This is a genomic window from Rhodobacter sp. P2_H5, from assembly GCF_056403335.1.
Map to the genome: position 1 here is coordinate 1 of NZ_JBFUFS010000020.1, position 57,671 is coordinate 57,671.

Genomic DNA, 57,671 nt, shown 5'->3' on the forward strand with positions numbered 1-57,671 from the left:
GCCCAAGGGCAAGATCACGGTCTCCTACGCGTCCGAAGGCCGGGATTGGACGCTCAAGATCGCGGATGACGGCATTGGGATGCCAACCGGCCATGCCGCACCGAAAGCCGGCCTGGGCACCGGCATTGTCGAGGCGCTGACCAAGAACATTCAGGGCAAACTCGAAGTCACGGACGCAAAACCAGGCACCGCCGTCACCATCAGGCACCGGGGGCAAGTTGTTGTCCCGACTGCCGCATAGGTCTCATGTGCATCCGGATCGTTTCACCCCTAGGGTTCACAAAAATCCCGTTTCAGATATTCAGAGAACCTGATGAAAAACGGTATAGCGATCGTGCTGGTGGTTGACGACAACGCACTCATACGGATGGGTGCTGTCGATCTTGTGCATTCGGCAGGCTACATCGCGCTGGAGGCCCAAGGGGCCGATGAGGCCATCCAGATCCTGGAATCGCGCGACGACATTGATCTGGTGTTCACCGATGTTCAGATGCCGGGGACGATGGACGGTATAAAACTGGCGCACTACATCCGCAACCGATGGCCGCCCGTGAAGTTGATCGTCGCATCCGGGCAGGCCATCCTGGAAGAGAGCAGCCTTCCGACAGGCAGCCACTACTTCGCCAAACCCTACTCCGATCACGCAATAGTCGACGCGATGGCGCGCTTGCTGGCGGTGGATAGTGCCGCTTGAGACGCTCGCATGTTTTGGATGCGGATCTTCGGTGAGCGCTTGACGGCTACGTCGTTGCAGAGCGAGTTCCAAAAATCCCCTGAAGCCTTACCTAACAAATTGATTTATAATATATTATTTTAGCCTTTTGGATTTCACGCCTCGCTCTCGCGTGCCGTCGGTGGAGCGTCCTGATTGAACTTGGGTCAGCTCTAATGTACAACTCAAGCGCGAACAATCCACAGGGTTTGCACCTTTCGTGAACAGGCACTATCTCAATCTCATGGAAACCTTCATCGTCGAATCTATGCAACCCAAAGTGAACGCCGCAGGCGGAGTGGGAACCGGGCGCTGGCTGGCACGAGCCTTTGACCTTGGTGACCTTGCCATCTATCTGATCGGCCTTAACATCCAGGTCCTCGAAGTGGGCCCGCATTTGGACGAGCGCGCAAAAGAACTCGGAATCTGGGACGGCGGCGTGGTGCAGATATGATTGACCCATGTAAATGCCCCCGCGACACCAACCGACTCACCGGGTTTATCGTGAGCGCGGCCGCCACAGGCGAGCGAACTGAATGACGGAAAGACCAGAGCCGTAGTTTGATCTGTTTGACCGGCACGATGGCTTGAGAGAAAGCGCCACATTCAGGATCCCACATCACAAATGCGCATTAGCGTTAGATGCATATCCCGAAGAAAGTCCCGAACTCTGTTCTGGGTTCGGTCTACCCCTTGATCTCGTTCAGCCCGCTTGATCGATGATCCTCTGGCAACTAGTCCGGCATCTCAATCCATCGCTTAATCAGCCAGTCTGAGCGCAGTTGCCGGACGCTCCCTCCGCTAAGCTTTGGGGAATGCGCGAATCGTGATAGTTTCAGTTCCTGATGAAACTCGGGAGGTCCAAATGTCCCGTCTCATGGTCCGTTGCCCTACAACAAGCGGTGTGTCGTTTACCGGCCTCATCATGGACGAAGCGAGCTTTTCGAACTGCGGCTTCGTCATGGACCGAGAGGCGCATGTCTGTCCGTTCTGCTCCGAAGTGCATAGCTACGAGAGCGCCTATTTTTTCCTAGAAGATCCGACGGACGAAAAGGACGTGGCAGCTGCGTAGGTCACCATCGCTAGATCCGGCGCAGGAACACCCCGAGTGGCGATCGACTCGCAGGTGACGCTGAAGGTGCTTCTGCGGTGGGCCCTCGATGAAGCTGGCTCGAACCGTGCCGAGCTGGCCCGCCGCCTCGGAGTGGATCGGCCGACGGTGGACCGCCTGTTTGATCCGCACCACGGCACCCGCGTGGACCAATACGAGGCTGCATTCCGGGCGCTGGGAAAGGCAGTTTCGATAGAGGTTGTCGAGGCTGCTTGAACTCCGATTGAACCGCGCCGGGTTTGCTGGAGGCTGATTGATCTAAGTTACGCGACCATGGCTTCAGTTTCCAGAGCTGCGTAGTAGTTYGCTTCGGCYTCWGCYGGCGGGATGTTYCCGATGGGYTCGAGGAGKCGGCGGTTGTTGAACCAGTCGACCCATTCGAGGGTTGCGTATTCGACGGCCTCGAAGCTGCGCCATGGGCCGCGACGATGGATGACTTCGGCTTTGAAAAGTCCGTTGACCGTCTCGGCCAGCGCGTTGTCATAGCTGTCGCCGACGCTGCCCACGGAAGGTTCGATGCCTGCCTCGGCCAGGCGTTCGGTGTATTTGATCGACAGATATTGCGATCCGCGGTCCGAATGATGGACCAGGCCCATGCCTTTGACCGGTCGGCGTTCATGGACCGCCTGCTCAAGTGCATCGAGCACGAACCCGGCATGAGGGGAGGTGCTGACACGCCAACCGACGATCTTGCGGGCATAGGCGTCAATGACGAAGGCCACATAGGCGAACCCTTTCCAGGTTGCGACATAGGTGAAGTCTGAAACCCAAAGCATGTTCGGCGCGGGCACGCGAAACTGGCGGTTCACGCGGTCCAGCGGGCATGGCAGCTTCTTGTCAGGGATCGTTGTCTTATGCGGCTTGCCCCGGATAATGCCCTAAATATTCATGGCCTTCATCAGCCTGGCCACGGTGCAACGTGCAACGTCGAAGCCTTCCCGTCGCAGCTGCCTCCAGACCTTGCGCGCGCCGTAGACCTGCCAGTTGGCGTCGAAAACGCGCTGGATCTCGGGCCGAAGCGTCTCGTCGCGCCTGGCACGATCCGACTGCCGCGCCGGGTCGGCACGTTTGGCCAGGTGGTCATAATAGGTGGCAGGGGCAATCGGCAGCATCTCGCAGATCGGTTCGACCCCATGCGCATCCCGATGGTCATCGATGAACTGGACCATCACTTCGACCGGCGGTCGAACTCCGCCATCGCAAAATACGCGCTCGCCTTGCGGAGGATCTCGTTGGCTTGGCGCAGTTCACGGTTCTCGCGTTCCAACGCCTTCAGCCGCTCGGCCATCTCGCTGGAGACGCCCGCCCGCTTGCCGCTATCGACCTCGGCCTTCTTCACCCACTCGTTCAGGGTATGCCCCGAACAGCCAATCTTCGCCGAAATCGACATGATCGCCTGCCAACGCGATCCGTGCTGACCTTCGTTGTCGAGGACCAGCCGCACCGCGCGTTCGCGCACTTCCGGGGAAAACTTGTTCGTTGTCTTGCTCATGATGCTCCATCCTACTCAGGAGTTGGAGCCTCCAGCAAACCCGGCGCGGTTCACTCGTGGCGCAAGCCGAGCGCGAAGACATCACGCGGCGGACCAAGGAGGCCCTGGCCTTCACCAAGGCGCGCGGTGTCAAGCTTGGCAATCCGAATCTCACGCTGACGTTCGTCAAGGCGCGCGGGCACACTACGATCCAGACGCCGAATGCATGGCCGCACCCAGCCAGTTGTCGAAGATCACCAAACACGTTGTCACGCGGGAGTCATCCATACACGGTCCGAGGGCCTTGGCAGAAACGATCAACGGTCTTTCAAAGTCAGAGCTCCTTCGCAGGTGCGGGCAATGACGGAACTTTGAAGCCATCGAACCTCCGACGCCTGAACGTGTTGACTGGATCAAAAAAAAGCCGCCCTGCCGAGCCAATCGGGAACAGTTCACCCACGGAAGTCGATGCCAACTTCTGCGGATTGGCTACGGGCCTATGGGATTCAAAAGCATCCCTGTGGCGTCCTGTACAATGATGGCACCCTGATCCAGGAGTCCGACCTTCTGACCTTCATCGAAGATCGCCACACCGGCCTGCCGGATTTTCTGGATCAAAGCAATCAATTCGGGCGATGTTCCGACCTTGAGGTGGCCTGTCATCTCGTTGGCATTGACATCGGTCAGATCAATTACGGCGACATCCAGCCCACCGAGTTCTTCTCGCGAGCGTACGCTTCCGACCCTGCGGCTCTCGCCCCTGAGTTTTGCCGACAGACCAAGTGCCCGATCATCATCCGAAACGAGCAAGTAGATCGGCACTCCGGCCGCCAGCACGGGCACCGCCTGCTTGCGGAAGACGTCGATCTGCAGGTCGGCTGAAATCAGGACGACCGCGCCAATCTTGTCCAGTGTGGCGCGATCATTGGACAAGGCCATCGTCCGCAGAGTCTCCATGACGAGGAAGGTCCCCATGGAATGCGCAACCAGGTTATAGCTGCGAAGTCTGGTGCGACTCATGAGGCGCAGCGTTTCGGCTAGGGCATCGCGCGAGAAAAGGGCGTTCTCGCGGTCCGCGATATAGGCCATCAGATGCGCCTCGGAGGGCCAGGAGAACATCACATGCACGCCGGGGGCCTGCAGGTCGTGGTTCAGTTGCGCCGTCTTCATCAGGCCTTCGGCAAAGTTCGTGTTGAAGCCATGCACAATAAGCGCGCCGGTACGCGCCTTTTGCGGCAGCGCGGCCGCCGCGCGGTTCACGGCGCCGACAAAGCCCCTTGGCCCGTCCAGCTTTTCCGCCTCTGTCACCAGGAAATCCCGGTGCGGATCGGGCTTTTCGCCCGGATAGCTGACCGTTCCGAGCTTGCGATCCGTCGGGATCGAGACGCTGAATTCGGCAAAATGGGTTGTGAAGTCGCGCCCGGAGGAGAAGAACTCCGGCGCGGCGACGGGCTTGCGCGAGGTGGCGACGATCACCTTCTGGATGACAGTATCGGTGGCGGCAGAGGGGGGCACGACGCCGACCACGCCACGCTGGCCGCAGCCCGCCAGCGTTGCCGCCCCGATGTATCCCAGGCATGCACGGCGGCTGATCGAGGGGGGGAAGAGGGGGGAACTCATGGCGATATCCTCAGATGGACAGGTTTGGGGTTGCAGGATCGGAATCGGGTGCCGCAAGCGCCGCCGCACCCCCCAGGACAAGCGTGGATGACAGGGGCACCCCGTCGCTGACGGCCACGCGGACTTCGCGCCGGGCGAAGGCGATGCCCGCCGCGGCAAAATCCAGCTGCACCCGACGGTAGATTTCCCGCTGGATCAGGAACTGCTGGGACAGTTCAGGGCGGAACATGAACTTGCCCCGCACCACGATGCCAACGTCATTGACCTGGCTCACACCCTTGAACTTGAAGGGCAGGATGAAGGCAGGCGCGAAGGCCGGGTTGGCCATCAGATCCTGGCCGATCCGCTTGAAGATCTTGCGCACCTTCTCGATATCCGTGTCGAAGGGCACCGTGAAGACCTGCTTCATCGTCCCCCAGTCGCGGCTCATGTTGGTGATGGCGCTGACATTGCTGTAGGGGATGCAGTTCAGCGCCCCATCGGACTGTCGCAGGTGCAGCGAGCGGATCGACAGGCTTTCGACCGTGCCTTCGATGCCACCGGTCTTGACATATTCATTGGCGCGGAAGGCATCCTCGATCAGGAAGAAGACGCCGGAGACGACATCGGCCACCAGTTTCTGCGCGCCGAACCCGAGCGCAATTCCGGCGACACCGGCGCCCGCCATCAGGGGCGTCACATTCACGCCCATCACGTCCAGCGTCATCAGCACCGTGATGACCAGCACGGCAACCTGGGCCACAAAGCCAAGGGGCGGCAGGATCGTCGCCAGCCGGGATGCCGCGCTCGGCTGATAGCCGTCATCGACCTCCTCGGGGGAAAGCGGGCCGGGCGCAAACCCCGTCTCGGTCAACAGGCGGCGGTTGATCAGAAGCCGGATCAGCTCCCACAGCACATAGCCCGAAAGCAGGATCAGAAGCGCCATGACGCTGCGCTGCGCAAGAACCTCGCCGATACCGGCCGAAGCGACGCGGTAGACCGAAATCTCCCACAGCCAGGCTGTCACCAGGACGACGGCGCCGAAGAAGACCACTCGGGCGACCCGCACGCCGCTGGAATAGACTGCCTCCTTTGCCGCATCGGCCAGAGCGCCGCTGCCCTGCGCGCCACGCAATGCCGCAAGGACCCCGGTTCTGATCAGCCCGTCGAACATGGGCGTGGCCAGAAGCAGGCAAAGGCCGATGAGGTGGCGCCCCGTCTGCATGCCCTGCGGCGCACCCGCTGCCATGGCGACGGTCGAGGCAAGCCAAGTCCACAGGATCGCGATCAGCGCCAGGGCGGGATAGGCCCGTTCAAACAGCGTCCGCGGCTGACCCGCCATTCCGTTGCCCGCCGTGCCATTCCCCATGGTGTCGCGCAGCACCGGACGCGAGCTCCAGACCATCGCAGCCAGAAGCAGGAAGACGACCGTGTTGACCCAGAAGCCGGCGCCTTGCGTCTGCACCTCGCGACCCGTCTCGACGGCGATGCGCCACAGCGTTTCCGCGATGCCGGCAAGGACTGCGGCAAGGAATATCCCTGTGGGGAACAGGCGTGCCGACCTTGACCCCAAGGGCTGCGACCGGTTGAGCACGCGCGCCATCTCCAGCCCAAGCCGCGGAACGCAGACCAGCCAGACGAGGACCGTCAGCACCACGCGCGTCTCGCGCGGTGGCAGCAGGAAGGCGGCCACGGCAGCCGACACCGCCAGGGCAACGACCGCGCCGATGATCTCGTGCGACAGATGGCGAAGCGGCGCGACCAGGGCCGCGACGGCGGAAGGAACCGCGACCGCGCCGACCCCCGGCAGGGCGGGAAGCGTGACCTCGGGCACGACCTTGCTGGCCAGAGCCCAGTCGGCCAGATGCCCGAAGATCAGGGCGATCAGCAGCGCCGTGGCCAGCCAAGCGCTGCCTCTGCCCCCCAATCCGGCAAGGTAATCATGGCAGGCAACCACGGCCGCCTTCGCATGCAGCGGGCTTTCCTGCACCGCCGTGACAAGTTCGGCTGCGATGGCGCTGAGCTGCTGAGACAGACCGTCCACCGAACCCGCCGGGGGGGCAGCGCTTTGCGCCGCGGTGGCCCGCGCGCCGAGTTCGCTCAGCAGGAGGTCGCGTACCTCCTGATCGGTCAGCCGCGACACCATCGCATCAACTGCTGCGGGCGACCGGAGCTCGGCGCTCGTCGGGCGGTCGCCGTCCTGCGCAAGGGTGGCGACCGGAAGAAGCAGGAACAGGCAGGACCAGAGGGCTGCGATGATCCGTCCGAGTGGTAACTTCTGCAGCAACAGCATTTCCTTTCGCGCGCCCCCATCCACGCCGGTGACCCTGGCGTCCCGACCTTTCGCGTCTCTTGCTTTTCAACGGTAAATGAACGGGTGCCGGCAGGCCCTTCAGAACCTCACCGACATGCCGATCACCGGACCGCGCATCGTCACGTCGTAGGTGAAACCGCTCTGCTTGTAGTCCACCGCCAGCACGCGGTAGCCGGCGTAGAAGGCAAACTTGTCGTTCTTCTGAAAGTTGACCGTACCCTGCAATTGCCAGGTCAGATCCGAGCCGGCGCCCGACCCGCCCACATCCCCCGCCAGCGTGACGCTCCACGGCCCGCTGATCTTCGCGTTCATCCGCGCGCCGATGACCGGGTCGATCCAGCTTTCGGTGTGGGAAAAGCCGATGGATGCCGGCGAGCCGGGCGCCACCGTCCCCGCGTTGTCGACATTCCAGTAGCGCAGGCCAAGGCCAAGATCGACATTGACCTGCGCGCTTTCATGAACCCGGTAATAGACGTTGCCCTGCACGGTCAGGCTCTTCTGGTCCAGCCCGGCCGAGACCGGCAGCGGGCCGGGCACGGTGCCGCTGGGCGTGACATGGGAATACATGATGTCCCCCATGTAACCCCAGCGCCCGTTGCGCACTTCGACCGCGCTCATGAACCCGAAGTCGAGGTCGTCAAGCACGTCGCGGAAGCTTAGGTTGATATTGGCCGGGGGCAGTCCGGGCGTCGTGGACGCCCGGCCTTTCAGCCCGCTCGCAAAGAGATACCCCGACAGGATCACCTCCTTGCCGCTGCCCGCCGTCGGACCCTCGGCCCTTGCGGCGCCGGCCGAGGCCAGCGCGACGAGCAGGGCACCGGCGATGACCCGCGACCGGGTGGGTTTTTCGTTCTGTCGCATCGGTAATTCTCCTTTTTCGGGCAGGGGTTCAGTCGGCAATCGCCAGCGGCTGCGACAGGGTCGCCCCCAGTGCGGTCGCAAAGAACAGGGGCGGCGCCATCGAGCGGGCCAGATCGATCACACGGTCTTGCAACTCGGCGACCTTGTCGGGATGCGCCGCCGAAAGGTCCTTCTGCTCGGACGGATCGGTGGCGAGGTCGAAGAGTTCCACCTTGGGCGGCAGGGTTGCGGTCCAGACCAGTTTCCAGTTGCCCTCGCGCAGGGCGCCGGTCCCGGGGTCGATGTTGTAGACCATGTCCTTGCGCGGCGAGGCCTTTCCGGCTTCGAAGGCCTTCCAGACATCCTTGCCGTCCAGCGCCTTGGACTTGCCGGTGTCCGCCCCGGCCAGGGCCGCGAAGGTGGGCAGGATGTCGACGACATGCATGACGCCTTCGGATTGGCCCGGCACAAGATGGCCCGGCCAGTTGGCCAGGGCCACCACGCGGGTGCCGCCCTCGTAGACGCTGCCCTTGCCGTCGCGCAGCGGATCGTTGCGCGGCGGCAGATCGCCGCCCACGGCGCCTTCGCCGACGAACATCTTCGACCGCGTGCCGCCATTGTCGCTGTGGAACACGATCAGCGTGTCTTCGCGGATGCCCTTGGCCTCCAGCGCCGCCACGACCTGACCGATCTGGTCATCCATGGCCGATACCATGCCGGCATAGGTGCGACGGTTCGGGTCGGCCATGTCGGGATAGCGGTCCAAATAGGCCTGCGGCGCCTGATAGGGCGTATGCGGTGCGGTGAAGGCGAGATAAAGGAACAGGGGCGTCGCGGGGTCATGCGCCTGGATCTGGGCCACGGCATCGGCACCGAAAAGTTCGGTGTCATAGCCCTCTTCCACGACCAGTTCGTTGTCGCGATACCAGTCGGTGACGCCATGCGCCTCGTGCTTGAAATGGTCGATTTCGCCAACCAGCGCGCCGTAGAAATAGTCGAACCCGCGCTGCCGCGGCCAGAAGGCGCGGTCGGCATGGCCAAGGTGCCACTTGCCGATCATGCGGGTGGCATAACCCGCCTGCTTCAGGACTTGCGGCAGGATGAATTCATCCTGGGCCAGGCCATAGCGCCCGCCCGAGGGGATGACGCCGACCTGCAGGCCATAGCGCAGCGGATAGCGCCCGGTCATCAGCGCGGCCCGGGTGGGCGTGCACAGCGGCTGCGTGTAGAAATGCTGCAGCACCACGCCCCCGGACGCCAGCTTGTCGATGTTGGGGGTCAGGATGTCCGAGCCGCGAAAGCCCACATCGGCAAAGCCAAGGTCATCGGCCAGGATATAGACGATGTGCGGGCGCTTGCTGTCCTTGGCCTCTGCCCGGCTGGCCAGCACGGACAGGCCGGCGATGGCAGCCAGAAACCCTGCCGAACCGGCGAGGATGTCGCGTCGCGTCGGCCGCGGCGTATCGTCCTGCGCGGCCGGAATGTCGATGTCTTTCATGATTGCCTCTCTGTTGTCATTGATCCCGCAGCACACAGCGAAAACCGATGTGGCTGGAGGAGGTGTCGATGGATTGAGACTGCCGCGCTGCGGGACGGTAGCGGCGGCAGTAACTCGGGGCGCAAAGGTGCGATCCCCCCTTGAGAACCTTGAGTTCGGCCGTCCCCGCCCTTGCGACAGCGGTGCAGCAGGCCGAAGGCCGTGGCTCGGCATGGCTGGCACGATAGTGGCTATTCGTCCACTCCCAGACATTGCCGATCATGTCGTAAAGGCCATAGCCGTTGACGGGAAAGGCACCGACAGGCGAGGTGCCGGCATATCCATCTTCCGCGGTGTTCTCGACCGGGAAACGGCCCTGCCAGGTGTTGGCCATGTGCTTGCCGCCGGGCACGAGTTCGTCGCCCCAGGCGAATTCGGCGCGGTCAAGCCCGCCGCGCGCCGCAAATTCCCATTCCGCCTCGGTCGGCAGGTCCTTTCCGGCCCAGGTGGCATAGGCCAGGGCGTCCTCGAAGGCGATATGGACGACGGGATGATCGTCCAGCCCTTCCAGGCTGCTGCCCGGGCCCTGCGGGCAGCGCCAGGAAGCGCCCGGCACATAGCTCCACCACGCCAGCCCGTCCTCGGGGTCTGCCGCGGCATCGGGCTTGTCGAAGACTAGCGACCCCGGCACCAGAAGGTCGGGGTCCGCGTCTGGAAAGTCCTCCGCGCGCGGTTGACGCTCGGCCAGTGTGACATAGCGCGTCACGGCGACAAAGCGGGCGAATTCGACGTTGGTGACCGGCGTCCGGTCGATCCAGAACGCCTCGACGCTGCGCGTGTGGACCGGGGCCTCTTCGGGGTAATGCTCTTCCGATCCCATGTGAAAAATACCGCTTTCGATGCGGACCATGACGGTTCCGGCGACAAGTCGTGTTTCGGCCGGTTCCCTTCGTATTGTCTTCAGCGCCATGACATCCTGCCCGATTTTTCCAGTTTCCACCGCACAGCACCGCCCACACCTTTCCCAGGCCCCGCCACCGCAAAGCGGGGCGAGGTTTGGGGGAACATCAATCTTTTCAGATTGTTACAAGGACACTCTCACATAGTGTCTGTACCAATATTAGGAGTAGGACGCCGTCGTCTCAATTGCCATTTCGCGCCAGAACGTCGGCAACCCGCACGGCCCGAGCTTCACGGGCAAGCGAAGCCATACTCCCGCTCGCGGCGGAAATCGGTAGGTGTGGTGCCATGCCAGCGCCGGAATGCCCGGATGAAATGCGATGCATCGGTATAGCCAAGGCGTGCCGCGATCTGCGCCGTTCCCCCCTCCGGGCCGCTCAACAGGGCGAGTGCCTGCCTGTTCCGCCACTGGTCGACGATGTCCTCGAACGAGGTGCCGATGGCCGCAAGCCGTCGCTGGAGACTGCGCGGCGAAAGCCCAAGCGTCTGCGCTGTGTCGCGCAGTGTCATCTTGCCCATCAGAACGGCCACCTCGAACATCCGCGGAAGGCACTGAAGAAGCTGTTCGTCGGTCAGATCGACCTCGACCGGCACGGCACTCACTCTAGCGTGATCAACTTCGGGCCCGTCGTGACGGTTCAGTGCATTGCGGCAATCCAGCAGTTTCGCATCAAACCGAATGATCAGATCGGGACCTGGAAGGAACGAGACTGCGCAGCGCAAAGCGGCTTCGTAGGTGGATAACGGAGCGATCGGCCGGTGCGGTAGGATCACATGGATGCGTGCGCAGGGGTCGCCGGACAGGGCCCGAATGCACTTGACGGAGAAGGCGGCTATGCCTTCGTTCAGAAACCGCGCCTCGCCGGGGTCGCTGCAATGCATGTGATGGGTCCATTGAAATCGGGGACCGAAATTCGCCATCGCAATAGAGGCGCCCCGTTGTAGCGCGGGCATGTGCCGCCTCTGGAGCGCAAGGGCCTCGCGCAGAGTTCGGCCCACAAACAACGTCCGACCAAACGTCCCAAGCATTTCCGGATCTGTCGAATCCGCCATCAAGAAGCCAATCGTCGGGTTACCACTCTTGCGCGCCAACCCCTGCATGATCGCATGGATTTGACTGCGGCGGACCACCTTGTCCCTTTCCCGGAACGCATCCGCCTCAAGCCCACCCAGTGCCAGAACTCTCGGCAAAGACACACCCATCGCATCTGCCACGGCTGGCAGCGTGTGAATCAAGGAAAGACTGACGCTGTTTCTGTCGTACATTGAATGCGGGTCTCACCGTGTTCTACGTCGCGCGGCTAAACCTTCGATCGGTGACAGACCAAAATCAAATATAAAATGGCCAAAGTTAGAACAGGCTGCTGAAGAAGTGCGGATGCTGTCCCGGGCTTTCTCGACCCCCGGCGGATGGCCGAGAAGGCCCTGACGGCGGTGATCTAGGAGGCCCATGTTCAAGGCATCTCGACACGCCCGGTAGTGGAGAAGGTTCGACCCCAGTCGCGTTCCCTCCGCCACTTGCACATCGCAAACTCGAGATGAGGTCCCTGACGGGGCCTTTTTTCTTTTTGTTTCAAAGGGGTTTAGCGAAGCCATCCGACTTTCGGAGACTCGCGTTTTGGTCGAAGTCGGTCTCTGAACGCCCCGCGTCTCTTTCCACTCGCCCTTCACCAAAATCGAGACGGATTCAAAAGGTGACTGTTTTTCAGCCACTTGGCAGAAGCGGATTGCGCCGGGGTTGAGGCGCGTTCGACCGCTGTCGATGCGAACGGAGACACCCGAAGGCGGCGTGGTTGTGCGGGGCGGTGCGAAGTCTTTGATGACAAAAGAGTTTCGACCTCATAGCCTGGCGCAATGTCGAACGGGACCTGGACGGATGCAGAGAACGACCTGATCGTCGCGGATTACTTCGCGATGCTGGCCGACGATATCGCCGGACGGCCCTACAACAAGGCCGAGCACAATCGGGATCTTCAGGCCCGCATCGACCGCAATCGCAGTTCCATCGAGTTCAAGCACCAGAACATCAGCGCGGTGCTCAAGGGGCTCGGCGAGGACTGGATCCCGGGCTACAAGCCCGCCTTCAACTTCCAGATGACGCTGGAAGACACCGTGGCACGTTGGCTGGCGCTGAATCCGGCATGGCTCGGCCGCCAAGCTGGCGTGCGACCCGCAGGTGGTCTGCGAGAGGCCGCGCAGATATGGATCGGGCCGCCGCCTACCATGTCGAACCAGCCTCCACCGCTGGAGCTGGAGCAGATGCTGCACATCGCCCGCAAATTCGATGTCGCGGCGAGAGACGAGCGAAACCGCGCCCTCGGACGTGCCGGTGAGGAGCGCGTCTTGGCGCATGAGCGTGCAACCCTGAAATCAGAGGGCCGCGACGACCTTGCGCGCAAGGTCCGGTGGGTGTCGGAGGAGGACGGCGATGGTGCCGGCTACGATATTGCCAGCTTCGCGCCGGACGGTCGTCCGCGCCTGATCGAGGTGAAGACGACGAATGGCTGGGAACGCACCCCCTTCCACATAAGCCGCAACGAGCTGGCCGTGGCCGAGGAGCGGCGTTCGGAATGGTCCCTGTTCCGGCTCTGGAATTTCGTGCGCGAGCCGAAAGCGTTCGAGCTGCGCCCGCCGCTGGACGCGCATGTCTCGCTGACCGCGACCTCCTTTCAGGCGAGTTTTCACTAGGGTCAGGACTCGTTCTTGGATGATAGCCAGAACATGACGATGGTGGCGAGAGCGACGGCGGAGAGGAAGACGCTGGGGGATCGGTCGTAGCGGGTCGCGACCTTGCGCCAGCGCTTCAGGCGGCCGAACATGATCTCGATCCGGTTGCGGCGCCGATAGCAGCGCTTGTCGTGCTTGACGGGTTTGCTCCGCGACTTCCGCCCAGGGATGCAGGGCCTTATCCCCTTGTCTTTCAACGCATCCCTGAACCAGTCGGCATCGTAGCCTCGGTCGGCCAGCCGCCACTCCGCCTTCGGCAAGCTGCCGAGGAGTGCGCCGGCTCCAGTGTAGTCACTGACCTGGCCTGCGGTCATGAAGAAACGGATCGGTCGGCGTTGGCGACGGCATGCAGTTTGGTGTTCATGCCGCCCTCGGTTCGGCCGATCAATCGGCCCTTCTGGTCGCCGGGTCCCCCTTTTTCGACCGCAGGCTGGTCGCCGTGCGGTGCGCCTTGAGGTAAGTCGCGTCGATCATCACCGTCTTCGGAACAGCGGCCTCCGCGGCCAACCCATCCATCATCCGGGCGAAGATGCCTTTGTCGCTCCACCGCTTCCAGCGCTTGTAGAGGGTCTTCGCCGGACCATACTCCCTCGGTGCATCGCGCTAACGCAAACCATTGCGATTGATGAATATTATCCCGCTTAGAACTCGCCGGTCATCGACGCGGGGTTTGCCATGGCTTTTGGGGAAGAAGGGCTCCAGACGAGCCATCCGCGCGTCCGTCAGCCAGAAAAGGTTGCTCATCGTCCAGTCACCTTGAGGAGGCTGAATCACGCCGCGGTCGCAAGATCAATGAGTCCTGACCCTAGTCGTTTCGCTGGCGCGGACCTTCGGTTCCCCTGGCAGCCTCGGTCAGGATCAGCTTGTCGAGCGTCAAATCCGACACCGCACGCCGCAGAAGCTGGTTCTCAACTTCCAGTTCCTTCAGTCGTTTCAGCTGATCGCGGTTCATGCCGCCATACTCTTTGCGCCAGCGGTAAAAGATCTGCACGGTGACGCCGATCTGACGAACCGCCTCCTGCACCGACTTGCCTTGCCCTTGCAGCACCTCAACCTGCCGCAGCTTCAGCACAATATCTTCCGGCTTCTCTTGCTTTCCAGCCATCTTCGTGCCTCCAAAAAATGGGATCACACTATCCCAGTTGGCGGACCACTTCAGTGGGGGCACTCCAGCTCAGCAGGCCAGCGCGCCCAACATTCCCATCGGGTTATACTGAATGTTCTGCGGAAAGGCCGATGCCCCCATCACGAAGACTTCGTGCTGCCCCCATGCCTGCAAATAGCGGTTCAGGGACGCGGTTTTGGTGCTCTTTTCAGTCGCAGATCGCTTCATCGTCCCGTCTGGCCGTGGGAGCGACCTTTACCCGAAACCTGACGCGCGTTCGGGGCTACGATCGATTGGCGCACCAGATTCTAAAGCGGGCTGTCCTCCCTCAAGTCGCTTCCGTTTCTGCTCGACCTGCGTAAGTGCGGCTTCGAGCGTAGTGAAGGAGTTGACAGAAATGTCATGGCCGCTCGTGGATTTCCCGAGAGTTCTCAGAACATCACTGGATGCGGCTGACACCACGGTCGTGACATTGCAGAAGGCGCAAGCCTTGAGGAAGTCGGCAAGGATGAGTGCTGCCGAAGTGTCTAGTCCGCTAACGCGGGAAAGGTCCAGTTGGATGATATCGGGTAGCCCCTGATCCGTGTGCAGATAGTCCCTTTCGAGATTCAGCAGCCGATTGCATATGCCAAAGAACAGGTAGCCTTGAAGTGCTACGACCGTTACCTGAGGCGCCATGTCGATGCTGGGCACCGCCTTGAGCCCGCCTTTCCGCAGCACGGGGGAAGACAGCGCGGCGGTCTGCTCTTTGTGAAGAACGTCCACTCGTGCCAGGTCCCGGGCAAACAGCAAAACCGCGGCGACGAGTCCGAGCGCAATGGCGTGAAGAAACCCCAAGGTCAGCGCCGTGGCGACCACCCCGAGGAAGAGGAACTGATCGGTCCTCTTGAGGCTGTTGCGCGCGATCCTGCCCGAGGCAACCAGCATGTCGAGCCCGAGATACCCGACGATCGTCGCGAAAAGTCCCTTCGGAATTGCCGCCAGGATGTCCACTCCGAGCACACCCACCATCACGCAGGCGATTGCGGCCGCGAGAGGCGCAATCCCGGCACCCAGATGGACCCGCAGCCCGAGAAACGTGGTACTGATGGCAGGAAACCCGACCAGACCGCCGAGTGGCGCGCTGGCCAGATTGGCAAGTCCGATGGCCTGCAGGTCCTTGTCCGCATCGCTCTTGTGGCCGGTGATCTGACGAAGGCCGCTCAGGTTCAACAGCCCTCCGACGACTGTCAGGCCGGCAACCGCGGCCAATAACGGAACCTCGCGGGCGATCATCGACCAGTCCGCCTTCAGATAAAGCCCGAGCGCGAAACTCGGTCCAAAGCTCCCGTTCGGGGAGATTAGATTCGAATCCACCATGTAGGGCGCGTCCGCCACGAGGCCCGCAGCGCGCAGCACGTGATACCCAGCGAGCGTGGCCGAAATCGAAACCGGGAGCAGAAGCGGAGAGCGAAGGGCGTGTCCGAGCAGATAGACGGCACCGCTCACCAGAAGCCAGGGCGCCCATGCTGCGAGGGAGTGGGACTCGAACGCCACAGGAAGATCCCAGATCGACAGAGACCGCTCGGTCGCGATGGCAATGGCACCAAGCAGGAGCGCCGCGCCCGTTGCGGCGAGGAAGCCCAGGATAAYGGGTTGCGGGACAACGTGGACCAGATGGCTCAGTCGAGCCCGCCCGATGCCGATTGCAGCAAGTCCGGCAAGAAAGCCCGTCACCGCCACCATCGTCAGCACCGTGGCGACGATCTCGGTGTTGGTCGCGTCCGGCATTCCAGCGGCGATCTTGGCGGCCGCTACGGAGAGGAGGGCCGCCGTGACATCCTGAGGATGCATGACCGTTCCCTTGAATGAGAAGGCCAGGGCCCCGACCACCGCCATGACTGCCGCCGCAATGAGCGCTCCCCCGACCCATTGCCCGACATGGCCGGCCAGTGGCCCGCTGAAAACGATCGCGAAGAACGAGATCGTGTAGACGACGGTTGTCAAACCGACGAGCGCGCCGCCCAGGGTCGCGACAAGCCATTTCAAGTAGGAAACTCCTGCTTCGGGAATGTCAGGGCAGGGGACGGTCGGACGATTTGCAATTTCTGACGCCTCTCCCCATCGAGCGATGCATTACCTGGTCCCTCGAACCAGTGACCGACCGCGACGGGAACCGGGCAAGTCGCAGAAGCCAGGTGGCCGATGTCGTATCGGCATCCAGCAGGTCTCGCCGCAGGCGCCCGCTTCACCAGACCATCGAGCATCGATACAATCGTTCTGCTGCGGGCCTCCACCGCCAGCACCTCTTAGGATCGGCGCTGCGACGGTTGTCGCGGCCGCGTCCGGGGCCGGCGTCGCGACGCGTCAGTGGCCTTGATCAAGGCATCGAGATCGGCGCGCGACAGTCCGACGTCGTCCAGCATCCGGTCTTCGACCGTTGCCAACTTCTCTAGCGGCAGGAGTCTTGCGGTGCCGCGCGACGTCTCCGCCCGCCCGCCTAACAACCGCATCAAGACATCGAACGCCCACTCGGCCGCAAGAACTGTGCGTGACTTCGCTCGGGCGTCGATCTCCACCCCTGACATTGCAATTCTCCCCCACGTGATCATAGTCTTGCTGACTTACGTGAAGTAAGACTGGTGCAGGACAGGTCGTCCAAGCGTCTGTAAAACGTCAACGGCGCGTCTATTCGTCGGAGTTCAGAAGAAAAAGAGATCGTTCTGGGTTTCGGGTCGGTGTCTGATTGCAAGGGAGGTCGTCATGGACGCGAGAGGCCCGCCGGGCTTCCAATTGAAGGTCCTTGGCGGCTTCGAGTTGCGCCGGGCCGAAGAACAAATCCATTTTTCCTCGCGCAAGGCTACCTGCCTGCTGGCCTATCTTGCCTGTACCGCACCGAGGCTACAGCCCCGCGAAAGGTTGGCGACCCTGCTTTGGAGCTCCGGCGACGACGCTAGGGCCCGACACAATCTGCGTCAGGCCATTTCCGAGCTGCGGCGGTTGCTTGGGCACGAGGCTATCGTGACTGACGGCAAGACGGTCGGGCTTCGGTCGGGCGTTTTGGATTGCGACGCCGCACGACTGGGCCAAGCGTTCGGCGAGGCGGGTGTAGTCACCGTTTCCGACGCCGCAGAGCTTTACGACGGACCACTGCTGGACGAAATCCACGTCGAAGAGCCTGCCTGGAACGACTGGCTTCTCGCCGAGCGGGAGCGCCTTTCGGACCTGGCAGTCGGCGCGATCGTCGCGCAGGCCGAACAGGAGTTTGCAATTGGCCATTTTTCCAAGGCAATCGCCTTGGCGCAACGCGCAGTCACGCTGAACAGATTCCGCGAAGACGCCCATCGCGTCGTGTTCAGGGCGCTTGCCGCGACCGGACGAAAGGCGGAGGCGATCAGACGGTTCCACGACCTCACCGCGTATCTTGCCGTGGAGCTTGGAGCCGAACCGGATGGCGAGACCCGACGTCTCGCCGCCTCGCTGCTCGAGACGGATGGCGCCAGGACGCCGCATGTCTTGCAGGCGCACGGCGAGACCGAAACGCGAGGCGAAGCCGGTCGGCCAATGTCGCCGCCGCGGGAAACCGGCCAGCCAGGTCAGGATATTTCCCGGCGCAGACATATTACGATCCTGGTCTGCGGATTGACAGGTCGGGAAGGCCGGACAACCGGGCCCGACCCGGAAGACACCGATGCGGTCCTCCGACCGTTCGTGACCCTAGCGAGCGAACTTGGTGCCTCCTTTGGGGGACATGTTCGCTCGACACCTGACGGAACGGTGCAGATGATCTTCGGCTACCCAGCCGCGCGCGAGGACGATTCTGCCCAGGCCGTCCGTGCCGGCATCGCTCTTGTTCATGCCGCCGCCCACCTCGAGTCTCTGAAATCGGCAGGACTTGCGGCGCGGGTCGGGATTGCGACCGGCCCGTCTGTGATCGGATCGGTGACCACGCCCGGCGGCCATAACGAAACACTGGTTTCGGGGGATATTCTGGCCACCGCATACGATGTGCTGGCGGTGGCTGACGCGGGCGCCGTTGTGGCATCCGAAGCGACATGCAAGCTTCTGCGGAATGTGTTCGGCCTTCGGCTGATTGCGACCGGCACTGACGCGAAGAAGGTCTGGCGTGTCACAAGCCTTCATGACGACGCCGGACACGGCGCGGCGCGGCGGCGGGACGCTCCGGCTCGGCGGGTCGGGCGGCATGAAGAGTTCGAGACGCTCTGCCGCTGCCTCGAAAAGTCGAAGGCGGGCAGCGGGCGCGTCGTCCTGCTCGTGGGCGAGCCCGGCATCGGAAAATCTCGCCTGGTGGACGACGTTCTCGATACGCCGTCGGCAGAGGGCATCGAAATCGTGCGCTACGCCTGTTCCGAACACGACCGGAACCGACCGCTACACCCTTTCATCAACCGGCTTGAATGGCGTGAGGAAATGCTTGCCGCGCGCAGCCCGGAGGAGCGGCGCGACCATGTCGAGGCCCTCGTCCGCGAAGCATCCAGCAAACCGGAGCGCGACGTCGCCCTGATTTGCGATCTGTTGGAACTTCCGGTTGGAGATCATTATCCCGAGCTTCGCGTCAGCCCGGCACAGAAGCGCGAGATGCTCACAACCGCCTACATCGATTGGGTTGCGGGTCAGGCGGCCAAAGCTCCTCTGGTGATACACTTCGAGGATATTCACTGGATCGACCCTAGTTCGCAGGACCTGCTGGCCCGCGTGATCGAACGAGTGACGGATTGGCCGGTCCTGCTGGTGGCGACGATGCGGCCCGACCGCCAGCCGAGCTGGATCAACCAGCCACATGTCACCATGTTGCACCTCAACCGGATCGGTCGTGCCCACAGCGCCGAACTCGTCGGCATGGTCGCAGGGGAAATGCGCCTGCCCGAAACGGTCGTACAGCTGATCGTCGAGCGCGCCGAAGGCGTTCCGCTGTGCATCAATGAACTGACGCGGCATGTCTTGGAGAGCGGATCGTCAGAGACCGATGCGACGGTCTCGCCGCACTTCGCCGCGAAGACGATGCCCGTCTCGCTGCAATCCACTCTGGTCGCGCGCCTCGATCGCTCTTCAGCCTTCCGAGAGGTCGCGCTGGCCGCCTCGGCAATCGGTCGGAGCTTCTCCTTCCACCTGATCGCCGCAACTGTGGACATGTTGGACGGGTCACTGCGCGAGACGCTTGGTCACATGACAAACGCCGGTCTCATCGTTCAGACCGGCACGCCGCCGGACTCCAAGTACGCCTTCGCACATGCTCTCATGCATGATGCTGCTTATAGCATGTTGCTGAGGCGCCAGCGCCAGGCGCTGCATTCCAAAATTGCTGACAGCCTGATCGGACCGCTTTCGGCAACACCGGATAGCCTGCCGGCCACGATCGCGCGCCACCTTTCAGAAGCTGGAAGGGACGCAGAGGCAGTGGACCATTACGTCATCGCCGCTCAAATGGCCCGGCGGCGTTGGGCCAATCGGGAGGCGGCGGAACTGCTCGACGCGGCAATCGCCGCGCTCGAAGCGCTGCCTGACACTCCGGAAAAGCTGCGCCAGGCGATAGACTTGCGTTTTGAGATCAAGAACGCGCTGACGCCGCTGGCGGATTTCGATCGGATCGTCGAAAGGCTCATCGAGGCGCGGCACCTGATCGAAAGGCTCGGCGACAAGAGGCGTCTCTGTCAGTTCCTCGTGCACATGAACCAGTCTCTGGGTTTGTGCGGACGTCCGTCCGAGGCGATCGCTTACGGCCGTGACGCCGAAGCGCTTGCCGGACATCTCGGGGACGATCAGCTTCTGACCGAGGCGAAAGTCTTTCTAGGTACGGCGCAGTACATGGTCGCGGACTATTTCGGGGCGAAGGCGTCGTTCCTCGATGTCCTGGACCTCGTCTCGAAGGCTCCGCCTGACAGGCATTACTTGCTCGCCAGCTTCCCGGACATCACGGCAGGTGCGTTTCTCGCGAAGACCCTCGCGACTCTTGGGGATTTTGAAGATGGCCGACGCCACGGTGTGAAGGCTGTCACGCGCGCAGCGGCCATGGGGCAGCCCTACAGCCAAAGCATCGCGCAATGGTGCCTGGGCGACCTGCATCTGGCGTGGGGAGACATTGCCGCGGCCATCGGTCAATTCGAGTCAGGTCTTGCGCTGGCGCGGGAATGGGACCTGCCCACTATGGTCGCAGGTCATACCGGATCACTCGGACATGCGCTTGTCCTCAGCGGAGACGTCGACGCAGGACTGCCCATGCTCCAGCAGGCCCTGTCCGCTTTCGAGGACATGCGGCACCATATGGGCTTGTCGCTTTTCCTTGTCCCCTTGGCGGCGGCCAGCGTGTTCGCAGGCAACGTCGTCCAGGCCCGTGCGCTTGCCGAGCGGTCGCTGGAATTGGCGCGAGAGAACGGGCACCACAGTGGTGAGGCGGGTGCGAGATACGTCCTGGCCGCGGCCGATGCTCGGGATGGACAGCCCGCGCGCGCGTTGGCCCACTACAAGGAAGCTCTAGAGCTCGCGATGGAGCGGGGGATGCGGCCGCTCTGCGCCCGTTGTCATCTTGGCCTCGGCGAGGCCTATCGGGAACTCGGTGATGAGAGCAGGGCGCGCCATTCTTTCGGTCTCGCGGCAGCGCTGCATCGCGAGTTGGGCATGGCCAGCGCACCCCACGAGGTAGTGGCTGCACACTTGTAACAAGCGGTGGGTGTCCACCCGCTTCAACTCCCGATCCATCCGCTGCCCGGTAGCGGACGGTCCGAGGAAACCGGCTGGGCCGCAATATTGGATGCCGATCAAGCCCCATGGGGGTCAAGCTTGCACGCCGGAACAAACAGGGGCTTCTCCAGTGATGCGCGTTAGACCACTTCAAACCCAATAACGTTCACCAATTCCAATAGGTTAGGTCCCGGAGAAGGTTCGACCACAGACCCTTCCCCTCCGCCACTTGCCCCCTGACAACCATTCTCCGCTGGCAGGACTGGCCGGATTTTGTCGTTATATTCGGCGGTTATAGGCGGCAAGCTAAGCACCGCCTTCTCCGCCGTGATGCCCGAAACAGCTCTCTCCGGCCGCATTGTCTCCGAAGTTGATGACTGCGCGAATTTAGTGTTCAGCTTGCAAGTCATTGGTATAAAAAGTGATTGCGAGATGCCCAATTTGATCGTTTGTGATTTCCGTCTGGAGTGAGAACGAGACCGGCATCCAACTTTCGAACTAGATCGGCCTTTGGCCTGCTGCCGGTTTCGTGCACAGGTCGTTAAGCTAACCCGGCCTTCTGCTCGAACTCAACCGGGCTGACATAGCCGATGGTCGAGTGTCTGCGAAGTGGGTTGTAGAACCTTTCGATGTAGTCGAACACGTCTGCCCTCGCGACATCGCGTTTTCTTTAGACCTTCCTGCCGATCCGCCCGGTTTTGAGCGACGAGAAGAAGCTCTCCATCGCGGCATTGTCCCAAACGTTTCCCGAGCGGCTCATCGAGCATTGCACGCCGTTGTCGGCCATGAGCTTCTGGAACTGCTCGCTGGTATATTGGCTGCCCTGTTCCGAGTGATGCAGAAGCGCGTCGGGCTTTCCACGCCGCCAGATGGCCATGACGAGGGCGTCGGTGACGAGCTGCGCGGTCATCTCCGGCTTCATCGACCAGCCCACGACGCGCCGCGAGAACAGGTCGATGACGGCCGCGACATAGAGCCAGCCTTCGGCGGTCCAGACATAGGTGAAGTCGGCGATCCACTTCCGGTTCGGACGGTCAGCATGGAATGCCCGAACTAGAACGTTCGGCGCGGCAACCCGAAGCGCAAGCATAGGAACAACGGCATGCTGTCAACCGTTGACTTCGAAACCAGGCAGTAGAACCTGAACGAGGCAGGCGTCGGGGGAACTGCGGGCGCCTCACATTGGCACAGTGCGATGCGGTCAGGAGGGGGCATTCACGCCATGAACGGAGCCTCGGAACGCGCTGAGGCTTGCGCTCGCTGACGTTGCTCAGAACGTATTGACCGAGAACCCGACGAAGACCTGGTCGCTAAGCAGAAGATAGCCGCCGCGAAGGCTTACGGGCGACGTGCCGAGACGCTTGCTGATGCTGAGGCTTGCCTCGTCATAGAGGGTGCTGCCCCCGCGCGAGAGGCCCAGGGTGATGCCCGATTTGGCAAAGGTGGTCTGCGCCTGCAGGAAGAACGAGCGGTTGACGCTTCCCACGCTGGCCTGCAGGAAATAGCTGCCCCAGCCGGTGCTTCGGTACCGCTGCGCGCCGCCAGCCAGACCTAGCTTCACTTCGGAAAGATCACCGCCGCCAAAGGCAAGCGCGGGCCCGCCCGACAGCGTCAGGCCCTCGATCCCGAAATCCCACGGAAGCCGGCGCGTCACGCTCAGTCCGGCACTGACGCCGTCCCCGTAGTCGGTTCCGGACGCACCAAAGGTGAAGTCGCCGCGGGAAACACTCAGTACGCCACCCGTGGTGTTGCGTGACACGTCCAAGCCCCAGTATTCGCCATCGGCATGCGCAGAGCCGGCCAGCAAGGCCGAAGTTGCCGCTGCAAAAGCCAGATGTCGCGCCGCGGATTTCAGTAGATCCAAGTTCATGGGGCGCCTTGCCTGTGCGTGCGAGTGAGGAGGATAACACCGCGCAGAGAATTTGCCATCCCCCGGCGTCGGGCCGGCTGATCGTTGCCCAGGCCGATCGACGTCCGGCGTGGTCAGCTTCTTGCTTTCCGCGCCGATCGGCGGACGGCATGCTCCGCTGCCTGGGCCGCAGCCTCGCTCAATCATTGGCCTCTACAACTGCCAGCGCCTCCCGCACACTCTCGTGCCACGGCTGAGCGACCCGGCGATACCCCTCTTCGCTCCGGTGAACGCCGCTCGCGGAGGCCGTGGCCGAGGTTCATGACGCAAGCCCCTCGCTCAGCGACGCCGGACCGGGGTTGAAGGTCACGCTCCACTTTCATCCCGCGCCGGGGTGAGGGCGAAATGACCCGCGGCGGGCGTCCCCGCCGTTCCGGCTGTGAAGGTTAAATCCCGGGCAACAAGGCGCAGATCTTGAATCGCAATCACCTTCAGCGGGCAGAAGCCATAATTCTGCCCTCAAGCCATGCGTTGGTCTGATGACCAGAGCTTGGGGAGGAAGGGGCTGCCGGATCGGCCCGCTTGGTTTCCGGGCCTTGGTGAGGATACCGCGCGGAAGGAATTTGATGCCCGTTTCCAATGGCGAGCAGTCGCTTGACCTGGTTTTGCCGGGCCAGTCGATGACGGTGAACAGCTGGATGGTCTCGGATTGGAACGCAGGCCAGTCCAGCCTTCTGCAATGGTCGCCCGACAACGTCCGAACGGCTTCGGACGGGGTGGTGGACTATATCCTGAGTGCGGCCCCCGCAGGCTCTGAACGGCCCTATCTGGGGGCCGAGGTCCAATCCATGGCCGCGGTGACCACTGGCCTCTGGAGCTGGACCGCGCAGGCGCCCAAGATGGTGGACGGCGCGGTCTTCGGGCTCTTTACCTATCGGGCGGATTGGCAAAACCAGCCCTGGGTCGAATTTGACATCGAATTTGTAGGGGCCGACACCCACAAGGTGCAGCTCAACATCCACATGGAAGACCCCGCAGGCAATCAGGTCCGCCTGGACCAGAGGCCGGGTGGCCCCATCACCGTCGATCTGGGCTTTGACGCCTCGGAAGGGTTTCACCGCTACGAAGTCGCCGTCACCGAGACCTATGCGGTCTTCCTGGTCGATGGCGTAGAGGTCGGCCGCTTCAGCGCTGCCGACATGCCCGGGAATGTCTGGCAGCTTGGCCCGATGCACAGCTTTGTCAATCTCTGGGCCGTGGCGCCGGCGCAAGAGGGTTGGGCGGGCCTATGGAACTATGGCGGCACGCCGCTCGTCGGGCGGGTGGCCCAGGTCTCGGTCGAGCCCGACGGCGCGCTTGACCCGGAGGTGCAGACGACGGGCCTGGCGGGGAACGGCGGTGCCAATTTGATCACCGGCACCGACGAGGCGGATCTGATCACCGGGCTGGCCGGCAACGACAGTCTGTCGGGTGGCTTGGGAAACGACAGCCTTTATGGCGGCGCGGGCAATGACAGCTTTGGGCTGGACGCGGGAAGAGACCGGCTTGACGGCGGGTCCGGGCGGGATCAGATCGTGGTGCACGGGACCTTGGGCGCGACCATTGACCTGGCGCTGACACAGGCGCAGGCCACGGGCCTCGGCCGGGACACAATCCTGAACATCGAGGACATTTACGGGGCCGCCGGCAAAGATCACCTGGCGGGTTCGGAGGGCGACAATCTTCTCTACGGCAACGGAAACACCGACACTTTGCTGGGCCGGGGTGGTGACGACACGCTGTGCGGCGGCGGGGCCGATGACAAGGTCTACGGCGGTACGGGCGCGGATGTTCTGTTCCTGGATGCGGGAAACGACCTGATGGACGGGGGCAGGGGCCGGGACTGGCTTTACGTCTCGGGCACCAGGGCCGCGACGGTGGACCTGGCCCAAACCGGGGTGCAGGTCACGGGTTATGGCAGCGACACCATCCTGAGGGTCGAGAACCTGTCTGGCAGCGTCAGGGGTGACCTGCTGAGCGGCAATGATGCGGCCAATATCCTGGTCGGGAATGGCGGCGCCGATACATTGACGGGCGCGGGCGGGGCCGACCGGCTGATCGGCGGCATGGGACGGGATCTGATGTTTGGCGGCGCGGGCAGTGACGTCTTCTGCTTCGAAGACATCCTGGAGACGGCCGTCGGTTATCGGCGCGACGTGATCGCGGATTTCACCCCCGGGCGCGATCTTGTTGACCTGTCGGCGATCAATGCCCATGCCACGGCGCTTGCGGATACGGCCTTCGCTTTTGCGGGCAAGACGGCGGCGGCCCATTCGGTCTGGCTCAGCACCCGCGGTGCGGACCTCCTCCTGCATGGCGATGTCACCGGAGACGGCAAGGCGGATTTCGAGATCAGGTTTCTGGGCATCCTTCATTTGACCGCCTCGGACTTCGTGCTGTGATGGCGTTCCTGGCTTGACCTGCAAAGGACGGACGTGTTTCAATCTTAGGATGAAAAAAGTGACAAAATCGAACCGAAAACGAGCAAATCTTCCGCCTGTGCGGATTGGCGCGTGACGGCAGGGGAACCGATCTGGTGAACGAGGCCCGCTTCTGCGAAGGTCAGATGTAACCGGTGACGATGTGCGCACTAGAACGGAGCGGGGACAATTCACCCGAAGCCGATACCAGAATTGCCGGAGGCTTGATGAGCAGCTACTTTGAACGCTTCGAGGATCGCGTTCCGCCCGAGCCTGTGCCGCATTCCGAGCTGCGCCAGATGCTTTACCAGTTCCTCGCGGTGATCAATATCGTGCTTGGCACCTGGTACATTGCCTGGCGCTGGACCGACAGCCTCAACCCTGCGGCGCTGTGGTTTGCCATTCCGCTGGTTCTGGCCGAGACCTTTGCCTTCTTCGGGTTGGTTCTCTTCACTTTCAACCTGTGGAAGACCCGCGACTATCCGATCCTGCCGCCGCCCGCCCTGATCGCCGATTGCGTTGACGCCGACACTGCCGTGTCGCGGCCGGTCGGGGTGGATGTCTTCTTCACCACCTACAACGAGGATGTCGATCTGGTGCGGCGCGGGGTCAGCGAGGCAGTCGCCCTGCGCTATCCGCATCCCATCGACCTTGTGGTCTATGTCCTTGACGATGGCCGCCGCCCCGAGATGCGCCAGATGGCCGAGGAGGTGGGCGCGCGCTATGTCACCCGCGCCAACAACATCGGTTTCAAGGCCGGCAACCTGCGGAACGCGATGGAGGTCAGCACCGGCGATTTCATCGTGATCTGTGACGCCGACACCCGGCCGCTGCCCACCTTGCTGGAGCGCACCTTAGGCTATTTCCGCGACCCGGATGTGGCATGGGTCCAGACCCCGCAATGGTTCTATGACCTGCCCGAAGGCACGCCCCTGCCAGAGGCGCTTGGTCGCAGGCTGGGCGGTTTCGGCCGTTTTCTGGGCCGCGCGATCACCAGGGTCGTGGGGCCCGTAAATGTGGGCGCCGACCCTTTCGCCAACGATCCAGAGCTGTTCTATCAGATCATCCTGCGCCGCCGGAACTGGGCCAATGCCTCGTTCTGCTGCGGCGCAGCCTCGATCCACCGCCGCGATGCCGTCGTGCAGGCCGCCCTTGGCAGCTTTTCGGATGCGATCACCAGGCAAACCCGCGCCGCCGAGACCGCCATCCGCAAACTGACCGGGGAGGGGACCATTGACGACACTGTCCTGTCGGCGATGGTTGCCGGCGTGACCGACGAGGAAGAATTCACGCCCTACCGCTTCCATGTCTCGGAAGACATCTACACCTCGATCACGCTGCACAGCGACACCACGAGGCGCTGGAAATCCGTGCTGCACCCCTGGATCGAGTCGCGGATGCTGTCGCCGCAGGATTTGCTGAGCTGGACCATCCAGAGATTCAAATATGCCGGGGGCAGCCTCGACATCCTGTTCCACGACAATCCCCTGTTCCGGCGCGGCCTGACCATGCCGCAGCGGATCATGTATGGCGCGACGTTCTGGTCCTACCTCGGCGGGATCTGGAACTTTGTCTTTCTGATTGCGCCGCTGATCTATCTGTTCACCGGAATTGCGCCGGTCGCGGCCTATACCGTGGACTTCTACAAGCATATCCTGCCCTTCCTCATCGTGAACGAACTGGCCATGATGATCGGCACCTGGGGCATCGCAGGCTACAAGGCCAAGCTCTGGTATCTGTCGTTCTTTCCAATCAACCTTCGGGCGCTCTGGACGGTGCTGAAGGGCGAGAAGATCAAGTTCCCGGTGACGCCCAAGGTCCGGCAGTCGGGCAGTTTCCACCGGCTGGTCCTGCCGCAGATCGCGATCGCGGTTCTCAGCCTCGCGGGCCTCTTGTTCGCGCTGACCTGTTATCTTGCGGGACTGGGCGCCTTCACTGCCGGGGGCCTGGTGGCCAACGGATTTTGGGCGGCCAACAATATATTGGCGATGAGCGGCATCATCCTCGCGGCGTTCTGGCAGCCGGATGACGATGAACCCGCCTTGGAAGAGGGACTGACCGCATGACGCTGAAAGACGGACTCCTGAAGGCGCGGGGGCATATCCTGTTCCTGATCGCGCTGATCACCGCCTTCACCATCGTCTATTATCTGGAGACCTGGGATACCGGCGCCGCCGACAAGACCGCCGCGATATGGGTGGCCGACCCCGCGCTCAAGATTCCGGAGCCCGCGCCGCGCCCCCTCACCCCGGAGGAACAGGCGGCGGCGGTGGCGGCCTGGGCCTATTTTCCTGCCAACCTGCGCCCGGAAACCGGTCTGGTGGATTCGGTTGCGGGCTTTCCCGCCTCGACCCTGTGGGACAGCGGCTCTTTCCTTGATGCGGCCATCGTCGCCGAACGTCTGGGCATCCTGCCCCCCGCCGAGTTCGATGCGATGATGTCAAAGGCGCTGGGGAGCCTCGCCCAATTGCCGCTCTTTGCCGGCAAGCTGCCCAACAAGTCCTTCGACACCAGAACACTGGCGATGACCGACTACCGAAACGCCCCGAGCGAGGTCGGTATCGGCTGGTCCGGGCTGGATCTGGGCCGGATGCTGGTGCCGCTTTATGTGCTTGCCACGCGCTATCCCCAGCACGCGGAGGAGGTGCAGCGCGTTCTGGCACGTTGGAATATCGCGACCTCGACCAAGGACGGGGTGATCGTCGGCGCGGAAAAGACCGAGAATGGCTATGACGTGCTGCAAGAGGGTCGCGTCGGCTATGAACAATATGCGGCGCGCGGCTTTTCCCTGATGGGTTATGACACCGGGGAAGCCATGCGCGTCGAGCGGTTCCTGAAACCCGTCACGGTCGATGGCATCGTCGTGCCAACCGACCGCCGCGCCGGCGAGGGATATGGCGGTCATGCCTTCACCCTGAGCGAGCCCTATGTGCTTTACGGGCTGGAATTCGGCTGGTCGACCCGGATCAGGGAACTGGCCTGGCAGGTTTACCTGGCGCAGGAAAACCGCTTTGCAAAGACCGGCATCCTGACAGCCGTGTCCGAGGACCAGTTGGATCAGTCGCCCTATTTCGTCTACAGCACGATCTACGCCAATGAGACGCCCTGGAAAGTGATGACGCCGAACGGCAAGGATGCGTCGGACTTCCGCCTGCTCAGCACCAAGGCCTCGATGGGCTGGGACGCGCTTTATCAGACCGATTACACCGGCAAGCTGGTCCAGGCGCTCGCCGGGTTGAAGACCGCTGCCGGCTGGCAGACCGGGATCTTCGAAAAGGATGGCAAGGCCGACACCGCCATCACGGCCAACACCAATGCCGGGATCCTTCTGGCCATGCATTTCCGCAGTCTCGGCCCGCTTCTGCATCCGGCCCAGCCGGCGCAATGACCTGAAACCATGATCCCGGAAGAGGAGACCTGATGCGTCCTGAATCTGTGATGGCCGGGCTTTGCAGCGTGAGGGCGCGCGGATGACCGATCTGCGCGCCAGATATGGCTATCCCCTGAACGCGCCGGGGCGCGATCTGCGCTTTGACTTCATGCGCGGCTTTGCCATGCTGTCGGTCGTCGCCGCGCATTTCGAGGCCTTCTCCTGGTTCAACTTCATCTTCTGGGAACGGCTTGGCATCATCTCGGCCGCCGAGCTTTTCGTGATCGCCTCGGGGCTGGTGCTGGGTCAGGTCAACCGGCGCACCATCGAAAAGGACGGGCTGGAGGGGGCGGCGATCAAGCTGCTTGGCCGCGCCTTCATCCTGTACCGGGCGCAGGTCGCGATGATCCTGATCGTGATGCTGGTGGCCCGCCTGCATGTGTTCGACATGGAGGCGGTGACGAGTTTCACCGACCGCTTTGCCAATATCAGCTATCGGCTGATCCCGCGCGAGGATGGCCCCTGGATGTATCAGCTGGGCAGCGTCATCCTGTTGCGGATCTCGCCGCACCAGATTCAGATCCTCAGCCTCTATGTGCTGCTGCTGGCCTTTTCGCCGGTGGCGCTCTGGCTGCTGCGGCATCGCATGCTGGGGCTTTATTTCACGATCAGCTGGGCGCTTTACTTTGCGGGCAAGCTTTCGCCGACGGACACGCTGGTTTTCGGGATGCAGTTTGAATATGCCTTTCCGATCCTGATCTGGCAGGTGATGTTCACCCATGCGCTGGCGGTGGGCTTCTTCAAGGCAGAAATCGCGGCCTGGCTGGACAAGGGCAAGACCCGCGAGGTCGTTCTGATCGTCAGTTGCGTGCTGGCTTTCGGGTTTTTTCTCTTCGCCCAGGCCACGCCGAACCCGTCCTTCCCGGCCTGGTCCCGGCTGGATCTGATGTCCGGGGACAGGTTTCAGGCGATCTACAATGCGAACTTCATCAAGAAATCCCCCGGCCTGCCGCGCCTGATGAATGTCGCCGTCTTCTTCATCTGCCTCTACGCGGCCCTGACCTATTTCTGGCAACCCATCGCGCGCGCCCTGGGCTGGCTTCTGATCCCGCTCGGGGAATCGAGCCTTTACGTCTTCATCGTCCACTTCTTCCTGATTGCCATTCTGGACCAGCTTCCCGGCTACTTTGACGGCATTCCGTCGTTTGATGCCGTCTGGCCGGCCAAGATCTGGGTCAACACGCTGGTCTACATGGGCACGATCGGGACGCTCTGGTACATGGTGCGCCACCGGGTCCTGTTCGGCATCATCCCGCGCTGAGACCTAGGGCTGGCCATTGGCCAGCGGAAGCTTGCAGGCCGCCGGGCCGTCCTTGGCGACCGCCACCAGTTCGGCGGGCCTTGCGGCGGCGGGGAACAGACTGCGGAAATGGCGGTAGGCAATCGCCTCCAGGACAAAGGCATTGGTGGCGCTGGTGCGGGTCGTCTCGTATCCGCCGGTCTCTTCGTAGCGCCCTTCGTACCAGCCGAGCGACGGGTCGAACAAGGGCTGCACCGACAGGTCCAGCGCATGGGTGTAGGGGCTGTCGAAGAAGGTCGCCATCGCGAAAGCCGCGCGCGTGGTGACGAGGGCGAGCGAGGGGCGCACCTTGCCCTCGGCATCGGTTACCGACCAGGGGTATCCATCGGCCATCACCGCGCCCACCATCGAGAAAGGCTCCACCGAGCGGCGAAAATCCGAGCGGGCGGTCAGGCTTCCCGTTTCGGCCAGCCGTTCGGCCTGGATGTCATGCAAGACCACCATCACGTCACGCGCGCTGCGGCCCCCGGACATCTCCTCGGGTGCGACCTGCGGCGCGGCTAAGGGGTCAAAACCGAACTCCAGCCCGAGGTAGGCGGGCGGGGTCGTGGTAATGGGCGCGGTGGTGCCCTTGCTTTCGTAGATCGGGAAAGCGGTCCCGTAGATGCGGATCTGGGCCGGCACCGGGGTTACCGGCGGCAAGGGCAGGGCCATGCCCCAGGCCCGGTATCCCTGCGCCGCATAGGCGTCATACCCGCGCGCGGTTTCCGGGGTGAACTCCGCACCCTTGTCCGAGGGACGGGCGGCGACCAACTGCTGACTGGCGGACTGCACCAGGCAGACATTCCAGCGCGCCACGGCATTGCGGATGTAGGGGGCGAACTGCGGATATTCCTCTGCGGCGATCCGCAGCCAGATCAGAAGACGACCGACATCGACCGCAGACCAGCCCGCATCACCCGGCTTGAGGTCGGCCCCCAGCATGTCGTTGTTCTCGGTGCCGTAAAAGCGGTTCGGCAACTGGTCGGCCGAGATCTGCATCGTGTTCAGAAACGCGAGCAGCGCGGAAAACGCGCGGTCCATCTCGCGGCTGTCGATGATGTCCATCCGCCGCGCCAGGACGAGTGCCGCCACCTGGTCGCCCACCGACCACATCGTGGCCACCGGAACGCCCGCGCGCGCCGGGACGAGCGTATTGGCCGGAACCGACGCCCGCGGCCCGGTCTGCAGCGGCGGGCGCTGCGGCGCCACGGGTTGTTGCACCACCGCCGGGCCCTGGTTTAACGACGGCGCCTTCCCTTGCGTCCCGATCGGCGGGGCCGCGACTTGCGGTCTGACAACCGGGGTCTCCGGGGCGAAATATTGCCAGGCCGCCCGCGCCCAGACCATTTCCTCTGCGCTTAGCGCCGTGGATTTTGACGGCGCAAGAAAGGCGGTCGGGGCCGGCTTCTTGGCGGGTTTCGCCGCTTTCGCCTCCGAAGCGGGCGGCGTCTTCGGGGGGGAAAGGGGGGCCGGCAGATCCTGCGCCAGCGCAAAGCTTGCGGTCAGCCCCAGGGTTGCAATCATGACCAGCGCCTGCGACAGCGACTTTGCACAAACTTGCTGCCGACGATGTTCTGCAACCGTGTTTTTGCCATGGAGAACAGCGGTGCGGATCATGGATGGCCCTCATTGCTTGTGGATACCCGACTTCTAACTTAGCCTTGAATGATTGTCTCGCCGGGCAGACGGACAAAATGCGGATGAGGGGAAGATCTACATGAAATGGCGTCTTTTTCAGTCTGTTGCCGTCATAGGTTCGTGTGTTTTGGGTCTTGTCGTGTCCTCGTCCGCGCGCGCCGAGCAGGCCTTGCCCGATCGCCCCTTGAGCGAAGCTTCCCTGATCGCACAACCGCGCAACGGCAGCCTTACCCCGGCCGAATGGGAAATGGCAAAGACGGCCTGGCTCTACTTCCAGCGCAACGTTGCACCCGACAGCGGACTGGCCAATTCCGCCGACAATTTCCCCTCGACGACGATGTGGGACACGGCCTCGTACCTCGCGGCGGTGGTGGCCGCGCGGGGCCTGGGTCTGATCGAGGAAAAGGAGGCCGTGGACCGGCTGGGCCTTTCACTCGCCACGCTGCAGCACATTCAGCTCTTTCGCCAGGAATGCCCGAACAAGGCCTATGACACCAACACGGTCGACCCCACCAATTACCGCAATAAACCGGGTGAGATCGGCTGCTCCGCGCTCGACATGGGGCGTCTGATGGTCTGGCTGAAGATCATCGCACAGCGCTATCCGCAGTTCGAACCGACCATAGCACTGACCATGCGGCGCTGGAACATGTGCGCCATCGCGCCCTCGACCGGCGTGCTGTACGGGGCGGCGATCGGTGGCGACGGCGCCACCGTGCACCTGCAGGAGGGCCGCCTTGGGTACGAGGAATATGGCGCGCTGGCTTACCGGCTTTGGGGCTTTGATGCTGGCGTGCCGCTGCAGCAGGCGCCTTCCGATTCCGTCTGGCTTTACGGCGTCGAAGTGCCCTACGACAGCCGCGACCCGCGCGACCTCGGCGCGCACAACTATGTGGTGACCGAAAGCTATGCCTTGCTGGGCATGGAGTTCGGCTGGAAGGCGCTGAGCGAAAACCCGCAGACGGAATGGATCGTCCGGGCGGCACAGAACGTCTACGAGGCGCAGCGACGGCGTTATCTGGCCACCGGCATCCTGACCGCGCGCACCGAACACCAGTTGGGCGAGTCCCCGTACTTCGTCTACGACACCCTGTTCAGCGACGGGACCGCCTGGGCCACGATCACCGAAAAGGGCGTCCTGATGCCGGAACACGCGGCTGTCGCGGTGAAAAGCGCGGTCAGCCTCTGGGCTTTGTGGGACACGCCCTATTCCCAGCAGCTGTTCGATCTTGTGGCCACGCAGTTCGACCCGGCCAAGGGATTCTTCGAGGGGATCTACGAGGACGGGCGCGGGGTGATCCCGGCCCTGTCGGCCAACAACAACGGAGTGATCCTGGAGGCCTTGCTGTTCAAGGCCGGGGGCACGCTACTCTGGCCCGAACCGGTGCGCAAAGACTGGTCCGGCACCGAGGACCAGGCGCGCGCCCATTGCCTGCCTTACGGAGCCACCAACTGATGGCGGCGTTCTACCGCTTGGCAAACTCATGCAGGGCGATCGAGGTGATCACCCGGTCAGCCATGCCCGCCAGTTCGCTGCGGTCGCCGGCGCTGAACTGGCGCGGCACCTTGTCGAGAAGACACAGCGCCCCAAGCCGGATGCCATCGAGGTAGATCAACGGGGCGCCGGCATAAAAGCGCAGGAAGGGTTCGCCCAGCACCATGGGATGGCTTGCAAAGCGCGGGTCTTCCAGCGTGTCCGGCACGACGAACACATCGTCGGCCTGAATCGTGTAGTTGCAGAAGGCCAGACGCCGGGGCATCTCGGTCAGATCAACGCCGATGCGGGCCTTGAGCAGTTGTGTGTCGCGGTCAAGAAGGGTCACCAGGGCAATCGGCACATTGAAATGCTCTTTTGCTTCCAAAACGATGGCATCCAGCTCTGGCCGGGCTTCAGGGCCGAGAAGGCCAGTTTCCTGAAGTGCCTCGAGGCGGGCAACCTCTCTGTGCTGGTCGGAGTCGCGGGTCATTCGGACTTTGCCTTGAGATTGAGCATCTGCCTGAGCAGATCCAGTCCAAAACCATCCGCCTGTCAACGTACATGTATATGCAATTCGTTGGTTGTACGGTTTTTTGTGGCCAAATCTCTTCGAATCTGTCACGTCCACAGACAAAGGGGCCGTGAAGGTTCCGACCGTGTTGAGGCCCATTTCCTGGTATCCGTCCGATTTGGATTGCTCGCCTGCTGATGGGGGGGCTTGTTGGCATGACCTTGCGCGGTCGCATCAGAGAAGATTGCCCCATGACAATCCGCAACATTCTGATCTCGCTGTTCCTCCTGATGGGATTGGCGCTCTTCGCATCCGTGTCGGCGCAGATGTATGTGGCCTACGCTGACTATGGTGCTGCGTCGAGTTCGGCGAAATCGAACAGTGCGCGCGAATTGCTCGCGCGGCTGTCGGTCTCCGTGTCCAACCAGCGTACCTATTCCTATCTGGCGTTGCTCGGCACGCTATCGCCGAAGTCGGATCTGGCCGAGACGGGGAAGTTGGACAGTGCCCTGCTCGACAGCGCGGTCAGCATCGTGTCGGACCTCGGCACCCCGGAGGGGCGCACGACGATCAGTTCGATCAAGTCCGATATCGTCTGGCAGGACGAAGCGGTGGGCCGCGCTCTGGCCGCGGCCAACACGGGTCCGCAGGTCACCCTGGCGCTGCAGTCTTTCCAATCCTACTCAAATATCATCCGCAAGCTGAACTCCCTGCGAAGCGCCTTGCTGGCGCGCGAACAGCCGGTGGACAGCGTGACATCCCAGGCATTTCAACTGCGCCGGTTTTCCAGCCTTGTCCTTGAAAACCTGGCGCGCAACCGCCCGCTGATCTGGCAGATGGCGGTAGGGGAACCCGGGAAAGCGGCCCCCACGATGCAGGAACAGGCCGAGCGCAATGCCGCGCGGGCGGGCCTGACCATTGAACTGCTGAGTGACCAGCCCCATGCGCTTGGCGATCCGATTACGCAGAAGGTCGAGAAGGTGATCGACCTCTACAACACGCGGTATCGCCCGATCGAAATGCAGCTTCTGCGGGTGACCTCGCAGCAACTGCCCTTGGGGACGATCCCGCAGCGATGGAACGACAGCGCCGAGGAAATCACCGGTGCGGTCGCGGAGCTTCAAGAGGCTCTGTTCGACTTTTCCCGCGCCCGTCTGGCGGCGCTTGAGGCGGCGGCGCAGCGGCGGCTTCTGATGTGGGTCGGCATCATGGTGGCCGGGGCGGGCACCGTCTATCTGGGAACGCGCACCGTGCTGCTGCGCCTGGTGCAACCGCTCGGCGACTTGCGGGCCAGCATGATCCGCCTGGCTGATGGCGATCTCGAGACCCCTCTGCCGACCATCAAGTATCTGGACGAGGTGGGGATCATGGTGGATACCCTGCGGGTCTTCAAATCCAACGCCGCCCGCCGGGCTCGCATGCATGCTGAACGGCTGGCGCTGCATGACCGCCTGAAGCAGGCCTATCGGCAGTTGAAGCTTGATCTGGAGGCCGCGGCCGCCGTCCAGGAGGCGCTTTTGCCGGTGGCTTCGCGGCTGGGCGGCGTGCGGTTTGCAGGGCTGCTGCGCCCCTCTCATTTCATCTCGGGTGATACCTATGACGTGTTGCGACAGCCCAATGGCGCGGTGCACTTCTTTCACATCGACGTGGCCGGCCACGGCGCTGCAGCGGCTCTTGTTTCGGTGGCCTCGCACAGCACCCTGACACAGGCCGTGCTGAAGCGGCGCAGCGGCGAGACCCTGGCCGAGACGGTTGCCCGCATCAACCTGGACTGGCCCGAACATCTGCCGTTCTTCACCATGGTCCTGGGCGAGTTGAACCCGGAGTCGGGTCAGGGCGTCCTCATCCAGGCCGGTCACCCGCCGCCGATCCTGCTGCGCAGTACGGGCGAGGTGGAACAGATCGGCGACGGCGGCCTTCCGGTTGGCGTCATCAGCGGTGCGACCTACGAGGAGGTGCGCTTCAGCTTCGGGCTGGGCGATCGCCTGATCGTCTATTCGGACGGCGTGACCGAAACCGAAAACCCCGAGGGCCAGGCCTTCTCGGAGGAGCGTTTGCTGGACTCCGTGCGCAACCTTGGGCGGATGCCGACGGACAATCTTTTGAGCCATCTGATCGAAGAACTCCGGCTCTGGCGCAGTTTGGAAAGCTTCGAGGATGATGTAACAGTTCTGATTTTGGAGGCGACAGAGAATGCAGATAACTGAAGAAATCCGCGAGTCGGTGCTGATCCTGACGATCGACGAGAAACGGCTGGACGCGGCAAGAGCTCCGGCTCTGCGGGAGGCAATCTCGGGTCGGATCAAGGATGGCCACAGGCAGATCGTGGTCGACATCGCTGCCGCCGACTTCATGGACAGTTCCGCCCTGAGCGCCCTGATCTCAAGCCTGAAATTACTGGGGGCGCAGGGAAAGATGGCCATCGCCGGGGCCCATGGCCCGGTGGAGCGCCTCTTCGCGCTGACCCGGATGGACCGCGTGTTCTCGCTCAACGCGACGACAGGCGATGCAATCGCGAAACTCTTGGGATAGCGCGGAGCAATATGGAAACGGATCGAGTCTGGAGAATTGAAGCCGATTACGACGCTGTCACAGATGTCGCAGTCGCCGTTCGCCATCATTGCGAAGGTCTGATGCAACCGCAGGACGCGGGCGACGTCGAACTTGTCCTGGTCGAGGTTTTGAACAACCTGATCCGGCACGGCTACCGCGACGGCAAGGGGATCATCGAGGTCAGCGCCCATTTCCACAAGAACGGCTGCCGGATCAGGGTGGTCGATTGGGGTCTTCCCATCCCCGACGATGTCCTGGAAGCCGCCCGCCAAGGGGCGAGCGGGCCGGATTTCGATCCTCTCGACCTGGAGAACCTGCCGGTGGGCGGCATGGGGCTGCCGCTTGTTTTCGCGGTTATGGATAGCGTGGGTTACACCAGCGAGAAGGGGCGCAACGAACTGTCCCTGATCCGCCGCCGCCGGGACTGACGCAAGCCCCATATCGTTGATCGAGCCGACCCGCACCGAAACCTGGCCCGGGTCGCGCCGAGAAACGATGCTGACCGATCTTTTCGGACCGACATTTCAGGAAAGAACAGCGCCCGCTTCGGGGGGCGTGGCCGCGATCGGCGACACCTTGCCGCTTGGCGCAGGGACGACGACGCCGGAGGTCCCACTCCCCCCTCGGCTGGCAGACCTATGGCACCTTTGCCCGGACCCACGTGCAGGCTGAATAGCACTTCGGGTCCTCGTGAGAGCAAGATTCCTGTGCGGATTCGGGCGGTCACCTAGCCCCGCGAAATGGGCAAACCCAGTTCCTCACGGTTCTTCAAGACCAGCTTGGAATCCATTCGCCTTGCAGCAACGATGTATATGCTCTTCCCGCCGTCGCTGCGCAACGAGGCGGACCAGCTGCATGAACGCGGAATTGAGGTAAGCCATGAAACGGTGCGGTTCTGGTGGAACCGGTTCGGCCCGATGTTTCCTGCCGGGATCCGCCACAAGCGGGTCGATCGAATGCAGTCTTTGCCCCATTGGCGCTGGCACCTGGACGAGGGTTTCGTGAAGATCAACGGCGTCAGGCACTACCTTTGGCGGGCCGTTGACCACGAGGGAGAAGTCCTGGACGCTCTCGTCACAATGCGCCGGGATCGCAAGGCTGCATTGAAATTCCTCAAGAAAACGATGAAGCGGCACGGTCGTTCGCCTGTCCGCGTTACGGACAAGCTGCGGTCCTACGGTGCGGCGCTGAAGGACCCTGGATTGGCTGACGGTCGCGTGTCAATCGGCCCGCAAAACTGACCCCGTATCGGCGTTCAATTTTGACCCCCTTTTGGCGTCGAGATCAGGGCCTGAGCCGACGGAACTGATCACAGAGTGAAGGCGGGTCAGGCCCTGATCGGGGTCAGGCGCGGTTCTTGAAGCGCCAGGATGCGTTGCCGGTTTCGATGATGTCGCAGTGGTGAGTGAGACGGTCGAGGAGCGCGGTGGTCATCTTGGCGTCGCCGAAGACAGCGGGCCATTCACCGAAGGCAAGGTTGGTAGTGACGATGACCGAGGTGCGCTCATAGAGGCGGCTGATGAGGTGGAAGAGCAGCTGGCCGCCGGATTGCGCGAAGGGCAGATAGCCGAGTTCGTCGAGGATGACGAAGTCGAGGCGGGTGAGGTAATCGGCCATGCGGCCCTGCTTGCCGGCCCGGGTCTCGGTCTCCAGTCGGTTGACCAGGTCGACGACGTTGAAGAAGCGGCCGCGGGTGCCACCCCGGATGAGGGCGCGGGCGATCGCGATGGCGAGGTGTGTCTTGCCGGTTCCGGTTCCGCCGATGAGGACGACATTGCGCTGGTCGGCGACGAAGTTGCCCGTGGCCAGATCCTTGACCAGACCTTCGTTGATCGGGGTGCCGGTGAAGTCGAACTGCTCGATATCCTTGGCCAGCGGCAGCTTGGCGATGGTCATCCGATAGCGGATGGATCTGGCCTGCTTCTCGGCAATCTCCTACTGCAGTAGATCGCCCACGATCCTTGGCGGCTCATGCTGGCGTTTGATCCCGGCGGCCATGACCTCATCCCCGCGGGCGTATGCCCGCAAAATGCGGGCGGGGGCACTGCGCATCCCGAAGAGCTTGAGGCTGCCCATCAGGTCGAGGATTTGGGTGCGTTCCATTTGGACTGGTTCTCCTGAGGCTATCGTAGCGTGCGCAATCCGCCACGGGCTCGTGGGTCAGGCGCAGCGAGGTTGGGGTCAGTAGAAGCGGTGGTGGGGAAGGATCCCGGCGGCGGGCGAGGATGTTGATGATGACCGGGGCGGAATGGACGCCCTGATCTAGGGCTTCGCGGCAGGCGGCCTCGACGGCCTGAAGCCCGTCGTCCGGCACTTGGGCCAGGATCTCGACCATCTGGCGGTCACCATCATCGCTGCCCTTCAGCTTGCGCCGGATCGCAGTCATGGCGGGCGGAAGGACCCAGTCCTTGAAGGGAGCGCCGTTACGCAGGGCTCCAGGTTTGCGCGCCAGAACAGGCACATAGTGCCAAGGGCCATAGATCGTCTGGCCTCGTCCAAAGGTGCGGGCGTGATCCCCGACGACCACCCCGTCCTGTCGGATCACGATCCTCTCCGCATAGGCATGGACATCGACGGGCCGCCCGACTGCCGTGGCGAGGACTGAGTATTTGTTCCTCAGGGAATTGATCCCCCGGATCAATTCCTGATCTTCGTCACTATCGAACCTAACCGTGCAGGTCTTCGAGACCGACGCAGGCGTGCTGTGGAAGCCGTCGAACGGCCCCATGTAAGGCACGAGATGCGGCCGCTCGGTCTCGAAGACTTCCCAGATCGTCTTGTCGCCCTCTTCGGGATGGCGGTGCGCCTTGGCATGGGCGATGCATTTGTCGAGGAGCCAGGCATTCAGCTCATCGAGGCTTGTCACGCGAACGCGGGGCGTGAAGAACCGCTCGCGGATCAGTCCGACCTGGTTCTCGACCTGCCCCTTCTCCCAGCCCGATGCCGGGGTGCAGGCCACTGGCTGGACCAGATAGTGGCTGCACATCTGGAGGAAGCGGCGGTTGTATTGCCGCTCCTTGCCCGCGAAGATCGCCTCCACTGCCGTCTTCATGTTGTCGTAGATGCCCCGCGTGCAGGCCCCCTTGAAGAAGGCGAAAGCCCGATYATGGGCATCAAAAACCATCKCTTGGCTCTCGCGCATGTAAGCCCGGGCGAACATCATGCGGCTGTGGCAAAGCCGGACATGGGCCACCTTCACCGTCACGGTAACGCCCGAGATCAGCACCACCTCATGGCTCCAGTCGAACTGATAAGCTTCGCCCGGGGCATATGAGAGCGGCACATAGGCTTCCGCCGTCACCGCGCCACGGTTCTGAGACCAGGTCTTGGCGAACCGGCGGACGGCATCATAACCGCCCTCATAGCCCAGACCGCGCAGGTCCTCGAAGATCCGGATCAGCGTCAACCGCTCCCGCGCGGGTTTGTTCACATTCGCCGCCAGGACCTGTTCGAGCTGCGCCTGCYAGGGTCCAATCCGCGGCATTGGCTGCCGCTCCCGCTCGTAGCTGAACTCCGTCTCGTCAGACCGCAGGATCTTCCGGACAGTATTCCGAGACACGTGCAGCTCCCGCACGATCTTCTTCACCGACCAGCCCTGAACGTGAARGGCCCGACGGACCCGCGCGATCGTATCCACCCCTTTCAACTCCCCCTCCGCCCGCTGCATCACAGCGGACGGTCTGACACAACATCAGGGGGGGCAAAATTGGACGCCGATCACCCCACCTAAGGGGTCAAAATTGCACGCCGAAACACATCGATCATTTAGCCCCGGCGCATGACCAGGCGCAGCCCGTTCCGCGGCTTCAAGACTTCGCCTGAGAACATTCGTCTCGCCGTTTTGATGTACGTCCGGTTCCTGTCACGTCTGATGCCAAGCGCGGCCATAGCCCGCGCCGTCCCTCAGCGCGAGTTCCAGCTCGCGATATTTGGGCGTCGCATCCGGTAGGCTTTCAAAGCAGGCGCGCAGGTCTTGAGGGGGCATTGGGTTTGCCTTCAGGACTTTCCGTCATTGTGCATGGCCCGCGCGGCCACACGGGCTTTGGCCTCCGCGGTGTTGCATTGGACGCCTAGCGCGTAGGCGGCGCTGTTCAGGATGCGGCGGGCGTGGGGGTCGGTCATGGTCAGGGCTTCGGAATGCAGCCAAGCGATGATGTCGTTGGTCGCATCGTTGTGGCCGCGTTCGTATTCTTTGATTTTCATGCTTTTGACCTGTTTTGGAAACACATTGCCAGTTGTTCTGTGCGGCACCGCGCGCCCGCCGACAGCCTGGGATGCGAGCGTTCGAACATCCCGCGCCTCCAATGCCAGGCGTGCCTTGAACGCCGCGTCGTGGATCCTGCGTTTCGACCTGTTCTCTTCTGTTGTGGAGACCTGTAGACCTCGGATCTTGGCGTCCGTCGCTGCCCGACTTTCGGAGCGCGGTCAGTGTCTTGGTGCGGACAACATCTTGGTCAGCAAATCGGGGGATCCAAAGCCGCCGGATTTGGAGACGAGCCAGCACCCGTCGAGTGTTCCGCCCCGCACGATCGACAGCGGCAGTCCGGGACCGACCTCGCCCACACAATCCAGGCTGCGGGCCATGATCGCCGACAGAATGACCGACAAGGCGTCGCCTCCCGTCACGAATATGGCGCGCCCCTGCAGGTCGTCGGGCGTAATCCGCAGAGCCGCCTGATGAAGGGCGGCCGCGGTCGCTGCCGCATCTGCGCAATCGGGCACCGGGTCGATCAGAATGCACGCGCCGGGTTGCGCCGGAATGGGGCCGATTGCGGGGGCGGGCAGGGTAAGCGCCAGCGCCATGGCCAGTTGCGCGCGCGTCGCAGGATGGGTTGTGCCGATCATCAGAATGCCCAACGGCGGGCAATCCAGGGGTTGCGCAGGACCAGCCAGGGATTCCGCCAGAGCGCGGCTGCCTACCCAGAGAAGGTTGTCGTCTTCCTGACGTGCGACCGCCTGATCCAGATCCCCTTGTGTCGTGGCATCCACGATGAGGACACCGGTTGCGCCAGAAAGCCCCGACGATCCGGAAACCACGTTCAGACCCGCCTTGTTCAGACCCGCCGCGATGTCGGATCGGGCGGCGGGATGCCAGTCCTCTCCGTTCCGGACCAGATGCATTCCATTCCTGGTAATGCGTCCCATCGCGGGAAAAGCGGGTGCAAAGAAGCACTTGGGGGCCTGAAGATACTGCATCATGGCTGCGGTCGCGGCAAACGGATGACCGCGCAGCACGCTGTCCACCTTGTGAAACCAAAGCGCGTCCTGGCCCCCCTTGGCCACACCGAGCACGCCACAGGCGCGCGCCGTGGCCGCCTGCGCCTCGTCCGCCGTGCCGTCGCGGCTTTCGCTGCTGATGGTCAGCATCGGGCGGTCGGGGATCTCTGTCTCATGCAACACCAGTCCGACCGGCCGTGCGGGGCTGGCAAACGGGGCCGCAGCGTCAAGGGCGCCGGTCAGATCATCCGCCACCAGGCGGAGGGCGCCGCCGGTGAATCTCATGCCTCTGCCTCGGGCACGATATCGAGGGCCAACCCTCGGCCTCGCAAATCAGCCTCGGCCTCGGGGGAAATCCGCGCATCCGTGACGAGCAGTCCGATGTGCGAGATGTTTCCGAATGTGCAGAACGCACGGCTGAAAATCTTGCTGCTGTCGGCGAGCAGAACCACATGATCGGCTGCCATAAGGAAGGCGCGCTTGATTTCCGCGAGGTCGATGGACGTGTCGGAAAGCTCGGTTGCCGTCATGGCATGTGTTCCAATGAACGCGATATCCGCATGCAGGCGCTGGATGGATTGGAGCGCGCCGCTGCCAAGCAGGGTTGTCGACCCCGAGCGCACGCTGCCCCCCGCCACGAAAACCTGAATGGCCGGGTTGGCCGAAAGGAGCGTGGCGATGGCAAGATCATTGGTAAAGGCCGTGAACGCGATACCCCGATCACGCGCGAACTGCGCCGCAGCCGCCGTGGTCGTGCCACTGTCGAAGATGACCGTCTGCCCCGGTTTGATCAAGTTGGCCGCGCGTTGCCCGATCGCGCGCTTGGCCGAACTTTCCAGTGCGGTGGCAATCTCGCGCGCGGGCTCGAAGCTGCCATGGCGGTTGACGTTCAGGACCGCGCCGCCATGCGTACGTTCCAGATGGCCGGACTCGCACAAGTAGTCCACATCGCGGCGCAGGGTCGAAAGGGACACATCAAGCGCATCGGTCATGTCTTTGAGAGAGGCCATGCCATCCCTGCGCAGCATTTCAATAATTCGCGCGCGACGCATCGCTGGCAGCATGGTGCCCGGCTCCTTCATTTCTGAGACCTACCTAAGATGCACGGCAAACCAGCGTCAAGAAGTTTCACAAAGTTTCAAAAGGCGGCGGAATTTGACAAAGTATCTTCCAAAATAATCCAACACGTGCCAAAACATGCCAAGGGGTGGAATCGATGAGACAGCGCTGATGCGCGTGCCGCCTCATAATTCTGTGGGAGGAATACAATGCGGAAATTGCTGAACGGCACCCTTGCGGGTGTCGCGAGCCTGCTCATGGCTACGGTTGCCATGGCAGAGACCAAGATCGGTGTGATCGTGCCCACCCTCGATGCACAGTTCTGGAATTCTTACGTCCAGTTCATGAAAAAGGGTGCCGACGAGCTGGGCGTGAACCTGATCGTCCTGAACGCGGACAACAAGCCCGACCAGATGATCAAGAGCCTGGAAGATCTTGTGGCGCAGGGCGTGGACGGGATCATCTATACCCCGTATTGGGCGACCGCCGTTCCCGGGCTCACGCTGGCGAAAGACGCCAACATTCCGGTGATCCTGACGGACAGCTATGCGGACTTCCCGCCCCAGGACGCGAAATTCCCCAATTACCTGGCATTTGTCGGGCCAAGCGACCGCGCTGCGGGCAAGCAGATGGCTGAGGCGCTGTTCGCCAGCCTCACCCCGGCGGCGGATGGCAAGAAATACATCGCGGCCGTTGACGGCACTGCGGGCACGTCGGTTGCCATCGACCGCCGCGCCGGCTTGCAGGATGCGCTGGATGCGGCGCCTGATGTGGTTCTGGTCGGCGAGGTCGACGGCAACTTTGTGCGCGACACCTCGCAGACCGTGTTTGAAAGCCTGTGGCAAGGCAACCCGAAGATTCAGGGCGTTTGGGCCGCGAATGGTGGCACGGCGACCGGCGTGATGGCCGCGATCACTTCGGCCGGAAAGACGCCCGGCAAGGACATCATGGTCGTCGCAATGGATCTGAACCCCGAGAACGTGGATGCCGTCGAGAAGGGCACGCTGCTGTTCGACATCGGGGGCCATTGGCTGCAAGGCGGTTTCGCCCTGGTCATGATGTATGACTACCTGAACGGGAAGGAGATTCCTGCCGCCCAGGCCAACGTCAAGCTGGACCTCTTGCCCCTGACCAAGGACCGCGTGGCGCAATTCCACGCCGATTTCCCCGAGGGCGTGCCGGTCTATGACTTCAAGGCGCATTCCCGCACCTTCAACCCCGACGCGCAGACCGTGTTCGAGATGCACTACAGCAAGTGACGCTTTGGCCAGGCGCCCGAGGTGCCTGGCCAGACCTTCTGCAAGGCGTGGAGCCTTGCCAGACCAAAGCCCCATGAAATGGAACCGTCACCGTGCTGACCGCCGAGAACATCAGTAAGAGCTTTGGTGGCGCCGCTGCATTGCGAAATGTGTCGGTGCAGTTCCAGCCTGGCGAAGTCGTCGCCTTGGTCGGCGAGAATGGTGCCGGCAAATCGACACTTCTGAAGGTGCTCGCCGCCGTGGTCGCGCGGGACGGCGGTTCCGCCACCATCGACGGCCATCCCTATGCACCCAAAACCCAGCGTCAGGCGGAGCGGGCCGGCGTGGCCCTCGTGTTTCAAGAGCAGAACGTCAACCACGCCGTGACCATCGCCGAGAATATCATGCTGGGTCGGCTGCGCGATTTCCGGAAGTTCGGGCTGATCGACCGGGCCGGGCTGAACCGGGAAGCGCAAGCGATCCTGGAGCGGATCGGCGCAGAATTCAGCGTGCATGACGACATCGCCGCGCTGGACCTTGGGCAGATCAAGACGATCGAGGTGGCGCGTGCGCTTGCCCTCTCCCCCCGGTTCATCTTCTTCGACGAGAGCACGGCTTTCCTCAATCATGCCGAAGCCACGCGGCTGATGGCAGTGATCGGCGAATTGCGCCGGCAAGGCATCGGGATCGGCTTCGTGTCGCATCATCTGCAGGAAGTCTTCGATATTGCCGACAAGATCGTGGTTCTGAAGGATGGCGCTTTGGTTGGCGCCTACCCCGTGTCCGAAATGACCGAGACCCGGTTGTACGAACTGATGGTCGGTCGGGACATGGTGGGCGGCCTGTTCCCGCCGCGCGCAAGGATGATGGGCGAAGATGATGTGCTCGCGGTCCGCGATCTCGCGACAACTGACGGCGTGTCGATCAGTCTCGCCCTCCAGGCGGGGGCGGTGGTCGGGATCGGCGGCCTGAAAGGCTCTGGCGGCGAGGCGGTCATTGCCGCACTGGCAGGGTCGGAGCGGGTCAGATCAGGCGCCATGCTGCACGACGGCAAGCCCCACGCGCCGCGCCAGCCACGCGACGCCTGGCGCGACGGAATAGCAACCCTGCCGGGCGACAGAACGGGTGAAGGCGTGATTTCCGCGTTCTCGGTTCTGGAGAACCTGACACTCGCGGCCAGACCCCGCCGTTTCGGCTGGATTGCCGACCGCGCTGCCATGCGCCGCATGGCCCTTGCGCAGGTTGAAGGGCTGGCGATCAAGACGCAGAGCCTCGATGCGCCCGTAGGGTCGCTCAGCGGCGGCAACATGCAGAAAGTCGCGCTTGGCAAATGCCTTGCCGCAAGGCCGCGCATCCTGTTGCTCAACAACCCGACCCGCGGCGTCGATATTGGCGCCAAGGCCGAGATCTACCGCGTGATCCGGTCGCTGGCCGACGCCGGCATGGCGGTGCTGATGGTGACGGAGGACCTGCCCGAGCTTCTGGGCCTGTCGGACCGCATCCTCATCACGCGGCGCGGATGCATTTCGCACGAGTTTCCCCCCGGCGCACGCCCCTCGGAAGAAGATGTAGTCAAATGGATGATGTGATGCCCGAAACCTCCAAGACCGTCGGCGTGGCGCAAAAGCCAAGGTTGGCGGCATTTGTGCGGCAGGCGTTTCCTGTCCTGATGCTGGCGGCACTTTGCATTGCCTTCGCGCTGATGTCCGACCGGTTTCTGACGGTCAACAATGCGCTGATCGTCATGCAGCAAAGCGCGGTCCTGCTGGTGGCGGCCGTCGCCATGACCTTTGTCATCGTAAGCGGGTCCATCGACCTGTCGGTCGGCTCGATCGTCGCTGTCAGCGCCCTGGCGGCCGCGAGCATGTCTTCGACGTTCGGCGCTTTCGCGATCCTGCCGGCCATGCTGGTCGGATTGGCCTGCGGTGCGATCAACGGCGCACTTTTCGCTTATGGCAAGGTGCCCTCCTTCATCGTGACCTTGGGCACGCTCGTCATCTTTCGCGGCATCGTGCTGTTGTTCACCAAAGGCGCGCCGGTTTCGATCTCTGACACGCAATTCCTCGACATCTTTGCGGGCCGGCTTCTGGGGATTCCGAATGCGGTGCTGATCGCTCTGGTCGTCACCGGGCTTGCCGCGCTCGTCTTCAACCACACCGTTTTCGGGCGCGAGCTGCGCGCGATTGGTGGCGGCGAACGCGTGGCGCTTCTCAGCGGGATCAGCGTGGCGCGGGTGAAATTCGGCGTGTTCCTGCTGTGCGGCTTTTTGTGCGGCATCGCGGGGCTCTTGCAAAGCGCACGCACGATGGCCGCGACGGCACAGCTCGCACAGGGGCTGGAGCTTGACGTGATCGCGGCGGTTGTCGTCGGCGGCACACCCTTGACGGGCGGCATCGGGCGCATCCGGGGCACCATTCTGGGCGTGCTGATCATCGCAATTCTGTCGAATGGCATGAACATGACAGGTATCGACCCCTATCTGCAGAACATCGTCAAAGGTCTCGTGCTGATCTTCGCCGTGTTTCTGACGATCGACCGCAGCAAAATTCAGATCATAAAGTGAGTATCTCCGTGACCCATGCAATCCTCGCAGTGACGATAGGCGACCCGGCAGGCATCGGACCAGAAATCTGCCTGAAAGCCGCAGCAAGCCTTTCAGAGCGGCTGTCGGATCATCAGATGGCCCTGGTTCTGATTGGTAACGCCGAGGTGCTGCGCACGGCAGGCGCGGCGCTGGGCCTGCCAGTGCCGAAGTTCATCGACGAAAGCGCGCTGGACGGGCTCACCGGCGTGGCAATCCTGCCGACCCCAAGCCCGTCGGCACCGATCGTGCCGGGCACCGTGTCTGCCGCAGCAGGCGCGCAGGCGTATTTCGCGGTCGAAATGGCCACACGACTTGCGATGGCGGGCAAGGTTGCGGCCATTGTCACCGGGCCCCTGAACAAGGAAGCGCTCCATCTGGCAGGCTACAACTATGCCGGACATACCGAGATGCTCGCCGACCTGACGGGCGTGCGCGACAGCGTGATGATGCTGGCGCATGGCGATTTCCGCGTGTCGCATGTCTCGACCCATTGCGCCCTCGAAGATGTGCCGCGCCGCGCCACGGCGGCCCGGATCAGCCGGGTCATTGATCTGACCGAGGCGACCTTGCGCAACCTCGGCATCGCAGAGCCGCGAATTGCGGTCGCGGCGCTCAATCCGCACGGGGGCGAGGGCGGGATTTTCGGCCGCCACGACATCGACATCACCGAGCCCCTGGTCGCGGACTATGTCGCGCGCGGGCATGCGATCTTCGGACCGGTGCCCGGGGATACCGTTTTCGTCAAGTTGCGCGGCGGGGCCTATGACGCGGTGATCGCCATGTATCACGATCAGGGGCATATCCCCGTGAAGCTCCTTGGATTTGCCATTGATCGCGCGACAGGGCGCTGGACGGGCCTGAGCGGCGTCAACGTGACGCTTGGCCTGCCGATCATCCGCACCTCGGTGGACCATGGCACCGCCTTCGACATCGTCGGGCGTGGCATTGCCGACCCCAACAGCCTGGTCGAGGCGATCGACTACGCCCTGCAGCTGGCCGCGCCGAAGACGACCGGCGCCCCCCTTTGACTCTGGATTGACGAGGACCAAGATGAACGCCGATTTCAGCAAAATGTGGATCAACGGGGCCTGGACCGCAGGCGCAGCGACGCCGCGCCCGGTTCTCAACCCGACGACCGGCGGCGTGATCGCCGAAGTGCCGGAAGCAAGCGTGGCCCAGGCCCTTGATGCGGTCGCGGCCGCTCGGGCGGCCCAGCCCGCCTGGGGGCGGTTGGCGCCCTTGGCCAGGGGTCGCGTGATGCACCGCATCGCGGCGCTGATCCGCGAACATGCCGAACCGCTCGCGCGACTTGTCGTGCAGGAACAGGGCAAACCGATCGCGGAGGCGCGCGGCGAGATCGGTGGCGCTGCGGAGTTCTTCACCTACTTCGCCGAATTTGCCCGCCGGATTCAGGGCGAGATCTTGCCCTCGGACATTCCGGGTGAGCAGATCTGGATCCAGCGCGTTCCGGTCGGCGTGGTCGTGGGCATCATTCCGTGGAATTACCCCGCGGCACTCGTCAGCCGAAAAGTGGCGCCGGCATTGATCGCGGGCAACACCATCGTGCTGAAACCACACGAGGAAACCCCGCTGTCCGCGCTCTACATGGCGCGGCTGATGGCCGAGGCGGGTGTGCCGGACGGTGTCGTGAACATCGTCACCGGGGGCGGTGCCACAGTAGGCGCCGCGTTGACATCGCATCCCGGCGTCGACCTCATCACGATGACCGGGTCGGTGCCGACCGGGCGGCGCATCATGCAGGCGGCCGCCGGCAATCTGGTGCCGGTATCGCTTGAACTCGGCGGCAAGGCGCCTTTCATCGTGATGGAGGATGCCGACCTCGATCAAGCCGTTGCCGCTGCCGTCACGTCGCGCTTCATGAACTGCGGGCAGGTCTGCATCTGCGCCGAACGCATCCTGGTGCACGAACGCCTTTACGACGCCTTCGTCGACCGTTTCGTCGCGGCGACAAGACGCCTGCGGGTCGGCGACCCCTTGGCCGAGACCACCGATATCGGCCCGAAAGTCTCGCTTGCGGAACTGGAAAAGGTCGAGCGCCTGACCGCTGCCGCGATTGCGGCGGGGGCCGAGCCCTTGCTGCTGGGGGGCCGCCCGGAGGTGTCCCCTGTGGCAGGCGGCTACTGGCTCACGCCGACCGTGTTGGGAGCCACCAGCGCCGATATGGCGATCATGCGCGACGAGGTGTTCGGTCCCGTCGTGCCCATCCTGAAGATCAGCGATTTCGATGAGGCGATCGCGATCACCAACGACAGCAGCTACGGCCTGTCGGCCTATCTTTTCACAAACGATTTCAAGCGGATCATGCGGGCCGTCCAAGAGATCTCCTTCGGTGAGATCTACCTCAACCGCATCGGGCCGGAAGCCTTGCAAGGCTATCACACCGGCTATCGCAGCTCCGGTCCCGGCGGTGACGACGGCGTCCATGGCCTCGAAGCCTATCTGCGCAAAAAAACCGTCTACGCGAATTTTTCAGGACGGAACCAGGAAGGTTTGATGCCCTACGGCAGCTGACCCCAAGCCAAGACCAACCAGTGGAGGAACATATGAACCTGATTTCCAAACTCGGCACCACGGCGCTTGCGCTGATGCTGTCGACCGCGCTTCCGGCATTTGCCCAAAGCCTGCCGCCCGAAGCGGCCGAGCTGATGAAACCCTTGCCCTTGTCGCCGACCGGGCAAGTCGTGCCGGGCTACCCCGATGGTGCGCCGGCATCGACCGCGGACATCTTCACCTTCAGCGATGCGGACATCGCCAAGCTGAAGGAGGGCAAGTTCACCGCTGGTCTGGTCATGCACACAATGGACGCAGGCTGGCCCGCGCTTCAGGTCGCAGGGATCACCAAGACGCTGAATGATTTCGGCATCGAAGTCGTGGCCACCACGGATGCCAAGTTTCAGCCCGGTCAGCAGATCAGCGATCTGGAGCAGGTGATCGCCCGCAAGCCGAACGTGATCTTCTCGATCCCGATCGACCCGCAAAGCCAGTCCGCCGCCTACAAGAAGGCCGCAGCTGCCGGCATCAAGCTCGTGTTCATGGACAACGTCCCCGTCGATATGGCGCCGGGCAAAGACTATGTGACGGTCGTGGCGTCCGACAATGAAAAGAACGCCTATTTCGCGGCACAAGAGCTGGTCACCGCCATCGGCGGCAAAGGTGAGGTTGGCGTTATCACCCTCGTCTATGACTATTACTATTCGGTCGCGGCCCGCAAAACCGGTGCCCTCAAGGCCTTTGCCGAGCATCCAGATATCAAGGTGGATGAAGTCGGCACCTTCGACGCGCCCGAGAAGGCTTACGGCGTGGCCACGGCCATGATGACCGCGCACCCGGATCTGAAAGGCGTGTTTGTCGCCTGGGATACCCCTGCTCAACAGGTGGTTGCCGCTGCCAAGACGCTTGGCCGCAGCCTGATCGTCACCACCAACGACATCGCGCAAGACAGCGCGCTGAACGTGGCACGGGGCGAGATCCTGGCCGTTGGCGCGCAGCAGCCCTACGACCAGGGTGTCGCCGAAGCGAAGGCCGCAGCCTATGCCCTGCTTGGCAAAGACGTGCCGCCTTACATCTCGGTCCCGACCTTGCGCGTGAAGAAGGTCAACCTGTTGACCGCCTTGGCGCAAGTCACCCACGAGCCCGCACCGGCCTCGGTGGTCGAGCTGTGCAAGGGCGAGTGCTTCTGACGCAATGCAACAGGGGTGCGCGATCCGCGCGCCCCTTCCTTGGGAATGTGTGATGAACCAGCCTCCAATTGTCACGATGCGCGGTATCGAGAAGAGTTTCGGCGCGGCAAAGGTGCTGCGCGGAGTCGACTTCGATGTGCATGCGGGTCAGGTCCATGCGCTGTTGGGTGGCAATGGCGCGGGCAAATCCACGCTGATGAAGATCCTGATGGGCGTCCATCGCGCCGACGCCGGATCCATCCTGCTTGATGGCCGCGACATGACCAGCGCGAGCGTCATCGAGACACTGCGCCAGGGCGTCGTGGCGATGATCTTTCAGGAATTGAGCTTGCTGCCCAACCTGACGGTGGCAGACAACATCTTCCTGGGACGCGAACCATTGGCACCCGGCTTGCGGGTTGACCGCAACGCCATTCGCGTGAAGACCGAAGCCCTGATTGAAGCACAGGGTTTCGATATTCCTCCGCTGGCACGCGTGGGTGATCTGCCGTTCGCCCAGCGTCAGCAGGTCGAGATCATAAAAGCCACCTCGCGCGGGGCACGCGTGCTTGTCATGGACGAGCCCACGTCGTCTCTGACCGCGAGGGAAGAGGAAAAACTGTTCGAACTGATTGGCGGCCTGACCCGGAAGGGGATCGGAATTGTCTACATCAGCCATCGGATGGCCGAGATCTTCAGGGTGAGCAACCAGATCACCGTTCTGCGCGACGGCGCGGCGATTGGACCGATCCCGACCGAGACCGCAACCGTGGCCGAAATCTCGGCCCATCTCGCCCGTCCTGACAGCGTGACCGAGGCGCGCCGCGACGCCCCCCGCCCGCAGAGCGCCGGGAAGCCGATGGCGCTTTCCGTCCGCAACCTCTCCACCAGACGCAGCCTCAAGGACATATCGTTCGACGTCGCAGCGGGTGAGATCGTGGGCATCGCCGGTCTGGTGGGCGCCGGGCGATCGACACTGGCCAAGGCATTGTCGGGCCTGCTTCCCGACGCCACCGGTACTTTGGAAATCGGCGGCAAGCCTGCGCGTTTCGGGTCGCCGCATCTGCTGCTTGGCCGGGGCCTCGGTTTCGTGCCCGAGGACCGCAGGAACGAGGGGTTGGTTCTGATCCACGGGCTTGCCGACAACATGGCGCTCCCGAACCTCGCGCAACTTGGCGGACGCGGTGCGCTGGGCCCGATCTTGCGACGCGGCGCGGACCGGATGTTCGCCAAATGGGCCGCGGCATTGTCACTGGTGGCGCGCGGCCCCGGTCAGGCCGCCTCGGAACTGAGCGGCGGCAACCAGCAAAAGGTGGTGTTTGCCAAATGGCTCGCCAGCCAGCCGCACGCCCTGATCCTGGACGAGCCGACCTCGGGCGTGGACGTCAACGCAAAAGCCGACATGCGCGCCGCGCTGAGCCGGTCCGCCAGGCACGACGGCGTCGGCATTCTTCTGATCAACTCGGAACTGGACGAGCTTGCCGCGATTTGTGACCGGATCCTGCTGATGGACAAGGGCAAGATCGTCGGCACGCTCGACCCCCGCGAGGGAGAGACGGCCCTGCTGGCCGCCGTGCTCAGCACATCCGCCGCGCACCAACCACCTAAGGAACTCTCATGACCACCACGTCCCGGAGCATCGCAACCTTGTTGCGCGACAACATAACCTACGTCATCTTCGGTCTGGTGACGCTGGGATTTGCGCTGTTCGCGCCGAATTTCGCCTCATTGACCACGGCCGGCGCGGTGTTGCGGATCACGGCCATCGTGTCGGTGATGGCCGTGGGCATGACCTTCGTCATCATTTGCGGCGAGATAGATCTGTCGGTAGGTTCCATGGCAAGTCTGTCGGGAATGGTCGGCGCGTTGATCATGGAGGCCGGCTATGGCTGGGCGCCTGCGCTGTTCCTCACGCTCTTGTTCGGCGGCGCGGTCGGCCTGTCGACCGGGCTTCTCGTCACCCGGTTGCGCATCCCGTCGTTTCTCGTTTCTCTGGGCATGCTGAGCGTACTGTCCGGCGTGGCGCTGACGATCACCGGCACGCGTCCGGTTCCGATCATCTCGACGCGATTTTCCACGGTGCTGTGGGATGGTCAGGTGCTGGGCTTGCCCGTGCCGATCTTCTGGACCCTGAGCGTGGCACTTGCCGGTTTCTATGTCCTGCATCTGACGCCCTTCGGGCGCCGGGTGCTGGCGACGGGCGGCAACCCGGTCGCGGCGCGGTTTTCCGGCGTGCGCACCGATCTGACACGGGTCATCGCCTTCACGATTTCGGGCACCACGGCTGCCCTTGGCGGGTTGATGCTTGCCGCCCGAAGCACCGCCGGAAACCCGAGCCTGGGGCATGGCCTGGAGCTTGACGTGATCGCGGCGGTCATCATCGGCGGGACGAGCCTTTTCGGCGGCAAGGGCACGATTCCCGGCAGCGTCGTCGGTGCCATCTTCATCGGCATCGTCGGCTTTGGCCTTCTGGTGATGGGGTTCTCCACCTCGATCCAGGAGATCATCAAAGGCGCCATCATCATTGCCGCCGTCGCACTGGCGCGACGTTAAGGGTCGGAAATTCGCGGGCGGACTGGCGGCGTCCGCCCGCGCGCCGACAGCATGGGCAACCGGGGAAACCGGACAGTCGTCTTGATCGGCGCACGGCACAACAAAAGCAGGCAGCCAAGGGGCGAACGGCCCTGATCTGTCAAAAAGGGGGGGTAAAGATGACCGATTGGAAACTCGCTTACCACGCAAATTGCTGGGGGCCGCTGGGCGGCGATGCGGTCGGCGTCACCTCGATCACGCAACTGGCCTATCGCACCTTCGGCCAGATGGACCGGGCGCTCAGCGAGATAGCAGCGGCGGGCTATCAGGGTGTCGAACTCTTTGACGGCAACCTTCTGGACTATTCGGCGGCGGATCTGCGCCAGCTTCTCGCCAGGACCGGGCTTGAACTGGTGGCGGCCTATTCAGGCGGCAACTTCATCTTCGACGACATCCTGCCCGAAGAGCTCGCCCGCATCACCCGGGCCGCAGACCGTGCCGCAGAACTTGGCGCGGCGCATCTGGTCGTCGGGGGCGGGGCCAAGCGCTTCGATGGCCTGCGCGAGACGGACCATAATAAGCTTGGCGCGGCCCTGGACCGGGTGAAGGACCTGGCAGAGGCGCGCGGCTTGCGCGCCCACTACCACCCCCATCTCTCCACCATCGTTGAGGGTCCGGCCAGCGTAGCCAGGATCTTCAGCCTGACGAGCATCGACTTCTGCCCGGACACCGCGCACCTTGCGGCCGCAGGCGGCGATCCGGCCCAGATGATCCGCACCCATGCGGCGCGGATTTCTTACGTCCACCTGAAAGGCTTGCAGCGCGAGCCTTTTGCCTTTCAGCCCATTGACCGGGGCGATGTGCCGACCTTGCCCATTCTGCAAGCCCTGCGCGACGTGGGTTTCCGGGGCTGGGTTTGCACCGAGCTCGATGCCTGGCCCGATCCGGCCGAGGGCGCGCGGCTGAGCATGGACTACCTCAAGACGCATTGACCCTGCGATCTGCCACAGCCGCTCGATCGCCCTCCACCGCCGGCAAAAGGCCGTATCTTTCAAGGAGAGACAGCATGACCAGAGTGTTAAACGTTGCGATGATTGGCGGCGGGTTCATGGCAAAGGCCCATGCGATGGCCTATGCCGTGATGCCGATGTTCTTCTGGCCCGCGCCCGCCATCCCGCACCGCAAGGTGGTGGTGGATGTGACCGATGGCGCGGCCGAAGAGGCGCGCAAACGGTTTGGCTTTGACGAGGCCTCCTCGGACTGGCGCACCGTTGTCGCCCGCCCTGACATCGACGTGGTGGACATCTGCACGCCCAACAACCTCCACGCCGAAATTGCGATTGCCGCCGCCGCCGCCGGCAAGCACATCATCTGCGAAAAGCCGCTGGCTCGCACGGTGGACGAGGCCCGGGCGATGGTCGAAGCGGTCAGAAAGGCCGGCGTGATCCATATGGTCGCCTTCAATTACCGCCGGACGCCTGCGGTTGCCTTGGCCCGGAAATTCATCGACGAAGGCCGCATCGGCCGCATCCTGAACTTCCGCGGCACCTATCTGCAGGACTGGTCGGCCGATGAGAACGGCCCGCTGTCCTGGCGCTTTCAAAAGCAGATCGCAGGCTCGGGCAGCGTGGGCGACATTGGTACCCATGTGGTTGATCTGGCGCACTATCTGGCCGGCCCCATCACATCGGTGAATGCGATGACCCGCACCTATGTGAAGACCCGTCCGATCCAGCAGGGCGGGGTCGACAAGCTTGGCGCGGCGGAGAAATCTGCCGATGCCGAACGCGCCGAGGTGGATGTCGACGACGAGGTCGTCTCGATGCTGACCTTCGAAAGCGGCGCCATCGGCTCGCTGGAGGCGACGCGCAACGCCTGGGGCCGCAACAATTTCATAACCTTGGAAATTCACGGCACCAAAGGCTCCATCGCGTTCAACTATGAGCGGCGCGATGAACTGCAGGTGATGTTTGCCGATGATCCGGCAGATGCGCGCGGCTTCCGCACCATCTACACCGGCCCCGCTCATCCCTATGGTCAGGGCCTTTGGCCGATCCCCGGCCTCGGCATCGGCTATTCGGAGACGAAGATCGTCGAATGCCACGACTTCTTTGCCGCCATCGCCACGGGCAAACAGCCGAGCCCAAATTTCGAGGACGGGTTGGCCTGTGAGTTGGTCGCCGATGCCCTTCTGCGGTCCAGCCAAAGCGGCCTGTGGGAGAATGTGCATACGTGATGTCTGTACGGCTTGACTGGATCGCGGCCAGTTGCCGAAGCGGTCCCGTGCGATCCTGCGCGCTTGCGGAACCTCGGGCCGCGCTTGCCACCAAAGCGGCCAAAGATGCGGAACGGCGTCGGTTCGTCCATGGCGCCGTCATTCCGTCTTCGGGTTTCAATTCTCGGGAAGTGCGAAAAACAGGTCCGCTTCGCCTTCTGCGCAGCTTGTATCCGGTTTCGCCTTCGGGTCTTCGATGAAGGACAGAAAGACCGACATGGCGCATCGGTTCAGATTGGCGATCTGTACGTGAAACCCGGAGGAGAAAACCACCTGTGTGGCATTCGGCATGGCCGCCATCGCATCCTTGGCAAGAAAGGCCGGGGTTTGCACGTCAAGTCCGCCTGTCAGCGCCAGCACGGGAAGGTCTGAATGCACGATCTCGTCTGACTTTGCTGAAAGCTCGGGCACCGCGATCACGTCGCAAAGTGTGGTATATTGCCGTGCGACCGACTTCCCGAAGTTCCTTGCGTAGCTGGTCATGCCACTATCCGCTGCGTCGTCCTGAGGCCGCGGCGGATCGTCGGAACACACCATCGCCAGGTGCATGAGGAAGGTCATGCCGCTTTCATCGTCCGCGAGCGATGCGATGGTCTGGTTCAAGGCCTGCTCTGCCAGGCCCTGTGCGATGGAATCCCGGCCCGCGGCAATCTGTTGCTTGAGGAAGATGGGCACGGCGCCGACGCCATACTTGCTTTTCTGCAAGCCGTAGACCATCGCGGCAAGTGCATCCGGCCGGACCGTTGCATCGACTTTTCCTGTCGCAGGCGCGCCTTCGGGAAATGTCACAGAGACTGTGACCGGATCATCCCCGAGCACGCGGAACGCATCGTCGACGATGGCCGGAATGTGGAAGGAAGCGGCGCAATCCGCCTGCAGCGCGCAAAGCTCGGTCATCCGGTCAAGGCCCCACTGGGCCCGTTTCGCGCGATCCTCTGTCCAGCTTTTCGTGGCCGGTGTCTCGATCCCGTCCAGGATCACGGCGTCAAGACTGCCGGGGAATTGCCGCATCACGAACTGACCAAGGAGCGTTGCGTAGGATGCGCCGTAGAATATGAACTTGTCGTAACCGAGGGCCGCGCGCGCATCGTCGACATCCGCCGCACTTTCGGCCGTGTTATAGGAGGGGAGGTCGACACCCTCGGCGATGTATCGATCCTTGCACGCCCGAAAGGCTGCGATGGAAAGCTGCTCTGCGGCTTCGGAATCGAGCCTGCGCTCCAGCGCCTCCTTGGTCGCCTCTCGCGTCTCCGGGCAGGTGAGGGCCGGCTTCGATCGAAAGGTCCCGCGTTGTTCCAGCAACACAAGATCATGGTGCCGCAGCACGGGGCCAATCAGCTCTGGCTGAAAGAGCGACAGGACATCTTCCCGGATCATGGTATTGCCGGGTCCGCCGGCCAGCATGAAAAGCGGCGGCGCGCCGGTGGGATCGGCGGCGCGAATCCGCATATAGGCGAGGTCGATCTTGCCGTCAGTGCCGCCCGAGCGGTTCTCGCGGACCGTGACGTAACCACAATCCGCACCGGAATTATCGGCAATGGTATCGGGCACTTCGACGAAGCACTTCGGCAGTTTCGTTGCCCGTGGCGTCTCCTGAGCAGACACCGCCCCGTGGAAGGCAAGAACGGCCAGTGGCGCGAGAAGGGATACTGCTGTTCTCAAGAAACCATCCTTTGACCCTGAAAGGCTGCTGCCGGCCATGCCTGACCGGCAGCGGCGTTTGCCGTGTCACTTGCAATCGGGGTAGAGATAACGGTCCGCCTGCGACACATCCGCGGGGCATCCGCGCGGTGCTGAATGGTACCAGTGCGTGATCTTGCTTCCGGCAGAATTGAACGAGCACTGGAAGGTCTGGCCGGATGACGTGTTGCCGTTGACAGCATGCGACCCGTCCGTCCGCTGACCTTCGTAAGAAACCGAGGCGATCTGACTGGTTGAAACCCCGAGACGCTTGGCGGCGTAGGCGTTGCAGGCCGACATCATCTGCGACTCATCGGGTTTGCTCGATTCTTCCGATCCGCCCGACTGATACCAACTGACGACATGGGTTCCCGCCGCGTTGAACGAGCACTGGAACGTCTGGCCCCGCGTCGTGCTGCCGTTCACCGCGTGGGTCCCGTCGACGCGCTGGCCCTGATAGGACAGATCCGCGATGTCGCTGGTCGTCAGTCCAAGATGCCGCGCGGCATAGGTGTTGCAGGTGGACATCATCTGCGACTGGTCGGCGGCTTGCGCCGGCTCGACCGCCAACAGGGCGGCCACGGTAGCGGCCAAGCTGACGAACGACATGAGCTTCTTCATCGGAATATACCTTCTCGTTGGAGGATGGGAACCTTGGGAGGCCGGCTGATCGGGTCTTCGCGGGACCGGTTGCGCGGAGCTGACCGATCAGGCGGCGGATTTGCGAACGAGCCCATGACAGGACCCGGGATGGCGGCGCCGTCTGCACTCTCTGGCCGGCAGAATGGTCACGGAAAGGTGGCGCCTGTCGCGCGGTTGAACCAATGGGCGGGTGCCTGCCGCTACGCCGATGGTTCGGTCTTTTGTGCACCGGCCCGGCCGCCTTGCGTCAGGCGCGGCGGACAAGCTTGATGATGAAAAGCAGGATGACGGCCCCGATCAATGCCGCAATGAGTGCCCCGATGACGCCGCCGCCGATGTTCAATCCGATCGCGGGGAAGAGGTAACTTGCGATCAGCGAACCGCCGATGCCGATCAGGATGTCGGTCAAGAGGCCCGAACCCGAGCCCTTGACGATCAGGCTGGCAAGCCAGCCGACCACCGCGCCGACGATGATGGCGATCAGCAACCCGATGATGAGGCCTGCGCCTGCGCCGACGGCCTCCGGCGTTGCCTGCGCATAAGCCGGGCCGGCGGCGACACCACCTGCCAC

General features: G+C 63.0%; 46 protein-coding genes, 6 pseudogenes and 1 other annotated feature (1 of these 53 running past the window's edge). Of the genes and pseudogenes, 27 read left to right on the forward strand and 25 right to left on the reverse strand.

Annotation, left to right across the window (positions count from 1 at the left end; all coding sequences use genetic code 11):
• The 5 genes from AC1DVR_RS19790 to AC1DVR_RS19810 all read left to right on the forward strand — a co-directional run.
• A partial coding sequence (locus tag AC1DVR_RS19790) for an ATP-binding protein (RefSeq protein ID WP_478002332.1) occupies window positions 1-241 on the forward strand: 241 nt, incomplete at its 5' end.
• A 72-nt stretch (window positions 242-313) separates the two neighbouring features.
• Window positions 314-694: a response regulator gene (locus AC1DVR_RS19795; protein ID WP_478002333.1), complete on the forward strand. Its 381-nt coding sequence runs from the start codon at window positions 314-316 to the stop codon at window positions 692-694.
• Between the two features lie 262 nt (window positions 695-956).
• Entirely contained in the window at window positions 957-1,166 is a 210-nt protein-coding gene (locus AC1DVR_RS19800) for a hypothetical protein (RefSeq protein WP_478002334.1), read from the forward strand.
• A gap of 411 nt (window positions 1,167-1,577) precedes the next feature.
• Window positions 1,578-1,784 carry a hypothetical protein gene (locus AC1DVR_RS19805; protein WP_478002335.1) on the forward strand — a complete coding sequence of 69 codons (207 nt, stop codon included), beginning with the start codon at window positions 1,578-1,580 and terminating at the stop codon, window positions 1,782-1,784.
• A 36-nt stretch (window positions 1,785-1,820) separates the two neighbouring features.
• Complete coding sequence (locus tag AC1DVR_RS19810; RefSeq protein ID WP_478002336.1) at window positions 1,821-2,039, forward strand: helix-turn-helix domain-containing protein; 219 nt, start codon at window positions 1,821-1,823, stop codon at window positions 2,037-2,039.
• A 47-nt stretch (window positions 2,040-2,086) separates the two neighbouring features.
• Here the strand turns inward: AC1DVR_RS19810 and AC1DVR_RS19815 are convergent.
• From AC1DVR_RS19815 to AC1DVR_RS19845, 7 genes and pseudogenes are all read right to left on the reverse strand, one after another.
• Window positions 2,087-3,315 (reverse strand): annotated as a pseudogene (locus AC1DVR_RS19815) (IS3 family transposase).
• Window positions 2,918-3,034 (reverse strand) — a sequence feature (AL1L pseudoknot). It overlaps the preceding pseudogene by 117 nt.
• Before the next feature lie 468 nt (window positions 3,316-3,783).
• Window positions 3,784-4,914 (reverse strand): alpha/beta hydrolase, encoded by a 1,131-nt coding sequence (locus AC1DVR_RS19820; protein ID WP_478002337.1) that lies wholly within the window; start codon window positions 4,912-4,914, stop codon window positions 3,784-3,786.
• A gap of 10 nt (window positions 4,915-4,924) precedes the next feature.
• The gene (locus AC1DVR_RS19825; protein ID WP_478002338.1) at window positions 4,925-7,180 is read right to left on the reverse strand and encodes a mechanosensitive ion channel family protein; all 2,256 of its coding nucleotides are present in this window, start codon (window positions 7,178-7,180) and stop codon (window positions 4,925-4,927) included.
• A 105-nt stretch (window positions 7,181-7,285) separates the two neighbouring features.
• Window positions 7,286-8,068: a porin family protein gene (locus AC1DVR_RS19830; protein WP_478002339.1), complete on the reverse strand. Its 783-nt coding sequence runs from the start codon at window positions 8,066-8,068 to the stop codon at window positions 7,286-7,288.
• Between the two features lie 28 nt (window positions 8,069-8,096).
• The gene (locus AC1DVR_RS19835; RefSeq protein WP_478002340.1) at window positions 8,097-9,545 is read right to left on the reverse strand and encodes an arylsulfatase B; all 1,449 of its coding nucleotides are present in this window, start codon (window positions 9,543-9,545) and stop codon (window positions 8,097-8,099) included.
• A 16-nt stretch (window positions 9,546-9,561) separates the two neighbouring features.
• Entirely contained in the window at window positions 9,562-10,524 is a 963-nt protein-coding gene (locus AC1DVR_RS19840; RefSeq protein ID WP_478002341.1) for a formylglycine-generating enzyme family protein, read from the reverse strand.
• Between the two features lie 191 nt (window positions 10,525-10,715).
• On the reverse strand, window positions 10,716-11,750 hold the full coding sequence (locus AC1DVR_RS19845) for a helix-turn-helix domain-containing protein (RefSeq protein WP_478002342.1): 1,035 nt from the start codon (window positions 11,748-11,750) through the stop codon (window positions 10,716-10,718).
• Window positions 11,751-12,338: 588 nt separating this feature from the next.
• Here AC1DVR_RS19845 and AC1DVR_RS19850 point away from each other — a divergent pair.
• Complete coding sequence (locus AC1DVR_RS19850; RefSeq protein WP_478002343.1) at window positions 12,339-13,172, forward strand: protein NO VEIN domain-containing protein; 834 nt, start codon at window positions 12,339-12,341, stop codon at window positions 13,170-13,172.
• Between the two features lie 2 nt (window positions 13,173-13,174).
• Here the strand turns inward: AC1DVR_RS19850 and AC1DVR_RS19855 are convergent, their stop codons facing one another.
• The 5 genes and pseudogenes from AC1DVR_RS19855 to AC1DVR_RS19875 all read right to left on the reverse strand — a co-directional run bounded on the left by AC1DVR_RS19855 (window position 13,175) and on the right by AC1DVR_RS19875 (window position 16,883).
• Window positions 13,175-13,600 (reverse strand): IS5 family transposase, encoded by a 426-nt coding sequence (locus tag AC1DVR_RS19855; protein ID WP_478002380.1) that lies wholly within the window; start codon window positions 13,598-13,600, stop codon window positions 13,175-13,177.
• Window positions 13,601-14,046: 446 nt separating this feature from the next.
• Window positions 14,047-14,316: pseudogene (locus tag AC1DVR_RS19860) on the reverse strand (transposase); the annotation flags it as partial.
• A 69-nt stretch (window positions 14,317-14,385) separates the two neighbouring features.
• The gene (locus tag AC1DVR_RS19865) at window positions 14,386-14,544 is read right to left on the reverse strand and encodes a GMC oxidoreductase (RefSeq protein ID WP_478002344.1); all 159 of its coding nucleotides are present in this window, start codon (window positions 14,542-14,544) and stop codon (window positions 14,386-14,388) included.
• 27 nt (window positions 14,545-14,571) lie between these two features.
• Window positions 14,572-16,344 (reverse strand): SulP family inorganic anion transporter, encoded by a 1,773-nt coding sequence (locus tag AC1DVR_RS19870; protein WP_478002345.1) that lies wholly within the window; start codon window positions 16,342-16,344, stop codon window positions 14,572-14,574.
• Window positions 16,345-16,604: 260 nt separating this feature from the next.
• A complete protein-coding gene (locus tag AC1DVR_RS19875; protein ID WP_478002346.1) occupies window positions 16,605-16,883 on the reverse strand; it encodes a hypothetical protein in 279 nt (92 codons plus the stop codon).
• Between the two features lie 175 nt (window positions 16,884-17,058).
• On the opposite strand from AC1DVR_RS19875, the gene AC1DVR_RS19880 reads away from it, so the two are divergent.
• Window positions 17,059-20,973 (forward strand): BTAD domain-containing putative transcriptional regulator, encoded by a 3,915-nt coding sequence (locus tag AC1DVR_RS19880; RefSeq protein WP_478002347.1) that lies wholly within the window; start codon window positions 17,059-17,061, stop codon window positions 20,971-20,973.
• 562 nt (window positions 20,974-21,535) lie between these two features.
• Here the strand turns inward: AC1DVR_RS19880 and AC1DVR_RS19885 are convergent.
• Together AC1DVR_RS19885 and AC1DVR_RS19890 are read right to left on the reverse strand one after the other, a co-directional pair.
• Window positions 21,536-22,066: pseudogene (locus tag AC1DVR_RS19885) on the reverse strand (IS3 family transposase); the annotation flags it as partial.
• A 198-nt stretch (window positions 22,067-22,264) separates the two neighbouring features.
• Window positions 22,265-22,864 carry a hypothetical protein gene (locus tag AC1DVR_RS19890; RefSeq protein ID WP_478002348.1) on the reverse strand — a complete coding sequence of 200 codons (600 nt, stop codon included), beginning with the start codon at window positions 22,862-22,864 and terminating at the stop codon, window positions 22,265-22,267.
• Window positions 22,865-23,469: 605 nt separating this feature from the next.
• Here AC1DVR_RS19890 and AC1DVR_RS19895 point away from each other — a divergent pair.
• From AC1DVR_RS19895 to opgC, 4 genes are all read left to right on the forward strand, one after another.
• Window positions 23,470-25,284, forward strand: a complete 1,815-nt coding sequence (locus AC1DVR_RS19895; RefSeq protein ID WP_478002349.1) for a family 16 glycosylhydrolase — start codon at window positions 23,470-23,472, stop codon at window positions 25,282-25,284.
• Between the two features lie 245 nt (window positions 25,285-25,529).
• The gene (locus AC1DVR_RS19900) at window positions 25,530-27,368 is read left to right on the forward strand and encodes a glycosyltransferase family 2 protein (protein WP_478002350.1); all 1,839 of its coding nucleotides are present in this window, start codon (window positions 25,530-25,532) and stop codon (window positions 27,366-27,368) included.
• A complete protein-coding gene (locus AC1DVR_RS19905) occupies window positions 27,365-28,690 on the forward strand; it encodes a DUF3131 domain-containing protein (protein WP_478002351.1) in 1,326 nt (441 codons plus the stop codon). The genes AC1DVR_RS19900 and AC1DVR_RS19905 overlap by 4 nt, the downstream gene beginning before the upstream one ends.
• An 82-nt stretch (window positions 28,691-28,772) precedes the next feature.
• On the forward strand, window positions 28,773-29,993 hold the full coding sequence (gene opgC, locus AC1DVR_RS19910) for an OpgC domain-containing protein (protein WP_478002352.1): 1,221 nt from the start codon (window positions 28,773-28,775) through the stop codon (window positions 29,991-29,993).
• 3 nt (window positions 29,994-29,996) lie between these two features.
• On the opposite strand, the gene AC1DVR_RS19915 is transcribed toward opgC, so the two are convergent.
• Complete coding sequence (locus tag AC1DVR_RS19915) at window positions 29,997-31,538, reverse strand: DUF3131 domain-containing protein (RefSeq protein WP_478002353.1); 1,542 nt, start codon at window positions 31,536-31,538, stop codon at window positions 29,997-29,999.
• Between the two features lie 298 nt (window positions 31,539-31,836).
• On the opposite strand from AC1DVR_RS19915, the gene AC1DVR_RS19920 reads away from it, so the two are divergent.
• Window positions 31,837-33,108: a DUF3131 domain-containing protein gene (locus AC1DVR_RS19920; protein WP_478002354.1), complete on the forward strand. Its 1,272-nt coding sequence runs from the start codon at window positions 31,837-31,839 to the stop codon at window positions 33,106-33,108.
• A gap of 10 nt (window positions 33,109-33,118) precedes the next feature.
• Here the strand turns inward: AC1DVR_RS19920 and AC1DVR_RS19925 are convergent, their stop codons facing one another.
• Complete coding sequence (locus AC1DVR_RS19925) at window positions 33,119-33,619, reverse strand: GAF domain-containing protein (RefSeq protein WP_478002355.1); 501 nt, start codon at window positions 33,617-33,619, stop codon at window positions 33,119-33,121.
• Between the two features lie 272 nt (window positions 33,620-33,891).
• Between AC1DVR_RS19925 and AC1DVR_RS19930 the strand changes: the two genes are divergently transcribed.
• The 4 genes and pseudogenes from AC1DVR_RS19930 to AC1DVR_RS19945 all read left to right on the forward strand — a co-directional run.
• Window positions 33,892-35,847: a PP2C family protein-serine/threonine phosphatase gene (locus AC1DVR_RS19930; RefSeq protein WP_478002356.1), complete on the forward strand. Its 1,956-nt coding sequence runs from the start codon at window positions 33,892-33,894 to the stop codon at window positions 35,845-35,847.
• On the forward strand, window positions 35,834-36,172 hold the full coding sequence (locus tag AC1DVR_RS19935; protein ID WP_478002357.1) for an STAS domain-containing protein: 339 nt from the start codon (window positions 35,834-35,836) through the stop codon (window positions 36,170-36,172). Before AC1DVR_RS19930 ends, AC1DVR_RS19935 begins: the two co-directional genes overlap by 14 nt.
• Window positions 36,173-36,183: 11 nt before the next feature.
• Window positions 36,184-36,621, forward strand: a complete 438-nt coding sequence (locus tag AC1DVR_RS19940; RefSeq protein WP_478002358.1) for an ATP-binding protein — start codon at window positions 36,184-36,186, stop codon at window positions 36,619-36,621.
• A 312-nt stretch (window positions 36,622-36,933) separates the two neighbouring features.
• Window positions 36,934-37,404, forward strand: a pseudogene (locus AC1DVR_RS19945) (IS6 family transposase); the annotation flags it as partial.
• Window positions 37,405-37,537: 133 nt separating this feature from the next.
• Here AC1DVR_RS19945 and istB read toward each other — a convergent pair.
• A pseudogene (gene istB / locus AC1DVR_RS19950) lies at window positions 37,538-38,296 on the reverse strand (IS21-like element helper ATPase IstB).
• The gene (gene istA, locus AC1DVR_RS19955; RefSeq protein ID WP_478002359.1) at window positions 38,196-39,839 is read right to left on the reverse strand and encodes an IS21 family transposase; all 1,644 of its coding nucleotides are present in this window, start codon (window positions 39,837-39,839) and stop codon (window positions 38,196-38,198) included. The pseudogene istB and the gene istA overlap by 101 nt, the downstream one beginning before the upstream one ends.
• Before the next feature lie 132 nt (window positions 39,840-39,971).
• Between istA and AC1DVR_RS19960 the strand changes: the two are divergent.
• Window positions 39,972-40,052 (forward strand): annotated as a pseudogene (locus AC1DVR_RS19960) (IS6 family transposase); the annotation flags it as partial.
• Between the two features lie 3 nt (window positions 40,053-40,055).
• On the opposite strand, the gene AC1DVR_RS19965 reads toward AC1DVR_RS19960, so the two are convergent.
• The 4 genes from AC1DVR_RS19965 to AC1DVR_RS19980 form a co-directional block, all read right to left on the reverse strand.
• Window positions 40,056-40,178, reverse strand: coding sequence for a hypothetical protein (locus AC1DVR_RS19965; RefSeq protein ID WP_478002382.1), 123 nt, complete (start codon window positions 40,176-40,178; stop codon window positions 40,056-40,058).
• A gap of 11 nt (window positions 40,179-40,189) precedes the next feature.
• Entirely contained in the window at window positions 40,190-40,396 is a 207-nt protein-coding gene (locus tag AC1DVR_RS19970) for a hypothetical protein (protein WP_478002360.1), read from the reverse strand.
• A 222-nt stretch (window positions 40,397-40,618) separates the two neighbouring features.
• Window positions 40,619-41,695 carry a four-carbon acid sugar kinase family protein gene (locus tag AC1DVR_RS19975; RefSeq protein ID WP_478002361.1) on the reverse strand — a complete coding sequence of 359 codons (1,077 nt, stop codon included), beginning with the start codon at window positions 41,693-41,695 and terminating at the stop codon, window positions 40,619-40,621.
• Window positions 41,692-42,474 carry a DeoR/GlpR family DNA-binding transcription regulator gene (locus AC1DVR_RS19980; RefSeq protein WP_478002362.1) on the reverse strand — a complete coding sequence of 261 codons (783 nt, stop codon included), beginning with the start codon at window positions 42,472-42,474 and terminating at the stop codon, window positions 41,692-41,694. Before AC1DVR_RS19980 ends, AC1DVR_RS19975 begins: the two co-directional genes overlap by 4 nt.
• Before the next feature lie 204 nt (window positions 42,475-42,678).
• Here AC1DVR_RS19980 and AC1DVR_RS19985 point away from each other — a divergent pair, with 204 nt between their 5' ends.
• From AC1DVR_RS19985 to AC1DVR_RS20030, 10 genes are all read left to right on the forward strand, one after another.
• A complete protein-coding gene (locus tag AC1DVR_RS19985) occupies window positions 42,679-43,728 on the forward strand; it encodes an ABC transporter substrate-binding protein (protein ID WP_478002363.1) in 1,050 nt (349 codons plus the stop codon).
• A gap of 92 nt (window positions 43,729-43,820) precedes the next feature.
• Window positions 43,821-45,296 carry a sugar ABC transporter ATP-binding protein gene (locus AC1DVR_RS19990; protein ID WP_478002364.1) on the forward strand — a complete coding sequence of 492 codons (1,476 nt, stop codon included), beginning with the start codon at window positions 43,821-43,823 and terminating at the stop codon, window positions 45,294-45,296.
• The gene (locus AC1DVR_RS19995; protein ID WP_478002365.1) at window positions 45,296-46,270 is read left to right on the forward strand and encodes an ABC transporter permease; all 975 of its coding nucleotides are present in this window, start codon (window positions 45,296-45,298) and stop codon (window positions 46,268-46,270) included. The genes AC1DVR_RS19990 and AC1DVR_RS19995 overlap by 1 nt, the downstream gene beginning before the upstream one ends.
• A 29-nt stretch (window positions 46,271-46,299) precedes the next feature.
• Complete coding sequence (gene pdxA, locus AC1DVR_RS20000) at window positions 46,300-47,319, forward strand: 4-hydroxythreonine-4-phosphate dehydrogenase PdxA (protein ID WP_478002381.1); 1,020 nt, start codon at window positions 46,300-46,302, stop codon at window positions 47,317-47,319.
• Window positions 47,320-47,341: 22 nt separating this feature from the next.
• Window positions 47,342-48,823, forward strand: a complete 1,482-nt coding sequence (gene aldA / locus AC1DVR_RS20005; RefSeq protein WP_478002366.1) for an aldehyde dehydrogenase — start codon at window positions 47,342-47,344, stop codon at window positions 48,821-48,823.
• Window positions 48,824-48,855: 32 nt separating this feature from the next.
• Window positions 48,856-49,992, forward strand: coding sequence for a substrate-binding domain-containing protein (locus tag AC1DVR_RS20010; protein WP_478002367.1), 1,137 nt, complete (start codon window positions 48,856-48,858; stop codon window positions 49,990-49,992).
• Between the two features lie 52 nt (window positions 49,993-50,044).
• A complete protein-coding gene (locus tag AC1DVR_RS20015; protein ID WP_478002368.1) occupies window positions 50,045-51,592 on the forward strand; it encodes a sugar ABC transporter ATP-binding protein in 1,548 nt (515 codons plus the stop codon).
• Window positions 51,589-52,524, forward strand: a complete 936-nt coding sequence (locus AC1DVR_RS20020) for an ABC transporter permease (protein WP_478002369.1) — start codon at window positions 51,589-51,591, stop codon at window positions 52,522-52,524. Before AC1DVR_RS20015 ends, AC1DVR_RS20020 begins: the two co-directional genes overlap by 4 nt.
• Before the next feature lie 158 nt (window positions 52,525-52,682).
• Complete coding sequence (locus AC1DVR_RS20025) at window positions 52,683-53,495, forward strand: sugar phosphate isomerase/epimerase family protein (protein ID WP_478002370.1); 813 nt, start codon at window positions 52,683-52,685, stop codon at window positions 53,493-53,495.
• A gap of 74 nt (window positions 53,496-53,569) precedes the next feature.
• Complete coding sequence (locus AC1DVR_RS20030) at window positions 53,570-54,739, forward strand: levoglucosan dehydrogenase (RefSeq protein WP_478002371.1); 1,170 nt, start codon at window positions 53,570-53,572, stop codon at window positions 54,737-54,739.
• Window positions 54,740-54,895: 156 nt separating this feature from the next.
• Here AC1DVR_RS20030 and AC1DVR_RS20035 read toward each other — a convergent pair whose 3' ends face one another.
• The 3 genes from AC1DVR_RS20035 to AC1DVR_RS20045 all read right to left on the reverse strand — a co-directional run.
• On the reverse strand, window positions 54,896-56,440 hold the full coding sequence (locus tag AC1DVR_RS20035) for an alpha/beta fold hydrolase (RefSeq protein WP_478002372.1): 1,545 nt from the start codon (window positions 56,438-56,440) through the stop codon (window positions 54,896-54,898).
• A gap of 66 nt (window positions 56,441-56,506) precedes the next feature.
• Window positions 56,507-57,079, reverse strand: a complete 573-nt coding sequence (locus AC1DVR_RS20040) for a YsaB family lipoprotein (protein ID WP_478002373.1) — start codon at window positions 57,077-57,079, stop codon at window positions 56,507-56,509.
• A gap of 268 nt (window positions 57,080-57,347) precedes the next feature.
• Window positions 57,348-57,671, reverse strand: partial view of a GlsB/YeaQ/YmgE family stress response membrane protein gene (locus AC1DVR_RS20045; protein WP_478002374.1) — the 3' portion only. 21 nt of this gene lie beyond the right edge of the window; the window shows 324 of its 345 coding nt (coding positions 22-345); its start codon lies off the right edge, out of view; the stop codon is at window positions 57,348-57,350.

What these genes read in the sequence shown, in the direction of transcription:
- AC1DVR_RS19845 (WP_478002342.1), bottom strand. Translation starts at nt 11,750, where the DNA reads ATGTACGACAGAAACAGCGTCAGTCTTTCCTTGATTCACACGCTGCCA.
- AC1DVR_RS19805 (WP_478002335.1), top strand. Translation starts at nt 1,578, where the DNA reads ATGTCCCGTCTCATGGTCCGTTGCCCTACAACAAGCGGTGTGTCGTTT.
- AC1DVR_RS19975 (WP_478002361.1), bottom strand. Translation starts at nt 41,695, where the DNA reads ATGAGATTCACCGGCGGCGCCCTCCGCCTGGTGGCGGATGATCTGACC.
- AC1DVR_RS19895 (WP_478002349.1), top strand. Translation starts at nt 23,470, where the DNA reads ATGCCCGTTTCCAATGGCGAGCAGTCGCTTGACCTGGTTTTGCCGGGC.
- AC1DVR_RS20025 (WP_478002370.1), top strand. Translation starts at nt 52,683, where the DNA reads ATGACCGATTGGAAACTCGCTTACCACGCAAATTGCTGGGGGCCGCTG.
- AC1DVR_RS19905 (WP_478002351.1), top strand. Translation starts at nt 27,365, where the DNA reads ATGACGCTGAAAGACGGACTCCTGAAGGCGCGGGGGCATATCCTGTTC.
- AC1DVR_RS19890 (WP_478002348.1), bottom strand. Translation starts at nt 22,864, where the DNA reads ATGAACTTGGATCTACTGAAATCCGCGGCGCGACATCTGGCTTTTGCA.
- AC1DVR_RS19900 (WP_478002350.1), top strand. Translation starts at nt 25,530, where the DNA reads ATGAGCAGCTACTTTGAACGCTTCGAGGATCGCGTTCCGCCCGAGCCT.
- AC1DVR_RS19985 (WP_478002363.1), top strand. Translation starts at nt 42,679, where the DNA reads ATGCGGAAATTGCTGAACGGCACCCTTGCGGGTGTCGCGAGCCTGCTC.
- opgC (WP_478002352.1), top strand. Translation starts at nt 28,773, where the DNA reads ATGACCGATCTGCGCGCCAGATATGGCTATCCCCTGAACGCGCCGGGG.
- AC1DVR_RS20015 (WP_478002368.1), top strand. Translation starts at nt 50,045, where the DNA reads ATGAACCAGCCTCCAATTGTCACGATGCGCGGTATCGAGAAGAGTTTC.
- AC1DVR_RS19830 (WP_478002339.1), bottom strand. Translation starts at nt 8,068, where the DNA reads ATGCGACAGAACGAAAAACCCACCCGGTCGCGGGTCATCGCCGGTGCC.
- AC1DVR_RS19915 (WP_478002353.1), bottom strand. Translation starts at nt 31,538, where the DNA reads ATGATTGCAACCCTGGGGCTGACCGCAAGCTTTGCGCTGGCGCAGGAT.
- AC1DVR_RS19835 (WP_478002340.1), bottom strand. Translation starts at nt 9,545, where the DNA reads ATGAAAGACATCGACATTCCGGCCGCGCAGGACGATACGCCGCGGCCG.
- AC1DVR_RS19930 (WP_478002356.1), top strand. Translation starts at nt 33,892, where the DNA reads ATGACAATCCGCAACATTCTGATCTCGCTGTTCCTCCTGATGGGATTG.
- AC1DVR_RS20040 (WP_478002373.1), bottom strand. Translation starts at nt 57,079, where the DNA reads ATGAAGAAGCTCATGTCGTTCGTCAGCTTGGCCGCTACCGTGGCCGCC.
- AC1DVR_RS19940 (WP_478002358.1), top strand. Translation starts at nt 36,184, where the DNA reads ATGGAAACGGATCGAGTCTGGAGAATTGAAGCCGATTACGACGCTGTC.
- AC1DVR_RS19995 (WP_478002365.1), top strand. Translation starts at nt 45,296, where the DNA reads ATGCCCGAAACCTCCAAGACCGTCGGCGTGGCGCAAAAGCCAAGGTTG.
- AC1DVR_RS19820 (WP_478002337.1), bottom strand. Translation starts at nt 4,914, where the DNA reads ATGAGTTCCCCCCTCTTCCCCCCCTCGATCAGCCGCCGTGCATGCCTG.
- AC1DVR_RS19935 (WP_478002357.1), top strand. Translation starts at nt 35,834, where the DNA reads ATGCAGATAACTGAAGAAATCCGCGAGTCGGTGCTGATCCTGACGATC.
- AC1DVR_RS20020 (WP_478002369.1), top strand. Translation starts at nt 51,589, where the DNA reads ATGACCACCACGTCCCGGAGCATCGCAACCTTGTTGCGCGACAACATA.
- AC1DVR_RS19795 (WP_478002333.1), top strand. Translation starts at nt 314, where the DNA reads ATGAAAAACGGTATAGCGATCGTGCTGGTGGTTGACGACAACGCACTC.
- AC1DVR_RS20030 (WP_478002371.1), top strand. Translation starts at nt 53,570, where the DNA reads ATGACCAGAGTGTTAAACGTTGCGATGATTGGCGGCGGGTTCATGGCA.
- AC1DVR_RS19980 (WP_478002362.1), bottom strand. Translation starts at nt 42,474, where the DNA reads ATGCTGCCAGCGATGCGTCGCGCGCGAATTATTGAAATGCTGCGCAGG.
- AC1DVR_RS19875 (WP_478002346.1), bottom strand. Translation starts at nt 16,883, where the DNA reads ATGTCAGGGGTGGAGATCGACGCCCGAGCGAAGTCACGCACAGTTCTT.
- AC1DVR_RS19965 (WP_478002382.1), bottom strand. Translation starts at nt 40,178, where the DNA reads ATGCCCCCTCAAGACCTGCGCGCCTGCTTTGAAAGCCTACCGGATGCG.
- AC1DVR_RS19865 (WP_478002344.1), bottom strand. Translation starts at nt 14,544, where the DNA reads ATGAAGCGATCTGCGACTGAAAAGAGCACCAAAACCGCGTCCCTGAAC.
- aldA (WP_478002366.1), top strand. Translation starts at nt 47,342, where the DNA reads ATGAACGCCGATTTCAGCAAAATGTGGATCAACGGGGCCTGGACCGCA.
- AC1DVR_RS19925 (WP_478002355.1), bottom strand. Translation starts at nt 33,619, where the DNA reads ATGACCCGCGACTCCGACCAGCACAGAGAGGTTGCCCGCCTCGAGGCA.
- AC1DVR_RS19800 (WP_478002334.1), top strand. Translation starts at nt 957, where the DNA reads ATGGAAACCTTCATCGTCGAATCTATGCAACCCAAAGTGAACGCCGCA.
- AC1DVR_RS19970 (WP_478002360.1), bottom strand. Translation starts at nt 40,396, where the DNA reads ATGAAAATCAAAGAATACGAACGCGGCCACAACGATGCGACCAACGAC.
- AC1DVR_RS19850 (WP_478002343.1), top strand. Translation starts at nt 12,339, where the DNA reads ATGTCGAACGGGACCTGGACGGATGCAGAGAACGACCTGATCGTCGCG.
- AC1DVR_RS20010 (WP_478002367.1), top strand. Translation starts at nt 48,856, where the DNA reads ATGAACCTGATTTCCAAACTCGGCACCACGGCGCTTGCGCTGATGCTG.
- AC1DVR_RS19880 (WP_478002347.1), top strand. Translation starts at nt 17,059, where the DNA reads ATGGACGCGAGAGGCCCGCCGGGCTTCCAATTGAAGGTCCTTGGCGGC.